Annotated in this window: 62 protein-coding genes (2 of these 62 cut by a window edge); 27 read left to right on the top strand and 35 right to left on the bottom strand. The window is 70.6% G+C overall.

What is annotated here, in order from left to right; all coding sequences use genetic code 11:
* The 4 genes in view from AC3IF1_RS28155 to AC3IF1_RS28140 are tightly spaced (at most 48 nt apart) and all read right to left on the bottom strand, a layout consistent with a single transcriptional unit that may run on beyond the window.
* A protein-coding gene (locus AC3IF1_RS28155; protein ID WP_489220238.1) for a TonB-dependent receptor family protein crosses the window boundary here: on the bottom strand, positions 1-1,067 show its 5' portion. Its footprint begins 1,066 nt before the window's first position; only the first 1,067 of its 2,133 coding nucleotides appear in the window; the start codon lies at positions 1,065-1,067; its stop codon lies beyond the left edge, outside the window.
* Positions 1,068-1,109: 42 nt separating this feature from the next.
* Positions 1,110-1,529 carry a hypothetical protein gene (locus tag AC3IF1_RS28150; RefSeq protein ID WP_489220237.1) on the bottom strand — a complete coding sequence of 140 codons (420 nt, stop codon included), beginning with the start codon at positions 1,527-1,529 and terminating at the stop codon, positions 1,110-1,112.
* A 48-nt stretch (positions 1,530-1,577) separates the two neighbouring features.
* Positions 1,578-2,546 carry a copper chaperone PCu(A)C domain-containing protein gene (locus AC3IF1_RS28145; protein ID WP_489220236.1) on the bottom strand — a complete coding sequence of 323 codons (969 nt, stop codon included), beginning with the start codon at positions 2,544-2,546 and terminating at the stop codon, positions 1,578-1,580.
* A 42-nt stretch (positions 2,547-2,588) separates the two neighbouring features.
* Positions 2,589-2,975 carry a hypothetical protein gene (locus tag AC3IF1_RS28140; RefSeq protein WP_489220235.1) on the bottom strand — a complete coding sequence of 129 codons (387 nt, stop codon included), beginning with the start codon at positions 2,973-2,975 and terminating at the stop codon, positions 2,589-2,591.
* Between the two features lie 230 nt (positions 2,976-3,205).
* Here AC3IF1_RS28140 and AC3IF1_RS28135 point away from each other — a divergent pair, with 230 nt between their 5' ends.
* The 3 genes from AC3IF1_RS28135 to AC3IF1_RS28125 all read left to right on the top strand — a co-directional run bounded on the left by AC3IF1_RS28135 (position 3,206) and on the right by AC3IF1_RS28125 (position 6,688).
* Entirely contained in the window at positions 3,206-4,504 is a 1,299-nt protein-coding gene (locus AC3IF1_RS28135) for a L,D-transpeptidase family protein (RefSeq protein WP_243967864.1), read from the top strand.
* 199 nt (positions 4,505-4,703) lie between these two features.
* On the top strand, positions 4,704-6,359 hold the full coding sequence (locus AC3IF1_RS28130; protein WP_489220234.1) for a calcineurin-like phosphoesterase C-terminal domain-containing protein: 1,656 nt from the start codon (positions 4,704-4,706) through the stop codon (positions 6,357-6,359).
* Between the two features lie 125 nt (positions 6,360-6,484).
* Positions 6,485-6,688 (top strand): hypothetical protein, encoded by a 204-nt coding sequence (locus AC3IF1_RS28125; RefSeq protein ID WP_243967860.1) that lies wholly within the window; start codon positions 6,485-6,487, stop codon positions 6,686-6,688.
* Positions 6,689-6,696: 8 nt separating this feature from the next.
* Here AC3IF1_RS28125 and AC3IF1_RS28120 read toward each other — a convergent pair whose 3' ends face one another.
* Positions 6,697-7,086 (bottom strand): hypothetical protein, encoded by a 390-nt coding sequence (locus AC3IF1_RS28120; protein ID WP_243967858.1) that lies wholly within the window; start codon positions 7,084-7,086, stop codon positions 6,697-6,699.
* Positions 7,087-7,403: 317 nt separating this feature from the next.
* On the opposite strand from AC3IF1_RS28120, the gene AC3IF1_RS28115 reads away from it, so the two are divergent.
* Positions 7,404-7,613: a cold-shock protein gene (locus AC3IF1_RS28115; RefSeq protein ID WP_243967857.1), complete on the top strand. Its 210-nt coding sequence runs from the start codon at positions 7,404-7,406 to the stop codon at positions 7,611-7,613.
* 239 nt (positions 7,614-7,852) lie between these two features.
* Positions 7,853-8,092 carry an AsnC family transcriptional regulator gene (locus AC3IF1_RS28110; RefSeq protein WP_489220233.1) on the top strand — a complete coding sequence of 80 codons (240 nt, stop codon included), beginning with the start codon at positions 7,853-7,855 and terminating at the stop codon, positions 8,090-8,092.
* A 21-nt stretch (positions 8,093-8,113) separates the two neighbouring features.
* Here the strand turns inward: AC3IF1_RS28110 and AC3IF1_RS28105 are convergent, their stop codons facing one another.
* Complete coding sequence (locus AC3IF1_RS28105; protein WP_489220232.1) at positions 8,114-8,929, bottom strand: inositol monophosphatase family protein; 816 nt, start codon at positions 8,927-8,929, stop codon at positions 8,114-8,116.
* Positions 8,930-9,334: 405 nt separating this feature from the next.
* Here AC3IF1_RS28105 and AC3IF1_RS28100 point away from each other — a divergent pair, with 405 nt between their 5' ends.
* Positions 9,335-9,790, top strand: a complete 456-nt coding sequence (locus AC3IF1_RS28100) for a DUF6101 family protein (RefSeq protein ID WP_489220493.1) — start codon at positions 9,335-9,337, stop codon at positions 9,788-9,790.
* Between the two features lie 15 nt (positions 9,791-9,805).
* Here the strand turns inward: AC3IF1_RS28100 and ubiA are convergent, their stop codons facing one another.
* Entirely contained in the window at positions 9,806-10,768 is a 963-nt protein-coding gene (gene ubiA, locus AC3IF1_RS28095; RefSeq protein ID WP_243967854.1) for a 4-hydroxybenzoate octaprenyltransferase, read from the bottom strand.
* An 88-nt stretch (positions 10,769-10,856) separates the two neighbouring features.
* Entirely contained in the window at positions 10,857-11,336 is a 480-nt protein-coding gene (locus AC3IF1_RS28090) for a hypothetical protein (RefSeq protein ID WP_243967853.1), read from the bottom strand.
* A 221-nt stretch (positions 11,337-11,557) separates the two neighbouring features.
* Here AC3IF1_RS28090 and AC3IF1_RS28085 point away from each other — a divergent pair, with 221 nt between their 5' ends.
* The 5 genes from AC3IF1_RS28085 to AC3IF1_RS28065 all read left to right on the top strand — a co-directional run bounded on the left by AC3IF1_RS28085 (position 11,558) and on the right by AC3IF1_RS28065 (position 15,397).
* Entirely contained in the window at positions 11,558-12,310 is a 753-nt protein-coding gene (locus AC3IF1_RS28085) for a 16S rRNA (uracil(1498)-N(3))-methyltransferase (protein WP_489220231.1), read from the top strand.
* A 297-nt stretch (positions 12,311-12,607) separates the two neighbouring features.
* Positions 12,608-13,975, top strand: a complete 1,368-nt coding sequence (locus tag AC3IF1_RS28080; protein WP_243967851.1) for a glutamate--cysteine ligase — start codon at positions 12,608-12,610, stop codon at positions 13,973-13,975.
* A 96-nt stretch (positions 13,976-14,071) separates the two neighbouring features.
* The gene (locus AC3IF1_RS28075) at positions 14,072-14,398 is read left to right on the top strand and encodes a hypothetical protein (RefSeq protein ID WP_489220230.1); all 327 of its coding nucleotides are present in this window, start codon (positions 14,072-14,074) and stop codon (positions 14,396-14,398) included.
* Positions 14,399-14,528: 130 nt separating this feature from the next.
* Positions 14,529-14,783, top strand: a complete 255-nt coding sequence (locus tag AC3IF1_RS28070; RefSeq protein WP_243967849.1) for a sulfurtransferase TusA family protein — start codon at positions 14,529-14,531, stop codon at positions 14,781-14,783.
* Between the two features lie 38 nt (positions 14,784-14,821).
* Positions 14,822-15,397, top strand: coding sequence for an NUDIX domain-containing protein (locus AC3IF1_RS28065; protein WP_243967847.1), 576 nt, complete (start codon positions 14,822-14,824; stop codon positions 15,395-15,397).
* A 474-nt stretch (positions 15,398-15,871) separates the two neighbouring features.
* On the opposite strand, the gene AC3IF1_RS28060 is transcribed toward AC3IF1_RS28065, so the two are convergent.
* From AC3IF1_RS28060 to AC3IF1_RS28040, 5 genes are all read right to left on the bottom strand, one after another.
* Positions 15,872-16,735, bottom strand: a complete 864-nt coding sequence (locus AC3IF1_RS28060) for a WecB/TagA/CpsF family glycosyltransferase (protein WP_489220229.1) — start codon at positions 16,733-16,735, stop codon at positions 15,872-15,874.
* Positions 16,728-18,119: a GumC family protein gene (locus AC3IF1_RS28055; protein WP_489220228.1), complete on the bottom strand. Its 1,392-nt coding sequence runs from the start codon at positions 18,117-18,119 to the stop codon at positions 16,728-16,730. Before AC3IF1_RS28055 ends, AC3IF1_RS28060 begins: the two co-directional genes overlap by 8 nt.
* Positions 18,120-18,484: 365 nt before the next feature.
* Positions 18,485-19,588, bottom strand: coding sequence for a glycosyltransferase (locus tag AC3IF1_RS28050; protein WP_489220227.1), 1,104 nt, complete (start codon positions 19,586-19,588; stop codon positions 18,485-18,487).
* The gene (locus AC3IF1_RS28045) at positions 19,585-21,525 is read right to left on the bottom strand and encodes a glycosyltransferase (protein ID WP_489220226.1); all 1,941 of its coding nucleotides are present in this window, start codon (positions 21,523-21,525) and stop codon (positions 19,585-19,587) included. Before AC3IF1_RS28045 ends, AC3IF1_RS28050 begins: the two co-directional genes overlap by 4 nt.
* Positions 21,526-21,608: 83 nt before the next feature.
* Complete coding sequence (locus AC3IF1_RS28040; RefSeq protein ID WP_489220225.1) at positions 21,609-22,328, bottom strand: cytochrome c biogenesis CcdA family protein; 720 nt, start codon at positions 22,326-22,328, stop codon at positions 21,609-21,611.
* 180 nt (positions 22,329-22,508) lie between these two features.
* Here AC3IF1_RS28040 and AC3IF1_RS28035 point away from each other — a divergent pair, with 180 nt between their 5' ends.
* The 3 genes from AC3IF1_RS28035 (at position 22,509) to AC3IF1_RS28025 (ending at position 23,692) form a co-directional block, all read left to right on the top strand.
* Positions 22,509-23,018 (top strand): metallophosphoesterase family protein, encoded by a 510-nt coding sequence (locus tag AC3IF1_RS28035; RefSeq protein WP_489220224.1) that lies wholly within the window; start codon positions 22,509-22,511, stop codon positions 23,016-23,018.
* Between the two features lie 125 nt (positions 23,019-23,143).
* Entirely contained in the window at positions 23,144-23,467 is a 324-nt protein-coding gene (locus AC3IF1_RS28030) for a hypothetical protein (protein ID WP_243967839.1), read from the top strand.
* 87 nt (positions 23,468-23,554) lie between these two features.
* The gene (locus AC3IF1_RS28025) at positions 23,555-23,692 is read left to right on the top strand and encodes a hypothetical protein (protein ID WP_243967838.1); all 138 of its coding nucleotides are present in this window, start codon (positions 23,555-23,557) and stop codon (positions 23,690-23,692) included.
* Here the strand turns inward: AC3IF1_RS28025 and AC3IF1_RS28020 are convergent, their stop codons facing one another.
* Entirely contained in the window at positions 23,693-23,938 is a 246-nt protein-coding gene (locus AC3IF1_RS28020) for a hypothetical protein (protein ID WP_489220223.1), read from the bottom strand.
* 146 nt (positions 23,939-24,084) lie between these two features.
* On the opposite strand from AC3IF1_RS28020, the gene flaF reads away from it, so the two are divergent.
* The gene (flaF, locus tag AC3IF1_RS28015) at positions 24,085-24,477 is read left to right on the top strand and encodes a flagellar biosynthesis regulator FlaF (RefSeq protein WP_489220222.1); all 393 of its coding nucleotides are present in this window, start codon (positions 24,085-24,087) and stop codon (positions 24,475-24,477) included.
* Positions 24,478-24,490: 13 nt separating this feature from the next.
* Here the strand turns inward: flaF and AC3IF1_RS28010 are convergent, their stop codons facing one another.
* Complete coding sequence (locus AC3IF1_RS28010) at positions 24,491-24,904, bottom strand: flagellar biosynthesis repressor FlbT (protein ID WP_243967834.1); 414 nt, start codon at positions 24,902-24,904, stop codon at positions 24,491-24,493.
* Positions 24,905-25,058: 154 nt separating this feature from the next.
* On the opposite strand from AC3IF1_RS28010, the gene xylB reads away from it, so the two are divergent.
* Positions 25,059-25,835 (top strand): D-xylose 1-dehydrogenase, encoded by a 777-nt coding sequence (gene xylB, locus AC3IF1_RS28005; protein ID WP_489220221.1) that lies wholly within the window; start codon positions 25,059-25,061, stop codon positions 25,833-25,835.
* Between the two features lie 364 nt (positions 25,836-26,199).
* On the opposite strand, the gene AC3IF1_RS28000 is transcribed toward xylB, so the two are convergent.
* From AC3IF1_RS28000 to AC3IF1_RS27980, 5 genes are all read right to left on the bottom strand, one after another.
* Positions 26,200-26,430 carry a hypothetical protein gene (locus AC3IF1_RS28000; protein ID WP_243967832.1) on the bottom strand — a complete coding sequence of 77 codons (231 nt, stop codon included), beginning with the start codon at positions 26,428-26,430 and terminating at the stop codon, positions 26,200-26,202.
* Between the two features lie 221 nt (positions 26,431-26,651).
* Positions 26,652-26,903, bottom strand: coding sequence for a molybdopterin converting factor subunit 1 (moaD, locus tag AC3IF1_RS27995; RefSeq protein WP_489220220.1), 252 nt, complete (start codon positions 26,901-26,903; stop codon positions 26,652-26,654).
* A gap of 57 nt (positions 26,904-26,960) precedes the next feature.
* The gene (gene pgsA / locus AC3IF1_RS27990; protein ID WP_243967905.1) at positions 26,961-27,560 is read right to left on the bottom strand and encodes a CDP-diacylglycerol--glycerol-3-phosphate 3-phosphatidyltransferase; all 600 of its coding nucleotides are present in this window, start codon (positions 27,558-27,560) and stop codon (positions 26,961-26,963) included.
* A 73-nt stretch (positions 27,561-27,633) separates the two neighbouring features.
* Positions 27,634-29,700 carry an excinuclease ABC subunit UvrC gene (uvrC, locus tag AC3IF1_RS27985; RefSeq protein ID WP_243967830.1) on the bottom strand — a complete coding sequence of 689 codons (2,067 nt, stop codon included), beginning with the start codon at positions 29,698-29,700 and terminating at the stop codon, positions 27,634-27,636.
* An 82-nt stretch (positions 29,701-29,782) separates the two neighbouring features.
* Positions 29,783-30,499, bottom strand: coding sequence for a protein phosphatase CheZ (locus AC3IF1_RS27980; protein WP_489220219.1), 717 nt, complete (start codon positions 30,497-30,499; stop codon positions 29,783-29,785).
* Between the two features lie 288 nt (positions 30,500-30,787).
* Here AC3IF1_RS27980 and AC3IF1_RS27975 point away from each other — a divergent pair, with 288 nt between their 5' ends.
* Positions 30,788-31,600 carry a L,D-transpeptidase gene (locus tag AC3IF1_RS27975; RefSeq protein WP_489220218.1) on the top strand — a complete coding sequence of 271 codons (813 nt, stop codon included), beginning with the start codon at positions 30,788-30,790 and terminating at the stop codon, positions 31,598-31,600.
* 87 nt (positions 31,601-31,687) lie between these two features.
* Here the strand turns inward: AC3IF1_RS27975 and AC3IF1_RS27970 are convergent, their stop codons facing one another.
* The 13 genes from AC3IF1_RS27970 to rpsF form a co-directional block, all read right to left on the bottom strand.
* Positions 31,688-32,428, bottom strand: a complete 741-nt coding sequence (locus AC3IF1_RS27970; RefSeq protein ID WP_489220217.1) for a DUF2076 domain-containing protein — start codon at positions 32,426-32,428, stop codon at positions 31,688-31,690.
* Positions 32,429-32,630: 202 nt separating this feature from the next.
* Positions 32,631-33,476 carry an outer membrane protein gene (locus AC3IF1_RS27965; RefSeq protein ID WP_489220216.1) on the bottom strand — a complete coding sequence of 282 codons (846 nt, stop codon included), beginning with the start codon at positions 33,474-33,476 and terminating at the stop codon, positions 32,631-32,633.
* 270 nt (positions 33,477-33,746) lie between these two features.
* Positions 33,747-34,529 (bottom strand): peptidoglycan editing factor PgeF, encoded by a 783-nt coding sequence (gene pgeF / locus AC3IF1_RS27960; RefSeq protein WP_489220215.1) that lies wholly within the window; start codon positions 34,527-34,529, stop codon positions 33,747-33,749.
* Between the two features lie 365 nt (positions 34,530-34,894).
* Positions 34,895-35,965: a class I SAM-dependent methyltransferase gene (locus AC3IF1_RS27955; RefSeq protein ID WP_489220214.1), complete on the bottom strand. Its 1,071-nt coding sequence runs from the start codon at positions 35,963-35,965 to the stop codon at positions 34,895-34,897.
* On the bottom strand, positions 35,962-36,864 hold the full coding sequence (gene lgt / locus AC3IF1_RS27950; RefSeq protein WP_489220213.1) for a prolipoprotein diacylglyceryl transferase: 903 nt from the start codon (positions 36,862-36,864) through the stop codon (positions 35,962-35,964). Before lgt ends, AC3IF1_RS27955 begins: the two co-directional genes overlap by 4 nt.
* Positions 36,865-37,546: 682 nt before the next feature.
* Positions 37,547-38,455 (bottom strand): VOC family protein, encoded by a 909-nt coding sequence (locus AC3IF1_RS27945; RefSeq protein ID WP_489220212.1) that lies wholly within the window; start codon positions 38,453-38,455, stop codon positions 37,547-37,549.
* Positions 38,452-39,354 carry an SMP-30/gluconolactonase/LRE family protein gene (locus AC3IF1_RS27940; protein ID WP_243969235.1) on the bottom strand — a complete coding sequence of 301 codons (903 nt, stop codon included), beginning with the start codon at positions 39,352-39,354 and terminating at the stop codon, positions 38,452-38,454. The genes AC3IF1_RS27945 and AC3IF1_RS27940 overlap by 4 nt, the downstream gene beginning before the upstream one ends.
* Before the next feature lie 10 nt (positions 39,355-39,364).
* Positions 39,365-39,814, bottom strand: coding sequence for a cupin domain-containing protein (locus tag AC3IF1_RS27935; RefSeq protein WP_489220211.1), 450 nt, complete (start codon positions 39,812-39,814; stop codon positions 39,365-39,367).
* A 227-nt stretch (positions 39,815-40,041) separates the two neighbouring features.
* Complete coding sequence (locus AC3IF1_RS27930; protein WP_243969232.1) at positions 40,042-41,529, bottom strand: replicative DNA helicase; 1,488 nt, start codon at positions 41,527-41,529, stop codon at positions 40,042-40,044.
* 465 nt (positions 41,530-41,994) lie between these two features.
* Positions 41,995-42,567, bottom strand: a complete 573-nt coding sequence (gene rplI, locus AC3IF1_RS27925) for a 50S ribosomal protein L9 (RefSeq protein ID WP_243969230.1) — start codon at positions 42,565-42,567, stop codon at positions 41,995-41,997.
* Positions 42,568-42,608: 41 nt separating this feature from the next.
* Complete coding sequence (locus AC3IF1_RS27920) at positions 42,609-43,652, bottom strand: hypothetical protein (RefSeq protein ID WP_489220210.1); 1,044 nt, start codon at positions 43,650-43,652, stop codon at positions 42,609-42,611.
* Between the two features lie 126 nt (positions 43,653-43,778).
* Positions 43,779-44,036, bottom strand: coding sequence for a 30S ribosomal protein S18 (gene rpsR / locus AC3IF1_RS27915; protein WP_091712669.1), 258 nt, complete (start codon positions 44,034-44,036; stop codon positions 43,779-43,781).
* 3 nt (positions 44,037-44,039) lie between these two features.
* Complete coding sequence (gene rpsF / locus AC3IF1_RS27910) at positions 44,040-44,501, bottom strand: 30S ribosomal protein S6 (protein WP_243969226.1); 462 nt, start codon at positions 44,499-44,501, stop codon at positions 44,040-44,042.
* A 435-nt stretch (positions 44,502-44,936) separates the two neighbouring features.
* Between rpsF and AC3IF1_RS27905 the strand changes: the two genes are divergently transcribed.
* The 7 genes from AC3IF1_RS27905 (at position 44,937) to AC3IF1_RS27875 (ending at position 50,609) form a co-directional block, all read left to right on the top strand.
* Positions 44,937-45,686 carry a pyridoxine 5'-phosphate synthase gene (locus tag AC3IF1_RS27905; protein WP_489220209.1) on the top strand — a complete coding sequence of 250 codons (750 nt, stop codon included), beginning with the start codon at positions 44,937-44,939 and terminating at the stop codon, positions 45,684-45,686.
* Positions 45,683-46,093 carry a holo-ACP synthase gene (gene acpS / locus AC3IF1_RS27900; RefSeq protein ID WP_489220208.1) on the top strand — a complete coding sequence of 137 codons (411 nt, stop codon included), beginning with the start codon at positions 45,683-45,685 and terminating at the stop codon, positions 46,091-46,093. Before AC3IF1_RS27905 ends, acpS begins: the two co-directional genes overlap by 4 nt.
* Positions 46,094-46,266: 173 nt before the next feature.
* On the top strand, positions 46,267-47,052 hold the full coding sequence (gene lepB, locus AC3IF1_RS27895) for a signal peptidase I (protein ID WP_243969220.1): 786 nt from the start codon (positions 46,267-46,269) through the stop codon (positions 47,050-47,052).
* A complete protein-coding gene (rnc, locus tag AC3IF1_RS27890) occupies positions 47,049-47,831 on the top strand; it encodes a ribonuclease III (RefSeq protein ID WP_489220207.1) in 783 nt (260 codons plus the stop codon). Before lepB ends, rnc begins: the two co-directional genes overlap by 4 nt.
* Positions 47,828-48,808 (top strand): GTPase Era, encoded by a 981-nt coding sequence (era, locus tag AC3IF1_RS27885; protein WP_489220206.1) that lies wholly within the window; start codon positions 47,828-47,830, stop codon positions 48,806-48,808. Before rnc ends, era begins: the two co-directional genes overlap by 4 nt.
* A gap of 161 nt (positions 48,809-48,969) precedes the next feature.
* On the top strand, positions 48,970-49,875 hold the full coding sequence (locus tag AC3IF1_RS27880; protein WP_489220205.1) for a class I SAM-dependent methyltransferase: 906 nt from the start codon (positions 48,970-48,972) through the stop codon (positions 49,873-49,875).
* Entirely contained in the window at positions 49,872-50,609 is a 738-nt protein-coding gene (locus AC3IF1_RS27875; protein WP_489220204.1) for a pseudouridine synthase, read from the top strand. Before AC3IF1_RS27880 ends, AC3IF1_RS27875 begins: the two co-directional genes overlap by 4 nt.
* Before the next feature lie 25 nt (positions 50,610-50,634).
* Here the strand turns inward: AC3IF1_RS27875 and AC3IF1_RS27870 are convergent, their stop codons facing one another.
* Complete coding sequence (locus tag AC3IF1_RS27870) at positions 50,635-50,796, bottom strand: hypothetical protein (protein ID WP_489220203.1); 162 nt, start codon at positions 50,794-50,796, stop codon at positions 50,635-50,637.
* 321 nt (positions 50,797-51,117) lie between these two features.
* Between AC3IF1_RS27870 and AC3IF1_RS27865 the strand changes: the two genes are divergently transcribed.
* From AC3IF1_RS27865 to AC3IF1_RS27855, 3 genes are all read left to right on the top strand, one after another.
* Positions 51,118-52,185, top strand: coding sequence for a 30S ribosomal protein S2 (locus tag AC3IF1_RS27865; RefSeq protein ID WP_243969209.1), 1,068 nt, complete (start codon positions 51,118-51,120; stop codon positions 52,183-52,185).
* A gap of 117 nt (positions 52,186-52,302) precedes the next feature.
* Entirely contained in the window at positions 52,303-53,229 is a 927-nt protein-coding gene (tsf, locus tag AC3IF1_RS27860) for a translation elongation factor Ts (RefSeq protein ID WP_489220202.1), read from the top strand.
* A gap of 101 nt (positions 53,230-53,330) precedes the next feature.
* Complete coding sequence (locus AC3IF1_RS27855; protein WP_489220201.1) at positions 53,331-53,477, top strand: hypothetical protein; 147 nt, start codon at positions 53,331-53,333, stop codon at positions 53,475-53,477.
* Positions 53,478-53,505: 28 nt separating this feature from the next.
* Here the strand turns inward: AC3IF1_RS27855 and AC3IF1_RS27850 are convergent, their stop codons facing one another.
* Positions 53,506-54,109 carry the 3' portion of a metallophosphoesterase family protein gene (locus AC3IF1_RS27850; protein WP_489220200.1) on the bottom strand. The gene runs 212 nt beyond the window's last position, so only the last 604 of its 816 coding nucleotides appear in the window; its start codon lies beyond the right edge, outside the window — the gene reads right to left on this strand; the stop codon is at positions 53,506-53,508.

The raw sequence follows: 54,109 nt of genomic DNA, 5'->3' as shown, positions 1-54,109 counted from the left end.
CCGCCGAGATCGAAGGTCCCGGCCCAGTGCGGGTTGATCCCGTAGGTCCAGCCGTCCTGGTCGATGGCCTGGAAGATCGGGTGGTACAGGCTCTTGTGGATCGCCCAGCTGTCCACGTCGAGCTTGCCGACGTCGAGGAGGAACGAGGTCCGGTTGGCGATCCGCTCGGTCTCGACCTTGCGCGACTGGTTGCCGGTGATCGCGGTGGGATTGGCCAGGGTCGGGGTGGTGAGGCTCTGGCCCAGCGTCAGGCTGCCCGGCAGCTTCTGGTCGGTGAGGTAGGTGCCGAGATAGAAGCGCGTCTCGATGTCGGGTGCGATCCGGTAGCCGATATTGGCGTTGAAGTTTTTCGTCGCCTGCGCCTCGTGGGCGCGGAAGCCTTCGGAATTCGTCAGCGTCGCGTTGACCAGCACGTCGAGCGGCCCGTCGATGCGGGACATCTGCGCCTGCTCGCGGATCGTGCCGAAGCTGCCGCCGTCGATCCGCAGGATGTTGGGGGCAAGCGCCGTGTAGGCGGTGGGCGTGACGAAGTTGATCGCGCCGCCGAGCGTCGTCGCCCCGAAGGTGAGGGCGTTCCCGCCCTTGTAGACCTCCACCGCGCGCAGGGCGAGCGGGTCGATCTGGTAGAAGTCGCCGCTGCCATCCGCGAGGTTGAACGGGATGCCGTCCTGGAGGATTTCGATTCCGCGCAGGTGATAGCCCCGGGCGATCCCGGAGCCGCGCACGGACAGGCGCAACTCCTGGCCGTAGCGCTCCTGCACGTAGACGCCGGGCACGTCCTTGAGGACGTCCCGGATGGTGTTGGCGTAGCGGTCCTGGAGCGTCGCGGCGTCCACGAAGGCGACGGATCCCACGGTCTGGTAGAGCGCCGCGCGCTGGCGATCGACGCTCGGGACGGAGAGCGAGCCGCGTGATTCCCCCGGGAGCGGCCCGGTGGGCGTGGCGCTGCCGACGACGCTGAGTTCGGGGAGGGCGACGGCGGGGTCCTGGGCCCGGGCCGCCAATGGCGTGGCGCAGGCGAGGAGCGACAGGGCGGCGCGGCGGCCGGCCCGGATGAGGCGGGGCATGGAATCGTATCCGTGTCTGAGGATCGGGCAGGGGCGATCGGATCAGACGACGGGGGGAGGGGCTCGGGCGCGGGGACCCGCCGCGGGGGGCGCCCGTGGCAGCGCGCTGCGCGGCGGCCGCGACCGGATGAGCGCGACCGGATACAGGGCCGGCACCGCTTCGGCCGGCGCCGGGGCGGGAAGGGCGGCCGGGCTCGCGGTGTGGCACGCGACGCAACAGGCCATCGGCCCAGGGGCCGGGATCTGCGGATCGTCCGGCCCCGACCCGTCGATCGTGCCGCCGGATAGGCACAGGACGTGTTCCGGCCCCGTCGCGGCGGCCATCGCGAGGCCGCCGAGGACGTTCTGGAGCGCGAGCGCATACAGGACGAGGATCGCCACGAGGCGGCGCCCGGCCGGACTCAGCCGGGATCGCCGCTCCGGGGCTCCGGTCCGGTTGCCGTAGGATCGGGCGCACGCCATGGGGCGCTCGGGACTGTCGATGCGCGGTGCGTTGCTCCGGCCGGACGACTAGTGCTGATGCTGGTGCTGGCCGCCGGGCGTGGACGCACCGATCGGCGCCACCGAGAAGGTCACCGGAACGGTGCCGGCCCGCTGGAAGGTCAGTGTCCCGGACACGGTCTCCCCGGCCTTGGGCGCGCCGGTGAGACCCTCGAACATCAGGTGATAGCCGCCGGGCTTCAGCTCCACGGTCTCGCCGGGCTTGATGGTCAGGCCGTCCGAGACCGGCGCCATCTTCATGACGCCCCCCTCCATCGCCATGGAATGGATGTCGCCCGTCTTGGCGAAGGGCACAGCGGCCCCCGTCAGCGTGTCCGGGGTGCTGCCGGTGTTGGTGATGCGGACATAGCCGCCCGCCACCTTGGCGCCGTTCGGGGTGGCGCGCAGCCACGGCGTCTCGATGCTGAGGTCGCCAGCCTTCACCGGGGTAGCGGTCGCGGTTACCGCCGCGGCGGTCGTCTGGGCCGCGGCCGGTACGATGCGGAAGGCGGGTGCCGCCGCCTTCAGGTCATGGGCGTCCTGGCCGGCCTTCGGGATCTCGGACCAGGAATAGCCGCCCTCCGTGCAATCCTGCTGCACCGGGACGTAGACGGTCGCGCCGGGTTCGAACGTGTCGGCCACCTGCGCGAGAAAGGTGAATTCGTCGACCGCGTCGTCCGGCAGCGAGCCGCCGCTCCAGGTGATCGCCGTCACGCCCTCGGAGGCGGTGCCGTGGTGGGTGGTGTAGGTCCGGGCGTAGGCGCCGCGGGTGGTCGCCACCGTCCAGCCGGGCTTCGGCATCGGCTTGGCGCCGATCAGCCCCTCCGGGATCGTGACGCTCACCCGGGTGGTCGGCTTGCCGGAGCAGCCGTGCATGATCTGGACGACGCCGCGATAGGACGAGCCGGGGCTCGCCTGCTTGCGCTCCAGCACCGCGTGGGCCTGTGCCGCGGAGGCGACGAGGCCGAGGCCGAGCACGGCCGAAACGACACTTTTCATGGGAATGCATCCGTCCTGAGGGATCCGTTGGCAAACGATCGCTCAGGCCGTCGGCGGTCCCCTGGGTGACGTGCCGCCCCCGGGCGGGGGGCGGGCGCAGGGTTCGGCGGGCTGTCCGAAGCCGGCGCACGCGTGCGCCGGCGCGATCCACGCGACCGCCGAGGGGGCCTCCCGGGGCGGAAGCGCGGTGCCGGCGACCTGAGCCGCCGTGCAGCAATCGCCGTGACCGTGCGGGACCGCCTTGCCGAAATCCGACCCGTCCGCGGAATGCTGCGCGCAGATCCCGTCGGCCGCCGCCGGCATCGGCATCAGGCCGCCGAGGAAGGCCTGAAGGACGAAGGCATAGAGCGCCAGCACGGCGATCACGGCACGCAGCGGCCGGGCCTGAGGACCCCCGCGACGATTCCCCGTGGTCGGACCCGGTCCCATGCTGCTCCCGCACCCCGTTCGCTTCCTGCGCCTATGGCAGTCCTGCCACACCCGGAGGGTCGTGGCTGTTGCCGGCGGGCCGCAGCCGAACGCGGCGTGCGCTGGCGCACCGCGATGCCACAATCCGGCCCCTTCGATAGGGAGTCTTAAGCGTCAACCCGACAGCGTGGCGGCCGAGACGATCCCTCCCGCCACGATCCGAACAGACTCCGGACCAGAGCCAGCGACCGATGCGCATGACGGCACAAAACCGGTTCACCACCCTCCTGAGCGTGGCCGCCCTGAGCGCCCTGGGCCTCGGCGCCGCGGAGGCCCGTGACCAGGGCAATTACGCACAGGCCGAATGGGCGCAGGACTACGCGTCGCCCGCCGGCATGCAGGTGCAGCGCGAGACGGTGCCGATCCTCTCGCCCCAGACCGTGGCGGCGACCGAGCAGATGGTCGAGCGCTACAAGGACATCGTCACCCGCGGCGGCTGGCGCCCGGTCTCCGGCGCCGAGCACCTGCGCATCGGCTCCCGCGGCCCGGCCGTGGCCGCCGTGCGCCAGCGCCTGATCGTCACCGGCGACCTCGATGCCGCCGCCGGCGGCTCCGGCGTGTACGATTCCTACGTCGCCGCCGGCGTGAAGCGCTTCCAGTCCCGCCACGGCCTCAGCCAGACCGGCACGATGAGCCTCGCCACCCAGCAGGCGATGAACGTCCCCGCCGACGTGCGCCTGCGCCAGCTCGAGACCAACGTCGTCCGCCTGCGCTCCTATTCGGGCGATCTCGGCCGGCGCTTCGTGATCACCAACATCCCGGCCGCCCTGGTCGAGACGGTGGAGAACGGCCAGGTCGTGACGCTCCACGCCGCGGGCGTCGGCAAGATCGACCGCCAGTCGCCGATCATGAACACCAAGGCGACGCAGATCAACTTCAACCCGACCTGGACGGTCCCGGCTTCGATCGTGAAGAAGGACCTGATCCCGAAGATGCAGAAGGATCCGAACTACCTCACGGACAACCGGATCCGCATCCTGTCGAACGGCCAGGAGGTCTCGCCGAAATCGGTGAACTGGAACTCCGACGAGGGCACGCGCTACACCTATCGGCAGGATTCCGGCGCCGACTTCAACTCGATGGGCATCGTCCGGATCAACATCCCGAACCCCTACGGCGTGTTCATGCACGACACGAACACCAAGGGCGTGTTCGGCGACGATTTCCGCTTCATCTCGTCGGGCTGCGTGCGCGTGCAGAACGTGCGCGAGTACATCACGTGGCTCCTGAAGGACACGCCCGGCTGGGACCGCCAGAAGGTCGAGGAGGCGATCGAGAGCGGCAAGCGCGTCGACGCCAACATCGCCCAGCCGGTGCCGGTCTACTGGACCTACATCACGGCCTGGTCGACCCCGGACGGCGTGGTTCAGTTCCGCGACGACATCTACAAGCGCGACGGCGTGAACGTCCCCTCGACCATCGGCGCGCCGACCCCGGTCGCCAGCGCCGAGCCGATGCCGCAGACTTTCGAGCCCGGCGACGAGGAATAGTCCGCCGACCGGCGCTGCCGACCCGCTTCCGGATCATCCGAGGCCCGCATCTCCCCCGAGATGCGGGCCTCGCGCGTTTGGGAACGTTGCTGTCATCGCCCGGTCAAACGGATCTGCTTGGCCGCTGGGGCCACGTCGCGGGAGCGGGTTTGCCGGCTTCCTGCCTCGGCACTGGCTTGGAATCCCGACAGGAGCCCCGATGTCGCGCGAATCGACCTCTGGAGATGGACGCCTTACCCGCCGGGAGACCGTGGCGGGCCTCGCCGGATTGGGGCTCGTGGCCGGCCGGGCAGAGGCGCAGGGGGCTGCGGAGGCCACCGGGATCGTCTATGCCGGCGCCACGGCCGGGGCCGGCCGGACTCCGCTCCCCGGCGTACTGGTCTCGAACGGCCGCGAGATCGCGCGCACGGACGATCAGGGCCGCTATCGCCTGCCGATGCCGGGCGACGGGGCCGTCTTCGTGATCAAGCCGCCGGGCTACGCCCTCCCGCGCGACGCCGACAACGTGCCGCGCCATTCCTACATCCACCAGCCCAACGGCACGCCCGCCGAGATCGGCCTGCGCTATCCCGGGGTCGCGCCGACCGGGCCGCTGCCGGCGTCCATCGACTTCACCCTGACCCGGGTCGATGAGCCGGCGGATTTCGATGTCGTCCTGTTCACCGATCCCCAGCCCGAGAGCCGGTTCGAACTCGACCACGTGCGGGATACGGCGGTCGCCCGCGCCATGGCGATCCCGGCGGCCTTCGGCCTGACCGCCGGCGACGTCCTGTTCGACGATCTCTCGCTCTACGGCCGGTCCAACCGCATCGTCGGGCGGATCGGGCTGCCCTGGTACAGCCTGCCGGGCAACCACGATCTCAACATGCAGGCTCCGGATGCCCGCTACAGCCGCGAGACCTGGAAGCGGGTCTACGGCGCGCCGACCTACGCGTTCCGGCACGGGCGGGCCTGGTTCGTGATGCTCGACAACGTCGAGTGGTTGGGGCCGCCGGTCCCGGTCGGCGCCAACACCTACCGGGGGCATATCGGCGAGCGCAGCCTGGCCTTCCTGCGCAACCTCCTGCCGGAGATCCCGCAGGACGACCTGATCGTGCTGGCCATGCACATCCCGCTGTTCACCGATACGACGCCCGACGATCCCCACGGCATCACCCTCGACCGCGCTGCCCTCCTCGATCTGCTGGCGGGGCGCCGGGTGCTGAGCCTCGCGGGCCACACCCACACGACCGAGCACCATTACCCGGCCGACGGGCACCACCATCACGTGCTGACCGCCGTCTCGGGCTCGTGGTGGAGCGGGCCCGACACGCGCACCGGCATCCCCTCGGCCGACAGCCGCGACGGGACGCCGAATGGCTTCCACGTCCTGTCGATCCGCGGCACCGACTACACGACCCGCTACGTCGCCGCGCAGGGCCAGCCCGACGAGACGATGCGCATCCTGTTCGAGAGCGAGGCGCGCGTCGGCGCCGTGGAGGTGATCCGCTTGACCCGGCCGGTCCAGGGTCTCCGGCCGCCGGTGCCGCAGGACGCGCTTCCCGACACAACCCTGGTGGTGAACGTGTTCGACGGCGGGCCGCGCACGCGCCTGACCGCCCGGATCGGCGACCGGCCGCCGCTGGCGATGGCGCGGACTCGCCGGCTCGACCCCTTCGTCACCGAACTCTTTGCGCGCTACCCGGAGACCAAGAAGAGCTGGGTGCAGGCGACGCCCTCGACCCACATCTGGACGGCGCGGCTGCCCGACGACCTCGCGCCGGGTGCGCACCGCGTCAACGTCGAGGGGACCGACGAGTACGGGCGGCCGATATGCGGTTGCACGGTGCTCGAGATCGCGGGCGAGCGCGGATAGCGGCCAATCCCGACGCCGAGCGCGCCGTTCCGGTGTCCAGCCAGGTCGCGAACCCGCCACGCGGCCTCGGAACCCACGCGAGCCCGGTCCGTTGGTCCCGATCCCAAGCCAACAGGAGCCGCGTCATGGCCAATCCCGGCCTACCCGAGCCCACGCCCGGCGATCTGCCGCCGCCCCCGCCGATCCCCGACGAGGAGCCCGATATCGGGCCGACCGGACCGCGCACACCCTATCCGGTGAACGATCCCGGCATCGGCGAACCGGGCGGTCCGGGCTCCGAGCCCGACGTCTTCCCCGGCACACCCACCGATCCCGGCACGCGCATGTGATCCGAGCGTCAGTGGCCGCCGTGCGAAGTGCGAACGTCGCGCGGCGCGTTGAGGATCTCCGAGAGGCTCGTCACCACGTGGCGGGCCTCTTCGTCGGTCAGGCGTAGCTGGAACGGCGGCAACGCGCCGGCCTGAAGAGCGACCACCGCCTGGCCCTCGTCGTCGGTGCCGATCTCGATCGCCGAGGATGTCACTTCGAGCATGGCGATGTCCTCGTCGCCCATCTCGTCGGTCATGTCCGGCTCGTCGGTGTCGTCGATCGCCGTCAGCAGCTGCCCGACGGCGCGCACCAGGGCGCGGGCGGCCCGGGCATCCATCACCACCGCCGTCGCTTGATCGTCCTTCTGGAAGGACAGCTGGATGTTCGCACCGTCCAGCGAGACCGATATGCCTGCCATGTATCGTCCAGAGCCGCGCGTCGTAACTGCTTGCACGCACTCCGTATATGCATCGCGGAGGCCCGAAAACACAGGGGGCGGCGCGCCGCGGCCGCGCCTTCGTCCCGGCCTGCGACGCAGAAGATACGCGGCCGGCGCCTTGTTGCGGCCGCAGCGAGCGATTAAATACGTCCTCGGGGGGCTTACCCACCGAGGCTGACGCTTTACACGGTTCAGCGTCTCGCGCCCCGCCACCCTGGCCAAATCCAGAAAGACCATGGTGCATCACGCGGCCCTCGTGCCGCGCGAATGGCCCATGCACGAACGAGGTACAATACGTGAATACCGGCACTGTTAAATGGTACAATGAGACGAAGGGCTACGGTTTCATCCAGCCCGACGATGGCGGCAAGGACGTGTTCGTTCACATCTCGGCCGTCGAGCGCGCCGGAATGCGCAATCTCATCGAAGGCCAGCGGGTCTCTTACGAGATCCTGACCGACAAGCGCAGCGGCAAGGACGCCGCCAGCAACCTGCAGGCAGCCTGATCCTTCCGGCTCTGCGGGTCCCGCGCCAATCCCCCGCGCGGATCGATGCCCGCGGGGCTCCCGCCCGGCGGGAGACCGCGGCGGGACCCTGATTCGGCCGCACGATGCGGCTCTCCCTTCCGACGCTACCGTCCCGGGCGAAACCGCCCGGTCCCAGGTCGCGCCGGAGGCAAATCCCCAACACGATACCGGGCGGTACGAACGTCCGGTCCAGAAAAGACCAGAAAAGAAAAACACTTATGTTGTTCGAGTACACACGCCGCCGCGGCATCCGTTCACCGGTGACGGACGCCCCGACCTTCCGGGTCGGCAAGCTGGCCCAGGCCAGGACCGCGGACCATACCGGGATCGATGTCAGTCACCTGATCGACCGGTCCTACAACTACCATTCCTCACGGGAACTGCACTGGCATCTCGCCGACCGCCTCGGGCTCGCCCCTGCCGCGGTCATGGTGCGCGAAGCCGCTGTGGCGGCCTGACAACGGCCGGCGCCGCCGTCCTCAGCGGCCCCAGGCCGCCAGGACGGGATCGCGCAGGGCCGTCGAGGCGGCGAGGAGTTCGCCGTGAACCGGGTCGGGCCGGTTGTAGGGGGTCGCTGCGCCCGTGAAGTCGCAGACGACCCCGCCGGCCTCCCGCAGGACGAGGTCCGCCGCCGCGAGATCCCAGTCGCGGGCGTGACCGGACACCATTCCGATATCGACGGTCCCGTCCGCCACCCGCGCGAGCCGCAGGGCGAGGGACGGGATCCGGGCGATCGATTCGAAGTCGGGATTCGGCCCGGCACCCCGTGCCAGGCGGTCGAGCATCGGCTTCGGGCCGGTGATGCGCGCGCCGGCGAGGCGCGCGCGGGGATCGACCCGGATCGGTACGCCGTTCCGGGTCGCGCCGCGCCCGTGCACCGCCTCGTAATCCGCGTCGCCGACCGGCGCGTGGACGAATCCGATCACCGGCTCGCCGTCGGCCAGCAGCGCCACCGCGATCGACCAATCCGGATGGCCCGATAGGAACGCCCGGGTCCCGTCGATCGGGTCGACAATCCAGACGAGGTCGTGGCCGAGGCGGGCCGGATCGTCCGCCGTCTCCTCCGACAGCCACGCCGCCCGCGGGACGAGCGCGCTGAGGCGGACCTTCAGGAAGGCGTCCACCGCGACGTCGGCTTCGGTCACCGGCGAGCCGCCGGCCTTCGACCAGATCCGGGCGGAGGTCTGACCGCCGAGCCGGAAGAAGGGCCGCGCGATGTCGGCGGCCTCGCGCATGACGGCGCGCAGCTCCGGCATCAGGGCGGATACCGCATCGTCGGTGAGAGGCTCGGGCATCGCGCTCCGCGTAAGATCCGTGAGGGCCGGAGAGCCCCGCCGCACCGTGCATCCGGTCGAACGGACGTCCGCGCATTCGGGCTGAGGGGGCCGGGCGCGGAAGGATCGCGCACCCGACCCTGCCGTTGTACGGCGCCGCCCGCACCGCCACAAGGATGCTGGTTGATCAATCGATAACGACCAATCCGCGCAAGGAAATGTTGAGCATTCAAGGAAGCATTGAGCATTCCGCAAATGACGGCGCCGTCCAGAATCGCTTAAGGACGGCTCTTAAGCGGCGTGGAGGAGTTCGGGTGCGATTTTGCTTGGCATAACGGACGGCCCGGTCGGTGCCGCCACTTGCTCAAGGGATCCGGACCGATGAACACTTCGCCGTTCGTGGACGAACATCACGCGGGACAGCGCATGCAGGGTGCCGAGGCCCCCCCCCACCTAATGGTCTCGCCGCTTCCGGTGATCGGCCGCACCCCCGGCGCCCGCAGGGCCACCGGGATCGCGCTCGCCTACGCCGTCGAGGATGCCGAGATCACCGGGTCCGACCGGTTCAGCCTGATCCTGGTCGATGCCGAGGGCGAGGAACTGCATCGCCTCGGCAGCTTCGACGAGGACGACGTGGTCGCGGTGTGGCGCGACATCGCGGCCCGCGCCGGTCTGGCGCGGATGATCGTCCGCGAGGACGGGGTGCGCGTCCCCGTGACCGAACAGCTCGGCCGCGTGATCCTCGGTCGGGTGCGCATCCGGCGCCGTCATGCCGGGCTCGGCGGCCGCCGCCCGCGGTTCCTGACCCGCCGCAAGACCGGACGCCTCCCGGCGCGGCCGCAGATCTTCCGCGGCGAGAACGAGATCATCGCCCGCACCTGACCGCCCCGACGGCTCTCAGGCGAGACCGCGCAGCAGCGCGTCCGTGGCAAGGCCGGCGAACAGGATCAGGCCGGCATCCCGGTTCGACCGGAACAGCATCAGGGCCCCGCGCCCGTCGCGCTCCTTGAGCGACCGAATCTGCCAGGCGAGATGTCCGGCGAAGGCCGCGACCCCGAGGAAGCCCATCAGGCCCGCCCCGGCCGCCCAGGCAGCGAGCCCCACGAACAGGGCCGCCAGGGCGTAGCACAGGCCGACGGCGCCTCTCACATGCCGTCCGAACAGGCGGGCGGAGGAGCGGATCCCGGCGATCTCGTCGTCCTCGATATCCTGCACCGCGTAGATCGTATCGTATCCGACCACCCAGGACAGCGCGCCCGCATAGAGCAGCAGCGCCGGCGCATCGAGGCGGGCGAAGACCGCGACCCAGCCCATCAGCGCCCCCCAGGCGAAGGCCAGCCCGAGGACGGCCTGGGGCAGGGGCATGACGCGCTTCATGAACGGGTAGATCGCCACCGGCAGGAGCGAGCACAGCCCGACGAGGATCGCCTGCTCGTTGAACTGCAGGAGCACCGCCAGCCCGACCAGGGCCTGGACCATCAGGAACAGGGCGGCGTGGCGCGGGCGGATCTGCCCCGAGGGGAGGGGGCGCAGGCGGGTGCGCTCGACCTGCGCGTCGAGGTCGCGGTCGGCGATGTCGTTGTAGGTCGAGCCCGCCCCGCGCATCGCCACCGCCCCGATCAGGAACAGCAGGCAGTGCCAGGGATCGGGGAAGGACTGGTCCGCCGCGATCGCCGCCAGCGCGGCCGACCACCAGCACGGGAGGAGCAGCAGCCACCAGCCGACCGGCCGGTCGATGCGCGCGAGGCGCAGATAGGGGCGCCACGGCCGCGGCGCGACCCGCTCGACCCAGTGGCCTGTGACGGCGTCGGCCGGGCGCCCATCCTCGATCGCCGTCCCGCCCGTCGGTGGCCCGCTCATCGGTCGGCTCTCCGGTCGTCCCGCATCTCGATCCTCCCCCGCCGCAGAGGGAGGATCCGCGCCGGATCCGTGAGCCTCGCAGACGTGCTTACAGAGCGCCCTGCGGCAGCTTGAAGCTGCCGGTCAAGCCCGGGCCTCCGAGCAGGCCGCCGCCGCCGCCATTGGCCTGCGCCTGAGCCTGGGCACGGGCCTGCGCCTCCATCTTGGTCGCCTGGGCGGCGACGCTGCAGATCTTGGTGCGGATACCGCTGACCTTCATGTGGTCGGCCTTGAAGCCTTCGGCGAAGGAATCCGGGATCGAGCACCATTCCTTGTTGGCGGTGATCCACTTCATGCCCTCGGCGCCGTTGGTCTGAAGCTTCCCGAACAGGGCGCAGGCTTCCTGCGGCGTCATCTTCTTCTTCGTCTGGGAGGCCGCATTGGCCCGCCCGACCAGCGCCTTGCGCTCGGCCAAGGTCTTCTGGATGGCGCCGCATTCCGGCGCGGCGCCCTGTGCGAAGGCCGCCGTCCCGAACAGGACGGTGCCGGCCAGCACCGCAGCCCCCAGACCCAAGCTCCTCTTCGCCATCCCGCGACTCCCTCGACGACCCTGCCGAATCCGCGTGCGGCCGGCTTCCTTCACGTAACTGTGGGTTCGCCATAGGAATGTGGCGTCAATCGAGCGGCAAACGGGCGACGCCATGCGGCTGTGGGCCCGGCGCGAAAAACCAGGCGTCGTAACCTTTTCGCAACATGTCGAGGGATCGGTCCCGCGTTGACAGGCCGGCGGCGCCGGGCGACCACGCCCGCATGCCGGCCTACGACTTCACTGCTCCACGCCTCCACGTGGCGGCCGATCTCGCCGCGGGCGTGATTCTGCCCCTCGACCGGGCGCAGGCCAACTACCTGCTCACCGTGCTGCGCCGCGGGCCGGACGATCCCGTCCTGGTGTTCAACGGCCGCGACGGCGAGTGGCGCGCCCGTCTGGTCCAGACCGGGCGAAAGGGCGCCGACCTGCACGTCGCCGCGCAGACCCGCCCGCAGCCCGCGCCCGCCGACCTCCATTACCTGTTTGCACCCGTGAAGAGTGCGCGCCTGGATTACCTCGCGCAGAAGTCGGTCGAGATGGGCGCGGGCACGATCTGGCCCGTCATCACGCGGTACACGCAGGGCGAGCGGGTCAACATGGACCGGCTGCGCGCCAACGCCGTCGAGGCCGCCGAGCAATGCGGCATCCTGGCGATCCCGGACTGTCCGGAGCCCGAACGGCTGCCCGAGGCCCTGGCCGGCCTCGCCCCGGAGCGGCTCCTGGTGTTCTGCGACGAGGACGCGCCCGTACGCGATCCGATGCGGGCGCTCGCCGCGGCGGCCGATCCGCTTGCGCCGCCGCCGCTCGCCGTGCTGGTCGGCCCGGAGGGCGGCTTCTCCGCGGAGGAGCGGGACCTGATCCGAGCGCGGCCCAACACCGTCGCCCTCTCCCTGGGACCGCGGATCCTCCGGGCCGACACCGCGGCCGTCGCCGTCCTGGCCCTGGTCCAGGCGGTGCTCGGCGACGCCCGGTAACGGAGCATCCCCGTCCCGATCGATGTGTGCCGGCGCACATGAGGGGGGCCAGCCGGCGATTGTTTCCCGGGATGGGACGGGTCGGAGCCCGCCGGCTCACGGCGCCGCGTTGTGGGTTCCCGGCGCCTCGACTATGTCCGTGGGCGGACGCCGCCCGCGCCGCGCGCTCGTCGGGGTCGGGGGCGGGTGTCCGCCCGGGCCCCGTTCGTGAGAGCGGGGTGGACCGGTCGGACCCGCCGGAGCAACCTCGGCGCGCCTACATCATAGGCTCAGTTCAGACGCACGGGCAGGCAGCGCATGGCGCGCGACAGCAACGACATCACGCCGCTCACCACGCGCGCTGAACTGATCGAATGGTTCGCGGCGGGCGAGAAGCCGCGCGGGCGGTTCGCCATCGGGACCGAGCACGAGAAGATCCCGTTCTACCGGGACGGCCGGGACCCGGTTCCCTATGACGGGGATCGGGGCATTCGCGCCCTCTTGGAGGGACTCGCCCGGGAGACCGGCTGGGAGCCGATCCTCGACCGAGGCAGCATCATCGGCCTGGCGGCCGAGGAGGGCGGGGCGATCTCGATCGAGCCCGGCGGCCAGTTCGAACTGTCCGGGGCGGCGCTGCCCGACGTCCACGCCACCGCGGCGGAACTCGCGACCCATCTGGCGGCCACGAAGCGGGTGGCCGATCCCCTGGGCATCGGCTTCCTGACCCTCGGCATGAGCCCGCGCTGGCGTCGCGACGAGACCCCGGTGATGCCCAAGAGCCGCTACCGGATCATGGCGTCCTACATGCCGAAGGTCGGCTCCCTCGGCCTCGACATGATGCTGCGCACCGCCACCGTGCAGGTGAATCTCGACTTCGCCTCCGAGGCCGACATGGTGCGCAAGATGCGCGCCTCCCTGGCGCTCCAGCCGGTCGCCACCGCGCTGTTCGCCAATTCCCCCTTCACCGATGGCCGGCCGAACGGGTTCCTGTCGCGCCGCTCCGAGATCTGGCGCGACACCGACGCCGACCGCACCGGCATGCTGCCCTTCGCCTTCGAGGCCGGATTCGGCTACGAGGCCTATGTCGACTGGCTGCTCGACATGCCGATGTACTTCGTGAAGCGCGGTGACATCTATCACGACGTCTCGGGCGCATCATTCCGCGACCTGATGGCCGGCCGGCTGCCGCAGCTCCCAGGGGAATACGCCACGGTGGCCGATTGGGCGAACCACGCCTCGACCGCCTTTCCCGAAGTTCGGCTGAAGCGCTTCCTGGAGATGCGCGGGGCGGATGTCGGCGACCCCGGGATGATCGCCGCGCAGGCCGCCTTCTGGACCGGGCTGCTCTACGACGAATCGGCCCTCGACGCCGCCCTCGACCTCGTGAAGGGATGGAACGCGGCCAGCCGGGAGGCCGCGCGGGCGACTGCGCCGCGCCTCGGGCTCGCGACCCCGGTGGCGAACACGACGCTCGGCGCGGTCGCGGCCGAGGCGTTGGGCATCGCCCGGTCCGGCCTGCGGGCCCGCGGCCGGCGCGATGCCGAGGGTCGCGACGAGACGATCTTCCTCCAGCCGCTCGAAGCGATCGTCGCGGCCGGCAGGACCCGGGCCGACGAGCTGCTCGCCGATTACGAGGGCCGCTGGGGCGCCTGCGTGCGGCCCGCCTTCTCGGAATGCGTGTTCTGAGGGCTGTCTGATGGCGTGATCGCAGGCGCGACTCAACGTCGCGCATGCTATCGGAACGGTCCGAGGCTCAGCCAGCCGCCAATTGGAGACCGTTCCATGTTCCGCTTCACCGCCGCCATCCTGGCCGGGGTGGCATTCCTTCCGTTGAGTGCCGGTACCAGCTTGGCCGCCGACCCGCCGCTCGACGGTTATGGGCGCGCGCCGGTCGGCCAGAGCCGGCGCCCGGTCGGCGGTGACGTCACGCGGGTACCGCCGCGCTACAGCTACTACGGCGAGTACCAATACCCGGTGCCGTTCGGCTACGGTTACGCCTACGCGCCGGTACGCCCGCGGGGGTTCGATTACGGATACAACGGTCCGCGCTACAGCTGGTCCGACCCGGCCGGCTATTACGGTCCGGCCTTCGGCTCCTACGAGTGGTGAGTGCCGGCCGGTTTTCGCCCGCGAGACGATGGGCTGACGGGACGAGCGCTTCCCGGTGATTCCGCTTCCGCGGGCCGTCCGCTATGAGGCTCCCGGCGTCGGCCCGGCGGGCGGCGCGGGAGTTTGCCGTGTGCGGGACGAGCCGGACTGCATCGCCCTCGACCTGAGCGGGCTGAAATGCCCGCTGCCGGTCCTGCGGACCCGCAAGGCGCTCCGGCGCCTGCCCGCCGGCCGGTCCCTCGTGGTCACCTGCACCGACCCGCTGGCGATGATCGACATCCCGAACCTCGTGCGCGAGGAGGGCGCCCGTCTCGACGCGGCCGAGCGGCTCGGGGATCGCCTGCGCTTCCGCATCTCGCTCTCCGCGAAGCCGCCGCATTCCTGAACGATCCGTCAGGATCTGATGGGCGGGGTGGGGCCGGCATGGCATTGCGGATCGGGGGCGTGCGCCTCGTGCACGACGGCTGGGCACGCTTCCTCGTGGCCGAAGTGATGCAGGCGGACGGGACACGCATCACCCGGGAGATCGAGGATCACGGCCGGGCGGTCGCTGTCCTGCCCTACGATCCGGACCGGCGGGTCGCCACGCTGGTCTCGCAGTTCCGCGCCCCGGTCCTCTATTCCGACGGTCCGCCGACCCACCTGGAGGTGCCGGCGGGACTGCTCGACGAGGGGGCGGCCGAGGACGAGGCGCGGCGCGAGGCGATGGAGGAGACGGGTCTTCGCCTGGGCCCGCTCGACTTCGTCGCCAGCGCCTGGTCGATGCCCGGAATCTCCACCGAGCGGATGGACCTGTTCCTGGCCGCCTACGGGGCGCAGGACCGGACCGGGGCCGGCGGCGGACTGGCGGCGGAGGGCGAGGCGGTGGCGGTCCACGAGATCCCGCTCCGGGAACTCGCCGCCATGAGCCGCGACGGAGGGCTCAACGACATGAAGTCGCTCGCGCTGCTGTTCGCTCTGCAGTTGCGGCGGCCCGATCTGTTCTCGGATGCCGGTTGAGGTTGGAGTCTCGTCCCGGGCGCGATTTCCCACGGTCCACGATAGGCTGGCGAGTTCCGGTCTTCACGGGATTCGGGCGATCCGACCCGCGCCCTCCCTCCCCCACAGAGCTACGCTATTCACAGATTGCTGGCCGAGACGCTCTCTCCTCCCCTGGCGATCCCGGGTTTGCCCGGGATCGCTCGCGCTTGCGGGGAGGTGTTGTGAAGTGGGCGTGGTGCGGTGCCGTCTACACCACCCCCACCCCCGGCCCCTCCCCGCAAGGGGGAGGGGAAAAGGGGTCTGTTCTCATGATGTCGGTGTCAGACTGCGAAGCGTGAATCCGGCAACCCACAGAGGGGGGAGGGCGCGTGGGTCCGGCCATTGCCTGCATCCGGAACCGATCTGTGAACACCGTAATCCGCATCGTGGGAAGGGTGGGATGCCGGCGGGACGGCCACGGCCCTGCCGCGTGGCGCCCTCCGGGCCCAGGCGCTAGCCGCCGCGACGGGCGAGCCGGTCCCGGGCGACGATCCCGATGAAGCGCCAGGACTTGATGAAGTAGCGGTGGAACAGCCGTCGCGGCGCCTGGAGGAAGCGGAAGATCCATTCGAGGCCGAGGCGCTGCATCAGGCCCGGGGCGCGGTTCAGGTAGCCGGCGGCGACGTTCAGCGCGTCGCCGACGCAGAACACCACAGGATCGCCCAAAGCCGCCCGATTCCGGTCGACCCAGATCTCGGATTTCGGTGCGCCGACGCCCATCACCAGCAATGTCGTCCCGTGGGCCCGGATCCGCTTCGCCAGGGCGCGGCTGTAATCCCGGTCGGCCTCGAAGCCGAAGGGCGGCACGGCGCTCGCCACCGCCCCGTCCGGCAGGCCCTGCGCCCGCAGGCGGGCCGCCAGCGCGTCCGCCGCGTCCTGGCGGGCCGAGACCAGGAAGATCCGCCGGGCGAAGGCAGGCGGGTCGTTCAGGACACAGGCCAGGAGATCGTGGCCGGTTACCCGATGGACAGGCCGGCGGCAGGCCGCCCGCGCCAGCCAGACCAGCGGCATGCCGTCGAGGGTCCGGGCGGCGGCCCGATGGTAGGCGTTGCGGAAACCCGTATCCGCGCTGAGTTGGACGATGTGGTCGACATTGGCCGTCACGATCATGCGCGGCCCGTCGTCCCGCCGGGCCGCCACCGCGGCCACGATCGTTTCGGCACTGGCGGTGTTGAAGCGCAGGCCGAACAGTTCGACGGTCGGGCTCGTCAGGGCCGGGCCGGGGTGCCGGGCGGTGGGCAGCCGCAGGGTGCCCACATCCCGATGAAGCGCGTCCGCCGCGTCGAGGTCGAGTGCGAGAGGCCAGAACTTACGCATCGGCGGCTCGGAAGCTCGCGGCGGGACGGATGGTGGCGCGCTGCGTGCGGCGGCGGTCGCTGCCGGCGCCGAGCGCCAGGGCGATGGCGCCGCCGAGGAGCAGGCCCAGCACCAGGGCCACCGGCAGGACGATCTTCGGGGACGGCGGGAAGGTCCGCTGGCGGGCGGGGATCGCCGCCGAGATGATCCGGACGTTGGTGGTGTTGAGCCGCTCCTGTTCGCTCGCCTCGCGGGCACGCTTCAGGTAGGCCTCGTAGACGCCCCGGCGGGCTTCGAGGGTCCGCTCCAGCTCGCGCAGGCCCACATAGGCCCGGTCGCTGGACACCGTCTCGGTCTTGACCCGGTCGAGACTGGACCGGATCGCCGTCTCGCTGGCGGCGGCGCGGTCGTAGTCCTTCTGGGTCGTGTCGATGATCCGCTCCTTCTCGCGCTGGATCAGGCGCTGGAGATCGCGCTGCTGGGCGTATTGCTCGGCCATGGCCGGGTGACGCTCGCCGAGGCGGGTGGCGAGCTCGGCGGTGTTGCGCGACAGCGTCGCGTATTGCTGGCGCAGGGCCTGCATCTCCAGCGATTGCAGCATCTCCGGGAGCGCCGTGCTCGGATCCGAGGAGCGCATCTTGCGGGCCTGATCGAGGCGCGACTTGGCCTCCGCGGTCTTGATCGAGGCCGTGACCAGCTGCTGGTTGAGGTCGCCGAGCTGCTGGTCCGTGAGGAGGCGCCCGCTCGACGCCACGAGCTTGTGATCCTCGCGGTAGCGGACGACCGCGCCCTCGGCCTGCTCGACGTCGCGCTTCAGGCTGGCGAGCCGGCCGGCCAGGGCGTCCGAGGCGCGCCGCGCGGTCTCGGTCCGGGCCGCGGTCTCCTCGGCGAAATAGGCATCGCCGACGGCGTTGGCGATCTGCGCGGCCTTCTCGGGATCACGGGACTGCACCGAGATGTCGATCACGAAGGTCCGCTCGGCCCGGCGGACGCTGAGCCGGTTCTGGAGCGTGTCGAGGGCGATGTTGACCGGGTCCCGGCTCGCGGCCGGGGGCATCATGCCGAGCGCGCCCTTGATCCAGTCGAGGGTCGGATTGTTGCCGTCCGGTAGGGCGAACTCGTCGTCCTGATCGAGGTGCAGCTTCGCGATCACCCGGCGCAGGACGCTGTCGGACTGGATCACCCGCACCTGGCTCTCGGCGATGGAGACGCCGCTATCCGCCTGGGGCTGGCGGGCGTTCACGTCGTTCTCGACGACGCGCAGGTCGCTCGGATCGACCAGCACCTGGATGCTGGACGTGTAGCGCGGCGGGATCAGGCCGAGCAGCGCCACCGCCACCGCGACCATGAACAGGGCGCTCAGGGCGATGAACCCGCGTCCCCGCCACAGGCGTCGCAGGATCACCTGGGGATCCGTTCGTGGCGCCGTCTCCGGAAGTACGATCCGGACTGGCTGCTCACCGCTTATTCGTGTCGAGAAGTCGAACATACGCCTCGCTCCCTGACCTGCTGGGGCGGACCCTGCCGCCCACCATCCCCGTCGCCGTCCTGTTCCCGTTCTGATCAGCTCCGTGCCGATCCGGGACAGGACACCGGCGAGAACGGTGTCTTCGACGGTACATGAGCAATCGGCATACCGACAAAGTACTCCCGCTTTGTTCCGGAGGCGGCACCAGCGCGCGCCTAGATTAAGCCCCCGGCGACGAATTGAAATCCCACACCTTTAAGGCGATAAACGCTGCGCTCTTGTCGGGGACTACGTAGGTCGCCTCAGCCAAAATCCGCGGACGCGACAACGGAATCCACGGCGCCGTAGGCGGCGGGATCGCCCGCGAGGAAGCGGTGAAAGCGCACCGCGTCGCCGGCTGCCGCGGCGTTCCACCGCACTACGTTGTCCCGGCTGGCACCGGCCGCGCGGGCCAGGCCGTCCCCGGACAGCCAGGCCATCAGGGCCGAAGCGGCGGCGTCCGGCTCTTCCGGGCGGATCAGCAGGCCGGAGCGGCCCAGCACCTCTCGGAAGACGGCCTCGTCCGGCGCCACCACCGGCAAGCCGCCATGCTGGACCTCCAGCAGCGGCAGGCCGAGCCCCTCCGCCTTCGACGTCGAGAGCAGCACGTGGCACGAGGCCACGAGATCCCGCAGCGCGGCATCGGACAGGTAGCCGTGCCGGTGCAGGAAGGGTGGGGGATCGTCCAGGAAGGCGTGCCGGCCCCAGCCGACCCGGCCCACGAGGTGCAGTTCCGCCGGCACGCCGGCGCGGATCAGCGCCGCCGTCAGGGCGAGGGCGGCCGGGTAGTTCTTCCGGGGCTCGACCGTCCCGATGGCGAGGAGCCGCACCGTGCCGCCGGGCGCGTAGGGCGCCGGTCCCGAAAGGTCGCCCAGGCCGAACGCGTCGCGCACGGGCGGCCGCAGCAGCGCGACCCGGGCCCCGCGCGCGCAGACGGCGCGCACGGCCGCGCCGGTGGTCCGGCTGTTGACGAACAGGTTCGGGCACCAGCGCAGGGCCAGGGCGAAGCTCGGACTCATGTAGAGCCGGCTACGCAGGCTCAGATCCTCCGGGCGGGTCAGGAGGAAGGTGTCGTGCACGTAGAGCAGGCAGCGGGACGCCGCGAGCGCGCAGAGCGGTCCCGGCGGAAAGCCCGGGAACAGGACGAGCGCGTCCCGGTCCCGAATTGCGCGCAGGGGGAGCGTGAGCTGCTGCGCGCCGATCATGCCCGGCAGCGATCGGCTGGTGACCGGATGGACCGCGTGCGGGGCGAGCCGCTCGGGGGCGAACAGGTCGAGGGTGACCCGCTCGATCCCGGTGACGTGGCCGCGCAGGTGCGTCTGGTCGAGATAGATCCGCTGGATCGCGCCCGCCGGTCCCGCGCTCACGGGGCGCTCCGGCGCAGCGTTCCCGCGAGGTAGAGGCAGCGGCGCACGAGGAGGGGCATCCGCCGCCCGAGGACCATCTGCTTGGCTCGGCGCAGCCGGCGCACCAGCGGCGGCGAGGCCGGCGCAACGGTTCCGGCCGTGCCCGCCTGCCGCTCGGCCGCGAACGGGAAATGGCCGAGCATCGCCGGGGCGAAACGCGGCCGCACCGCCACGTCCCCGAGCCCGTGCCGCCGCAAGACGGTTTCAAGGGACAGGACGGCGGCGGCCGGGCTGTAGCGGCTTTCCAGGGCGATCCGCGCGAAGGCGCCGAGCCGGGCGCGCGCCTCCGGATCGCCGACCAGCGTCCCCAGTGCCCCGGCGAGGGCGCCGGGCTCCATGGGCACGAGGCGGCCCGACACGCCGTCGATCACCGCGGAGGTGAGACCGGAGGTGCGGTAGGCCAGGGTCGGCACGCCGCACAGGCCGGCCTCGATCGGCGTCTGCCCGAGGGTCTCGTGCCGGCTCGCGGTGACGTGAAGATCGCAGGCGCCATACCAGGCCGCCAGGGTGTCCTCGTCGGCGATCAGCCCCGGCGCGACCAGGTTGGCGATCCCGAACCGGGCGGGATCATCGAGGCGGCCCACCGCCACGAAGCCCACGCCCGGCCGCGCCACCGCCTGCAGGGCCGCCCGCAGGTCCTGGAAACCCTTGTCCGGCCCGTCGACGATCACCGCGGAGACCAGGATCAGCACGTCGTCCGGCGGCAGGCCGAGCCTCCGGCGCAGGGCGGCACGGTCGCCCGGGCGGAAGACCGCGGTGGGGAAGGCGAGCCGGATCGGCTCCGCCACGGTGCCGGGAGGGGCCAGCGCCCGGGCGCGCGCCAGCGTCCAGTCGGAATTGGCGAGCAGCCAGGGGCCGGCGGGGCCGGCGAGCGTCGCGCGCTTGCGGGCATGCATGCCGGCGATCCGGCCGGGGGCGAGCTGCGGGTACTCGTCGGGACCCGGACAGGCGGCGTCGCAGCCGATCGCGGCGCGGCCGCAATCCCGGGGGTGGCAGCACCGGCCGGTCAGGGGGAACAGGTCGTGCAGCACCAGGGCGACCGGGCCGTGCCGCCCGAGGCGGTCGACCACGTCGAGGCTGCGCGTCGCCCCGTGCAGGTTGCCGGCGAGGACGAGGTCGGGCGCAACCGCCGCGACCGCCGCCTCGGCCCGCGGGAAGGCATCGGTCCACTCGGCCGCTTCCGGGCGGTCGCTCAGGATAACCTGTGTGACGCGATGGCCTGCGAGCGCCAGGGCTTCGGCCAGCCGCCGCTGCGCCACGCCGGCCCCGCCCTGCGTTCCCGTTCCGGTCAGAGAAACGATCGACAGACCGTCGGGCGCGGCTGATCCCTGCGTCAGCCTGTGCAGCAGGACCGGGCGGCCGACGCAGCCGCGGCCGCCATCCGGGATCGCCGACCAGGCCGCCGGGTCGAGCGTCCCGTCAGCGTCGAGGCGGGCCTGGGTGCCGAGGCCCGCGCGTGCCCAGAGCACCCCGCCATCCGCAACGTCGAGACCGCGAACCGCGTCGTCGAACAGGACGCGCAGGCCCGTCACCGCGGCGGCGCCCGTCAGCGCCGCCTCCAGCGCCAGGGCGATCAGCGCCCCGGGGGCGAGGAGGTCGCCCGGAGCGAGCAAGACGAGATGGTCGATACCCGGATCGGCCAGCATCCGGGCGACAGCCGGCCCCGCGTCATCGGGCGCCACGAGGTCGTGCCGGAGGTCCGGATAATCCTGGCGCAGCACAGACGCCACGGTCTCGCGCAGGTCTGCCCCGGCTCTGGCCACGGTGACGACGCGGATCCGCGGCCAGGGCCGCCCATCGGGCAGCGATGCCGGCCGGGCCGGGCCGGTGACGGCCGGTCCGAAGGGCCAGCCGGCGATGCCATGGGCCAGCGATGGCGGGGCGGGGGTGTCGGTCAAGGGGGCTCGGGCGGCGTGTGCGGCGGCAGTCTGGACGCGAATGTTGAAGATTGTCTCTCGGTCATCGTCCCGAAGGATGGCGGTCAGTAGCGTGTCGTCACCGTGTTGAGCCAGTCCGGCGAGGCCGCGACGAGGGCCGCCTCCGTGCGCTTGTCGAGGCCGGTCAGCACCAGCAGGCCCAGGACGACGAGCACGGCGCCCAGGGCGGCCTTCGCGGCCCGGCCGGCCGAAGCGAGGCCGCCGCGCCACCGCATCAGCGCCTCGCGGGAGACGAAGCCGAGCAGCATCAGCGGCAGGGCGGCCCCGATCCCGAACGCCAGCATCGTCAGGGCGACGCTCCCGAGATGCTCGCCCCGCGCCGCCATCAGAGAGGCGGCCCCGAGGGTCGGGCCGACACAGGGGCTCCAGGCCGCCCCGAGCAGCAGCCCGACGGCGAACTGGCCGGGCAACCCGCCCGGCCCGGCGCCGCCGAACCGCTCCTCGGCCCAGGCGCCGACCGGTCCCGCCACGGTCGCGACCCGGGCCTGGAGCCGCGGCAGCATCAGCACGAGCCCCACGCTCACCATGAGGACCGCGCCGGCGCTGCGGAACACGTCCCCGTCGAGGCCGATGGCGAAGCCGACGGTCGCCACGAACAGGCCGATCGCCGTGAAGCTGATCGCCAGCCCCGCGGCCAGGGCCAGGGGCCCGAGCCGGTGCTCCGAGGCCGCGGTCCCCAGCACGATCGGCACCAGCGGCAGCACGCACGGGGATAGGATCGACAGGCATCCGGCCAGGAACGCGAAGCCCACCGTCCCCAGCATCGTCGGATCCTCCCGCCTCGTCTTTGACGCGCAGGCTTCGCCGCGGGCAGGGCCGCCGTCAACGGGCCCGCGCGTCACGTTTCGCGGGAACCCTCCCGGCCGCCACCCACTTCGGCGCGAGACAGCGTGCCGCCGCGCATCGTCTGTCGGAAACCATCTCGTGTCCGGCGGAGCCGATCGGTGACCATCTTCTTTACGGGCGACACCCATTTCGGCGATCCGCGGGCCCTGCGCTTCGACCACAGGCCCTATCCGGACCTCGCCGCCCACGATGCCGGCCTGATCGCGGCCTGGAACGCGACCGTGGCGCCCGGCGACACCGTTTGGCACCTCGGCGATTTCGCCCTCGGCCCAACCGGAACCCGCATCCGCGAGATCCTCGACGGCCTCGCCGGCGAGAAGCATTTGATCGCCGGCAACAACGACGGGCCCGACACCCTGGAGGCGCCCGGTTGGGCCTCGGTGCGCCACTACGCCGAGTTCGACGTCGAAGGCCGGATGGTGGTCCTCTGCCACTACGCGTTCCGCACCTGGAACGGGATGAGCCGTGGCGCTCTCAACCTGCACGGGCACAGCCACGGCAAGCTAAAGCCGATGCCCAAGCAATACGATGTCGGTGTCGACCCGATGGGCGCCGCGCCCGTGACGCTCCCCGCAATCCTCACCTCCCGGCTGCGCGGGAAGCGCTGACTCGGCCGGAACCTTCACCACAGCTTCACCGTTTCAGCGGACAGAAAGGGGCAGTCATGCGCTGCCCCGAGAAACCGGGCGGTGCCGACCCGGCCCGCCCTGCCAACGCGTGTGTGAGTGTCCCCGTGAGAGCCAGTTCGGCTGCTCTTCTCCGTTGCCTCGCCGGCCCCCTGGCCGGCCTCGCCCTGACCTCCTCGGCGCTGGCCCTGCCGGCGTGCCTGGAGGCCCAGCGCAAGGTCGATGAGGCGAATGCCCTGCGCTTCCAGGCGCGCCAGGAGGCGCGTCTGGGCAACCATGACCGCGTCTGCGACACGCTCGACGAAGTCGGCGACCGCTACGACGACGCCCGTGATGCATTCGAACGATGCGGCGAGGGCGTTGTGGCGATTGACTTGCGGAGCGAGCTGCGGGGCCTGCGGATCGCCAAGAAAATCAACCGCTGCGACTGAACCGTGCGCATCCGCACATCGGGCCGCCCGCTTCCGCAGCATCGTCCTGTCATGCGCGACGCATGTCGCCCACAAGGTTTTGCACCGATGACCTCCGCCACGCTCCCGAACGAGACCGAATCGTCCGCCGTCCGGACCGGCCCGTCCTTCGCGGCCGCCCTGTGCGGCTTCGTCAGCACCACCGTCGCGGCGACGATGCTGCTGGTGCTGATCGGAGCGCTCTGATCACGGCGAGACCGACCAGAATCGCTGGCGGTTGAACAGGATCTCCTGCGCGGCCCCCTTGGGGGTAGAATCCGTGCGCCGGCCGCAATCCGGCTCCGGCGGCTTGGTGACCACCGCCAGGGCCGCCGGCACCGGCGGCGGCTTCAAACCGAAGCGCGCCTGAACCTCCGGTTGCCGAACGGCCGCGATGGTCAGCACGCCGACGATGAGCCCGCCGGCCACGGTTCCGAGAAAAAAATTCAGCATTGCTGACCTGATTCGAGGCCGGACTCTGGGGCCACACAGTGTGGTCGTTGTCCAACCCGGCGTTATCATGGCCGACCCGACGCACACGCAGTCTTAACTCCTGGTCTGCGACAGCTAACGGCAAGCCTGCCCGGACGGCAGGACTGATGCCGGGGTCCGCACCGCCGATGAACAACGCCGCCAATGCTTACGCCAGAACCGCCCACAGCGCGCTGACGCCCCGTGAGGCCGAATCCCAGCTCCTGCTGAAGGCGGCCCAACGCCTGCTCGGTGCCAGCCAAGCGCTCGATACGGGGGAGAATGCCCGCCTCCATGAGGCGCTGTCGTACAATCAGCGCGTCTGGACGCTGCTGAGTTCGGAGGCGACCGCCGACGAGAACCCGCTCCCCGTCGACGTGAAGCAGGGCGTGGGGCGCTTAGGCGTATTCGTCCTGCGCAGCTGCGTCGACACGATGATCGCGCCGACGCCGGAGAAGATCGCGACGCTGGTCTCGATCAACAATCACGTGGCTGCCGGCCTTCAGGGCAACCCGGGCTGAACCCCGGCGCCGCCTACGGGGCGTCCGTCGGTGCCGGAGGGTCCGACGGGGGCGCCCGGCCCGCGCTCTCCCACTCGACGAGCTTCCGGCTCAGCTTGAGGGCGCGGTAATGCTCGCCGGTCTCGACGAGCTCCGCGATGGCGGCGATCTGCGGCGCGGCCGCCGGTGCCTGCCGGATCAGGTCGGTGGCTTGGCGGAAGAACAGGTCGATCCCCTGAGCCGGGTCGTCGGCCAGGTAGATCACCGTCAGCGTCAGGTGGAGCTGCTTGCAGGCCGTATCGGCCTCGCTCTCCGTAATGATCTCGCTCTCGCGGAGGAACTTGCACTGCGTCTCGATTAGGAAGGTCGAGCGGCGGTCCCCGTTGCGCAACAGGGCGCCGTTGACGATCAGGCGCTCGAACGGCTTGAGTTCCAGGCGCAGGGGCATGGCGCGTTCCTTTCTAGAAGACGCGCCGATCTCATTCGCGAATCGTTAACGTTTCGCCAATCCCCGACCTGTCCCACTCGGTTGCATGCCGGCGAACGCGTGGTAAAACTCATACAAGTCGGACCGGGGCGCGGTCCTATGAGCAGGCCAACCGATGCCATCCATGCCGGCGAACCGGGCGATCTATCCGAGCCTCCGCGATAAGCGCGTGCTGGTGACGGGGGGGGCGTCGGGGATCGGCGAGGGCGTCGTCGAGGCGTTCGTCGCGCAGGGCGCGCGCGTCCTGTTCTGCGACATCGCGGATGGCGCGGCCGACATCCTGGTCGCGCGCCTCTCCCCAGGCGCGGCGCACGCGCCCCTTTATCGACGCTGCGATCTCACGGATGTCGCGGCCGTGCGCGCGCTGGTGGTTGAGGCCGAGGCCGCGCTCGGCGGCCTCGACGTACTGGTCAACAATGCCGGCAACGACGACCGACACAAGCTCGACGAGGTCACGCCGGCCTACTGGGACGATCGGATCGCGGTGAATCTGCGCCACCTGTTCTTCGCCGCGCAGGCGGCGGTGCCGGCGATGCGCCGCGCCGGTGGCGGCGCGATCCTGAACTTCGGATCGATCAGCTGGCATCTCGGTCTGAAGGACTTGGCGGTCTACCAGACCGCGAAGGCGGCCATCGAGGGGATGAGCCGCGCCCTGGCCCGCGACCTCGGCCGCGACGGTATCCGGGTGGCCTCCATCCTGCCGGGCAACGTCCAGACCCCGCGCCAGGAGACGTGGTACACCCCGGACGGCGAGGCCGAGATCGTCGCGTCGCAATGCCTCGACGGGCGGATCCAGCCGGCCGACGTCGCCGCCCTGGTCCTGTTCCTGGCCTCGGACGACGCGCGCATGTGCACGGGCCACGGTTATTTCGTGGATGCCGGCTGGCGCTGAGCGGGATCCGGCGCTGTCTCACGTCCGTTCGCGTACGGTGCAGCCCGCGCGGGCGACCCACCCTGTTTTTCCGTCCGGCAGGTTTCAAGGGCCCGTTTGCCTGCGCACTTGCCGTCGCGTGACGGTTTTGACTGACGTGGGTCCCGATCTTCTCCTCATCCTGAGGTACTGCGCAGCAGCGCCGAGGGAGGCCTCCAGCAACCGCGCGACTGGCTGGAGGACCCCGCTCCGCCGTCTGAGGATGAGGTCGCGACGGGTGAAGACCCGTCAAACAGGCTTTAAAACTTAAGATTGCGTGACCGCATCGGCGGGCCCCCGACCAGACGCGCCGGACGGGAAACCCGGTCCGGCGCCATGACGAGCCTCAGTCGCAGGATTCCTTCTGCACCGTCTTGGAATCCCCCATGTCGTTCTCCTTGCGCACCGTCTTGGTGACGCAGCCGTCACCGTGGTCGTGAACGGTGACGGACTTCGACTCGGAGGCCGGGTGATCGACCACGACGGCGGGGCGGTCGCGCTCGATGACTGTGGTCTGTGCCTGCGCGGTGGCGCAGAGACTGAGAAGAGCGGCGGCGGCGAGCAATGTATTGCGCATGCTGGGACTCCAAGACCGGAATTCGGCACCGTGTAACGGCGATCCCAGCTTGAGCGTTCCGCCGATCGGGAGGCGTGTGTGGCGGACCGAACCCGTAAAGGAACTTGGCTCGGTCCGCGCGCCGTTCGGCAGTGAGGGATAGCCGGAGCGACGGCTCCATTGGGGCCGCGGCCCGATTCGGTTCAAGCCCGGGGGACTACGTGCGCCGCTGCCGCCGACCCTCAGCCGCCCGTCATCGGCGGGAAGAAGGCGATCTCGCCGGCGCCCGCGATCGGCGCGTCCGGCTTGGCATGGACGCGGTCGACGGCGGCCCGCACCACGTCCGGATCCGCGAAGGCGTAGGCGTATTCCTCGCCGCGCCCCCGGAGCCACGTCACGAGGTCGGCCACGGTGGCGACCGCCAGCGGCGGCGTCAGCTCCTCCTCGGGGCGGCCGATCCGCTCGCGGACCCAGGCGAAGTAGACGAGCTTCATCCGATTACACCGTGGCGAGGGGGGATGCCGGGAGCGCGCGGTCCGCGACCCAAGCGATCAGCGCGTGTCGTCGATCACGTGCTTGATCCCGGCACGCATGTAGTCCCAGCCGGTCCAGATCGTGAGCGCGGCGGCAAGCCACAGCAGCGTGAGGCCGATCCGCTCCGTCCCCGGGAGCACCGTTTCGCCGGCCGGGCCGGCCACGAGGAAGCCCAGCGCCACCAGCTGCACGGTCGTCTTCCACTTGGCGATCTTGCTCACCGGCACGCCGACCTTCAGCTCGGCCAGGTACTCCCGAAGGCCGGAGACCAGCACCTCGCGGCACAGGATCACGATGGCCGCCCAGACGCTGGATCCGATGATCGTGTGATCCGCCGCCAGCATCAGCAGGCAGGCCGAGACCAGGAGCTTGTCGGCGATCGGGTCGAGCATCCGACCGAGCGCGGAACTCTGGTGGTAGGTCCGTGCGACATAGCCGTCGAGATAGTCGGTGATCGCGGCCACCACGAACACCCCCAGCGCCGTCCACCGGGCGGGGTTGGAATCGGGCCAAAACAGCAGCGCGACCATCACCGGCACCGCGACGAGGCGCCCGTAGGTCAGGCAATTCGCGAGCGTCCAGGCCGGCGACCGTCGTCGGGGAAGGACGGCGTTCATTGTCGGGGTGAAATCAGAGCGCGGCCCGGGCGTCAACGTCTCGGTGCCCGGCTCGGCCCCGGCGGCGGGGGTCTCAGGCGCCGGCATGGAAGAAGTCGTAGACCGCCCGCGCGGTGGCGGCGTTGACGCCCGGGGCCTTGGCCAGGTCCTCGAAGGCGGCGCGCTCGATCGCCTTGACGGTTCCGAAATGATGCAGCAGCGCGCGCTTGCGGCTGGGACCGATGCCGGCGATCTCGTCCAAGGGATTCTTCACCATCTCACGCTTGCGCTTGGCCCGATGGCTGCCGATGGCGAAGCGGTGGGCCTCGTCGCGGAGCCGCTGCACGAAGTAGAGCGTCGGGTCGCGCGGCGGAAGCTTGAACGGCGGCCGGCCGGGCACGAAAAACGTCTCGCGGCCGGCATCCCGGTCGCGCCCCTTGGCGACGCCGACGAGCGGCACCCCCGAGACGCCGGCCGCGTCGAGGGCGGCGCGGGCCGCGTCGAGCTGGCCCTTGCCGCCATCGATCAGGACCAGGTCGGGCCAGGCGGGGAAGGCGTCGCCATCCTCGGACGGCGCCGGCACGGGCTCCGGTGCGCCGCCCTCGGCGGCGGCCGCGCCGGCCTCCTGCGGCGTGCGCGGCGCCTCTTTCACGAGCCGCTTGAAGCGGCGCTGCAGCACCTCCCGCATCATGCCGTAATCGTCCCCCGGGGCGAGTTCCTCGGACTTGATGTTGAACGTGCGGTAATGCGTCTTCATGAAACCCGTGGGACCGGCGACGATCATGCCGCCGACCGCGTTCGTCCCCATGATGTGGGAATTGTCGTAGACCTCGATCCGGCGCGGCGTGTCCGCCATGCCGAAGGCCTGCCCCAGGGCCGCCAGCAGCTTGCCCTGCGAGGCGGTGTCGGCGAGGCGCCGGGCCAGGGCCTCCTTGGCGTTGCGCTGGGCGTAGTCGACCAGGTTCTTCCGCTCGCCCCGGCTCGGCCGGTGCAGTTCGACCCGGTACTCGACCCGGCTCGACAGGGCGGCGGCGACCAGTTCCGCGTCCTCGATCGCGTGGCTCGTCAGCACCGTGCGCGGCGCGGGCTTGTCGTCGTAGAACTGGCCGATGAACGAGCCCAGCACCTCGTCGGGGGTCATCGAGCGGTCGGCCTTCGGGAAATAGGCGCGGTTGCCCCAATTCTGGAAGTTCCGGAAGAAGAACACCTCGATGCAGAACTGCCCGGCCTGCTCGTCGAGGGCGAACACGTCCGCCTCCTCCACGCCCTGGGTGTTGACGCCCTGCACCCCCTGGATCGCCGAGAGCGCCGCGATCCGGTCGCGGTAGCGGGCGGCGCGCTCGAATTCCATGGCTTCGGAGGCGTCCTGCATCTCGGCGCGCATCCGATCCTTCACGGCGTTGGACTTGCCGGCCAGGAAAGCCCGGGTCGCATCCGCCATGGCGCCGTAATCCTCCGGGGTGATCTCGCCCGTGCAGGGTCCGGAGCAGCGCTTGATCTGGTAGAGCAGGCAGGGCCGGGTGCGGTTCTCGTAGTAGCTGTCGGTGCAGGTGCGCAGCAGGAAGGCACGTTGCAGGGCGTTCACCGTCCGGTTCACCGCCCAGACGCTGGCGAAGGGCCCGTAATAATTGCCCTTCCGGCGCCGGGCGCCGCGGTGCTTGACGATCTGCGGGGCCGGGCCGTCGTCGGTCACCAGAATGTAGGGAAACGACTTGTCGTCCCGCATCAGCACGTTGAAGCGGGGCTTCAACTGCTTGATCAGGTTGGCTTCGAGGAGCAGCGCCTCTGTCTCGGTCGCGGTGGTGACGAATTCCATCGCCGCCGTCTGCGAGATCATCCGGGCGATGCGGTTCGAGTGCGCCTGGCCCCTTGCGTAGGAGCCGACCCGCGCCTTCAGGTTCTTGGCCTTGCCGACGTAGAGGACGTCGCCGCGGTGATCGAACATGCGGTAGACGCCGGGCGAGGACGGCAGCGTCGACCAGAAGCGGCGAATCACCTCGGTACCGGCCTGGACGGCGCCGGGCTCGAAGTCGAAGTCGATCTCCGGGGCGAGATCGTCGGACAGTGGCGCCTCGGGCGCGTCGGCGGTTTCGTCCCGCTCGGCGTCGCGACCGTCGTCGAAGGTGTCGGGGGGCAGGTCTGAGAGGGCTCTGCGGTTCATACCGCAGATCTAAGCGTTCCCGCGCTGAGCGGGGACCGGGGCGGCGAAGAAAATTCGCGCTCTCCCGTCCGGGGGCGACGAATCAGTCGAACAGCGAATCGATGTCGCTCTGATCGACGTGGCCGGGATCGTGGTCGAGCTTCGGCCCGTTGAGGAGCGAGCTCTCGTCGTCCAGGGCGGTCGAGACCGGCATGACGGTGATGAGTTCCTTGAAGCTGTCCAGCTCCGACCACGTGGTGATGAGCCGGTCGAGGTGATCCTCGATGAACTTCATCACGCCGACGATCTTGGTGATCCGCTGCCCGGTCAGATCCTGGAAGTTGCAGGCCTCGTAGGCGGAGATCACCCGTTCCAGGATGACGTCGACATGCGCCTTCATGCCGGGCGGCAGCGTCGCCGCGTTGAGCATGCCCGCATGGATCTCGATTTCCTCGACGGCGCCGAGGAGCTTCGTCGTCGCGCGCTCGGTGGAATCCACCACCGCGTCGAGCTCGTCCGCGGCCCGGCGCATGCCCTTGCCGGTGTTCTCGGTGCGGTGGAGCGTCGCCAGCTCCGACTTCGTCCGGGTGATCGCCTCCTTCATCACGTCGAGTTCGGTGCGCATGGCGAGCGCTTCGTGCAGCTCGCGGCGGCAGGATTCGATGGTCTCGCTCGCGCTCATCTGCGTGACGCGGCGCAACTCTTGAATGGCGGAGAAGATATCCTCCAGCCGCTCGGTCGACGCGGGAAGCCCCGGTGTCGGCGGTGGCGCTCCGGGAAGCCCGAGGCTGTCTTCGATGCGATAGCGCTTCTGAGTCATCGTCCGGGCGTTGGCGTTCAGGATTCGTCGTCGCGACTGTCTACCATATCGGTTAGCGGACTGTGACTGCCAAGCTTGCGCGGAGGTCGTCGGCGCGCTTTCCCGGCGCCGGGTTCGCGTGCGGCGCAGCAGCCGGCTGTTTTACCGGCGATTCACGCTGATGGGCAGGGATCCGGGACGGCCGGACGCCCGGAGCGGATTTACCACGTTCCTTCACCTGATTCGGTGGCGTTCGGCCGGATCGTGCCCGGGCCGGGGTCGGATGCCCCGGGGCGGGAGCATGGTGCGATGCGGGGTTCAGTCCGTCTGTATGTGGGGGCCGCGGCGGCCGTCTCCCTGTGGTGCGCCCCCGCCGAGGCGCAGCAGGCGCGCTATGCCGAGGGCGGTTACGGCGGCGGCCTGATCGAGTACCTCGTCACCGGTGCCGGCGGAAGCAGCGGCCGGGCCGGGCCGCAGCGTTACCCTGCGGCACCGCGATACGCGTCCCCGCAGCCGATCATGGCCCCGCAGCGGGTCGCGGCCTATTCCGGCGATTTGCTGCCCGCCGAGCCGGAGCCCGCCCAGGCCTATGCGGCACTAGCCCAGGCCTATGGTGCGCCTCCGGCCGCGGTCTACGCTGCGCCCCGTGCCGAGGGCGGTCGGATCGCCCGCGTCGTGGCGCCCGAATTCCAGCGCCAGGAGGTCGCGTTCGCCGGGCCGCAGAGGCCCGGGACGATCGTGATCGACACCTCCGGCAAGCACCTCTATCTCGTGCAGCCCGGCCAGCGGGCGCTGCGCTACGGCATCGGCGTCGGCCGGCCCGGCTTCGCCTGGAGCGGGCTCAAGACCGTCAGCCGCAAGGCCGAGTGGCCGGACTGGACGCCCCCGGCCGAGATGCTGGCCCGCCGCCCTGACCTGCCGCGCCACATGGCGGGGGGGCCCGAGAACCCGCTGGGCGCCCGCGCCCTCTATCTCGGCTCCTCGCTCTACCGGATCCACGGCACGAATGAGCCCAACACGATCGGCCAGTCGGTCTCGTCGGGCTGTATCCGGATGATGAACGACGACGTCGTTGATCTCTACGAGCGCGTCCCCGTCGGGACGCGGGTCGAGGTTCTCTGAGCCGCGTTCGACACCATCAAGGTCCAACGCGATCGAAGGAGGTCCGGCCGCACAACGGCGGGACCTCCGAGGCCGACAGCGGGCCGCTCAGGTCCAGTCGCTGTCGTCGCCGCCGCCGAGATCGCCGCCCGGGTCGCCGAAGCTCGCATCCTGGAAGTCGCCGCCGCCGCCGCTGTTGTCGAGGGCCGAGCCGAGATCCTGGTTGCCGCCGTCACCGTAGTAATTGTTGACGACCGTCTCGCCCCCGCCGCCCAGGCCCGCCGCCGCGGCGCTGCCGAGGCTGGAATGGCCGCCCGCGAAGGCGTTCGAGAGGGCGCTGCCGAGCAGCATCCCGCCCGCCGCGCCGGCCGCCATGGGGAGCGCCGAGGCGAGGAACCCGCCGCCGCGCGCCGGAGCCTGCGGCTGGCCGCCCCAGGGGCCGCCCTGCTGCTGCGGGTAACCCTGCTGCGGGTAGCCCTGCGGGGGATAGCCCTGCGGCGCGCCGCCCGCATTGCCCCAGGGTTGGCCTGCGGGGCGCTGCTGCCCGTAGCCGGGCTGCGGCTCCTGGCGCTGGCTGCCGCCGCCACCGAAGATGCTCGACAGGAAGCCGCCGCCGCCGGAGGGCTGGGCCGAGGCCGCCTGGCCGCGGGCCTGCTCGAGCTGCTGATTCAGGCTCTTGATCGCCTCTTCCTGCACGTAGATCAGCTGCGCCATCGCGTAGGGCGCATAGGGCTGCGCGCGGATCTTGTCGGCGATGAAGCGCTCGGCCTCGGCGTCGCGGGGCTGAGCCTGGGCCTTCTCCAGCCGTTGAAAGATGCCGGAAATGACGTCGCGTTCTTCGCTGTTCATGGAGTCGTCCTCCTCGAATAACGCCCGCGGGCCCGAACGCGCCGCATGGCCGACACGACATGGGTGCCCGGCGACGCTTTGTCAGGGGCGATGGCGAAAACTTCATTCCCGTGCCGAAAACGCGAGAAGCCCGGCCGCTAGGCCGGGCTTCTCCGTGTCGTCGTAACCGGGGGCGCGGCCGAAGCCGCGCCGGTAGCGGGTCTTAGTACGAGCCGAACTTGTAGTTCAGGCCGGCGCGGACGACGGCGAACTCGTCGGAGCGGCGGCCGATGCCGCTGCTGTAGACGGCGGGGAAGTTGCTGGCGGCGTTGATGACGAACGCGCCCTGGTTGCGGGTGTTGCGGTCGAGGTTGACGTACAGGCCTTCGACCTTGAGCGTCACGGCCGAGGAGCGGAAGAAGTTCAGGAACGAGTCGGTGGGGAGCGCGTACTCGACACCGCCGCCGACCGCGTAGCCGGTGCGGAAGCTGTCGTTGCCGGCATAGCCGCCGAAGGAGCGGTCAGCGCTGCCCGAGCCGTAGGCGAAGCCGCCGGTGCCGTACACGAGGGTGCGGTCGAAGGCGTAGCCGAGGCGGCCGCGCACGGTGCCGAAGTAGTCGAGGCTCGACAGGCCGCGCGGGTCGGTGACGTAGTAGCCGGGGGCGAGGGCGCCGTTGATGAAGGCGTTGTTCCGGCTGCGGCCGAAGTCGAGGTACTGGGCGTCGGCCTCGATGCCGACGACCACGCCCGAGCCCGGGGTGAACTGGTAGTTGTAGCCGATCTGGGCGCCGCCGGAGAAGCCGTCCTGGCTGCGGTTGCCGAAGGTGGCGGTGGTGCCGGCGGCGGCGTAGGGGGCCGGGACGCCGAAGGTGGAGTTGTTGTTGCTGCGGCTGGAGGCGTCGAACGCGTAGCCGGCGTTGATACCGAAGTAGGCGCCCGTCCAGGTGAACACCGGCACGGGGGTGAACACCGGCGGCGGGGCGGCGCGGCGGGGCAGGTCGGCGGCGAAGGCGGAGCCGGCGAGGGCGACACCCGCGAGGGCGGTGGTGGCGCGAAGCAGGGATTTCATGGTCTGGTCCTCTGGATAGTCCCGGATCACCCGCGGAGCGGGCGGTGACGGGACGGGGGTCTGGTTGCGTTCCAGCGGTTCCAGGGATGCTTTGCGCTACGCGGTATCGCCGACCACTTTCGTGGCCCCTATTGGCAATCCGCCGTTATTCCCCGGCACCTTGACCCCACAACGCACTCCAATTGCCAAGGTTCGGTTACGGCCACGCTTTTTTGGCCCCCGGGCCTTCGACAAAATGTCGCATCCCCTTTCCGGGAGGCATCGGGCCCCTCAAGCCGTGAGCGCGATGGCGGAGATCAGACGGCCGTAATCGGCCTCGCCGCGATGGGTGGCCCGGCGGTAGCTGTAGAAGCGCGCGGCATCGGCATAGGTGCAGAGGTTCAGAGCCGTCGCCCCGCCGATCTCGGCCTCGGCGAGGCGGGCCAAAATGAAGCCGGGCAGATCGAACTGGGCATGGTCCGGCCGGGTACCGGCCCCGAGGAACCGGTCCATCCCCGGGGCTTCCGCGCGGAAACGCGCGATGAAATCCGGTCCGACCTCGTAGGATTCCTGCGCGATCGTCGGCCCGAGCACCGCGGCGATGCGATGCCGGCGGGCGCCCAGGGCCTCCATGGCGGCCACCGTGGCCCCGATGACCCCGGTGAGCGCCCCTTTCCATCCGGCATGGGCGGCGCCGACGACCCGGCTCTCGGCATCCGCGAACAGGATCGGCCCGCAATCGGCCGTCGCGATGCCGAGCGCCAGGCCGGGAACCCGCGTCACCATGGCGTCGGCCCGCGGACGCTCCGCCGCCGCGACGGGTGCCGAGACGGTGACGACCTCGGCCGAATGGATCTGAAAGAGGCTCACGAGCCGGTCCGCCGGCAGTCCGAGATGGGCACACATCTGGGCCCGGTTCTCGGCCACGCGTTCCGGCGCGTCGCCGGAGCCGAGACCCCCGTTCAGCGCGGCGTAGAGTCCCTCCGAGACGCCGCCGAGGCGGGTGAAGAACGCGTGGCGGATCCCCGCATGCGCGGACAGGTCCGGCGCCTCGATCGATGTGCCCGCACTCATGGTCGATCCCCTGCGCCGCGTCGGTGGCGCCCCGATACCGCAAGGGCTGCCCCTTGACGATGTCGTTCAGGCGTCAGATTCTTGCTGCATTGCAATATGGGGCCGGGTTCGGCCTCATCCGAGAAGGACCGCAATGTCACAAGGAATCGAGACCGAAGCCTTGAGAGATGCGCCGAAGCCGTCGGCCCAGGCGCCGCATCCGCCCAGCGCACCCGCGCATCCTGTGACGCGCGAGCCCGCCGCCCTCGATCCGGACGACCCGAACCCGCCTGCGCCGCCCACGCCTCGGCCCTCCAACCAGACGGATTCCGGATTCGGCTCGTTCGGCTGAACGACGTCGGTCCCCGGAACCACGTCCCGAGGCGTTACACGTCCGGAAATCCCGGGAGCGGCCCGAAGGACGGGCCGCTCACCGCCACGACCTTGAACAGGTTGCCCATCCCGCCGCGGCCCGGATCCGTGAGCCGCGCGACCGCCCCGTCGATCTCCGCGGCCTGGGTTCCGGTGGCCCGGGACTTCAGCCGGTCGGCCCGGGGGCGCAGGCCGAGGGCGAACAGGAAGTCGCCCTGGTCCACCGGCCCGTGGACCAGGGCGCCGGCGTCGGTCGCCGCGCGCGTCAGCGCGGCGAAGTCGACATGGTGCGTCAGGTCGGCCTCGCCCGGAGCGGCCAGCGGGTCCGCGAAGCCGTGTCCGGCGACGGCCTGAAGGGTGTCGCCGAATCCGGGGCGCGTGTGGCCGTAATCGATGGCCAGCAGCACGCCGCCCACCGTGCAGACGCGCCGCGCCAGCGTGCGGACGAGGGCGAGGCCGGCGGCCGGGACACTCAGCAGCGCCCCCACTGGCCCCTCCGCGTCGAGCCCCGGGGTCGGTTCCGGGGCGAGGCCGAAGGCGAAACCGCCCCCCGGCCCGAGACCCACCTGACGCTCGTGCCACCCGGTCGGCCGGCGCTCGAACTGGCGGACCGGGAGGCAATCGAAGAACTCGTTGGCCAGGATGATCGCCGGGCCCGGGGGCAGGGTCTCGATCCCGGCATGCCACGCGGCCCCGGTTCCGGAGAGGGCGCGCGCCTGCGCGGCCCGCAGCACCGGGCTGGTCTCCACGAGGTGCGGCGCCACGCGCACCCCCGGGGCCGCGGCGCGCAGCGCCCGCAGGGCATCCGCCATCAGCGTGCCCCGGCCCGGCCCGAGCTCGACCAGGACCAGGGGATCCGGCCGCCCGATCAGACCGTGGGCATAGGCAGTCCAGGCGCCGATCAGCTCGCCGAACATCTGGCTGATCTCGGGCGCCGTGGTGAAATCCCCCCGCGCGCCCAGCGGATCGCGGGTGCGGTAATAGCCGTGGACCGGATGGCCGAGGCACAGGGCCATGTAGCGGTCGACGCCGATCGGCCCGTTCTGGCGGATCAGGGCGGCGATCTCGTCGCCCAGCGGTGTCACGCCTCCAGGGCCGCCTTGCGCGCCTCCTCGGTGACGGGGCCCTCGACCGGATGGCGTGGGCGCGTCCAGCCGGTTGCGGCGAGCACGATGTAGGTGAGCCCGATGATCATCATCGGCACGCACAGCAGCATGCCCATGGTGACGCCGCCGCCCATGGGGCCGAGATGGTCGCCGAACAGGAAGCCGAGCTGGCGGTCCGGCTCCCGGAAGAACTCACAGACGGTTCGGGCCAGCGCATAGCCGAGCACGAAGATGCCGCCGAGGAGCCCTGGCTTGCGGAAGCCGAACCGGCGGACGCTGATCGCCATGACGATGAACAGCAGCAGGCCCTCGGTGGCGGCCTCGTAGAGCTGGCTCGGATGGCGCGGCAGGGGCCCGCCGCTCGGGAACACGATGGCGTAGGGGAAGTCCGGCGCGACGCGGCCCCAGAGTTCCCCGTTCACGAAATTGGCGATGCGCCCGAAGAACAGGCCGATCGGCACCACCACCGCGCCGATGTCGAGGAGCGTGTAGCCGTTGAGCGCCTTGGCCCGGGCGAAGAGCAGGAAGGCCAGGATCGCCCCGAGGAAGCCGCCGTGGAACGACATGCCGCCGTTGCGGATCGCCAGGATCTCCATCGGATCGGCGAGGTACATCGGCAGGTTGTAGAACAGCACGTAGCCGATCCGGCCGCCCAGCACGACGCCCAACGCCACCCAGACGACGAGGTCGTCGATATCGACGACCTGCGGGCGCTTGACCACGCCCCAGAGGCTGTCGGCCATGACGAGGCGGCGCGCGTAGTACCAGCCGCCGATCAGGCCGGCGATGTAGGCGAGCGCGTACCATTTGATCGTGATCGGCCCGATCGCGAGGGCCACCGGGTCGATGGCCGGAAAGGGCAGGGCGAGGAACGGCATCGGTCTCACCTCCGGGGCGGCCGGATTGGACGCCGGAGGGGCGGCGCGTCAAGTGCGCCTGATCGACCAGATCCGTTGGACGATGCCGTCGAAGGCCACGTTCGCGGAAATCCGCGGGAGATCGTGATCAATGGCCGTTGCCGCCAGGAGGCGGTCGGAGGGATCGCGATGACGCCATGGCGTCCCGCCGACGGCGAGACAGATCGCGGGTTCCAGCGATGCGATTCGGGCCCCCCGCTCGTCGAGCAGCGCGACCAGCCGTCCAACTTGAATGGCAGCCCGGGCCCCGGTCGACAGGCGTGGATCGGCCGTCAGGCTTCAGGCCCAGCTATGCGTATCGCGGAGGACGGCAGTCACCGTCGACCTTCCCAGAGGGCAATCTCGTTGTCGGACATCGGTTCGAGCCAGTCCGGCCCGTCTCCCAGGGCCTTCTGCGGGAGGATCCCAAGTCGAAACGGCGGCGCGGCGAGGGGACGATCCGTGCGACCGGAACGTCCCCCCGTGCGAGCACGACCTCTTCCCCGCACACGGCCGCCTGGATGAGGCGTGGCGGCTGGCCTTCCGCGGCTTCGATGCTGATCCGCATGGCGGCAATCGCTCCCAGGAACCATGCAGGCAAAGCCTATCGGCTCGACAGCCGAAAGCAGACCGGCCGACCCGGTCGGCGGGCCTCGAAATCAGCTCAGGATGAGGAACCGAGAAACAGAAATCCGTGGCCATCCGGCCCCTTGCAGAAAGTGGCCCCGCGATCTCGGGCCACGTTCGGGACCAGGCCGTAATCACCCAGGGACTTGAGCAGACCTTTCATAGGGTCGACCGCAAAGATGAAGCGCGTCGAAGCGCGATCGGCCGGGCCGCATGACGCTTCGGGCCTGCGTCGGGTAGCCGGCACCCGGTAATGCAGCAGCTCCACGTGCGGGGCCGGGTCCGGCGGCTCGAGCGCGATCACGTCGACCTGCGGATCGTCCAGCCCGTCGAGGCGCGCCTGTTCAGCGCCCTGGTTCAGGCCCCGCTGCGCCACCGTGAGACCGAGCGGTCCGGTGAGGAACGCGAGCGCCGCGTCGAGGTCGGTGACGGTGATCGCCGAGTGGTCGATGCCGAGGAACAGGCCCGGCGCATCCCGCCAGCGCTCCGCCGGCGGGCCGTCCGGAAAGACGATCAGCTCCAGCGGGTGCCCGTCCGGGTCGCGGAACTTGTAGGCGGTGACGCCCCCCGACGAGGCCGGCAGGGCCTGCGGGCCGCCGCGGCTGATCGGCGTGGGTCCCGCCTGGGAGAGCTGCGCCATCGCGGCATCCATGCTCCGCACCGGGATCGCGAGGTGCTGGAAGACTGGATCCGTGGCCGCCGGATCGGCCGGATAGGGGGCGCCCGGCGGATCCACCGCAAGGAAGGTCACGGCCTGGGCGCCGAGCCGCATGCGCAGTTGCGTGGCCCGACGGTCCGCGAGCCCCATCGCCTCCGCCTCGGCGGTCGGAACGGGCTCCGGTGGCGCGACCCGGGCGAAGCCCAGCCCGTCGCGATAGAAGGCCTCGGTTGCGGCGAGGTCCGCGACGGTGCGGCCGAAGCCGGCGATCGCCCGCACGCCGCTCACAGCAGCGGGGCTCCGCGGACATTGACGTAGATCGCGTAGAGCGTGTGCGACGCGCAGAGGAACAGGCGGCTGTTGTTGCGGCCGCCGAAGGCGAGGTTGGCCACGGTCGAGGGCACCAGGATCTTGCCGACCAATTCGCCCCCCGGGTCGATGCAATGCACCCCGTCGCCGGCGCTCGACCAGAGATTGCCGTGCTCATCGCAACGGATCCCGTCGGCATTGCCCGGCGCGATCGTGCAGAACACGTCGCCCCCCGACAGGGCGCCATCCTCGGCCACGTCGAAGACCCGGACATGCTGGCGCGGATCGGTGGCGAATTGCAGCCCCGTCTCGACGATGTAGAGCCGGCGCTCGTCGGGGGAGAAGCACAGGCCGTTCGGCCCCTGAAAATCGTCCGCCACCACCCGCAGCGAGCCGTCGCGCGGATCGAACCGGTAGACCGCGGCCGGCAGTTCCGATTCCTGCCTGCCGCCCTCGTAATCGGTCTGGATGCCGTAGGGCGGGTCCGAGAACCAGATCGTCCCGTCGGACTTGCAGACGAGGTCGTTGGGGGAATTCAGCCGCCGGCCCCGGTAGCGCTCCACCAGGCCGGTGATGCGCCCGTCGAGCTCCGTCCGGTGAATCCGCCGGCCCCTGTGCGCGCAGGACAGCATCCGCCCCTCCCGGTCGCGGGCATGGCCGTTCTCGAAGTCGCTCGCCTCCCGGTAGACGCTGAGTCCGGCATGCTCCGCCCAGCGCATCACCCGGTTGTTCGGCAGGTCCGAGAACAACAGCTCGTCCCGGTCACCGAACCAGACCGGCCCCTCGGTCCAGCGGAAGCCCTCGGCGAGTTTTTCCAGCGGCGCATTCGGCAGCACATAGGCCTTGAAGCGCGGCTGAATCAGCACGAAGCTGTCCATCGCGCCGCCCCTACTTGAAGCGGCCGGGCTGGTTCACGGTCGGCTCGACCTGGAGGCCGGTGACGATCATCGTGCAGGGCTCGTCGCCGACCGTGCCGGAGAGATGGCCCTTCCGGCCGTCCCGCTCCTTCGTGTTCTGGTCCTCGCCCATCATCAGCTCGCCCGGACCCATCTCGACCCGGTGGCCATCCATGGTCTCCACGAACCAGCGGCCGGACAGGATCGCGATCCATTGCGGCCGCGGGTTCTCGTGCCACTCCCCGACCCAGCCGACCGGCAGGACCGTGAAGGTCACGACCGCGGAGGTCGGATCCATCTTGTCGTTCCATTGCGGAGCGGTCTCGGGGTTGATCCCCTCGAACGTGAACCGCTCGATGTGGAACAGCGCCTGGCGGCTCACCCCCTCCGCGTCGGTGTAGACGTGCCAGTAGGGCATCTTAGGAGGGGTCGGCTCGCTCATCGTCGCTCCTGCCGCGGCGGGACAATCGTCCTCGCACAACGGCCGGGTCCGGCGATGGTTCGCGCAGAGTGCGGATACCGGTGAGGCCGGAACGGCGTCCCCTCCGCCACGCCGGCGGATGGGCAGGCGGTGCCGTCATTGCGAGCGCAGCTATCCAGCGATGCCACGCTGCCCTGGGTCACTTCGCTGCGCTCGCGATGACCGGGCGTCCCCGCCCGGTCGCGCCCTCACAATTGCTCGGGGATCCGGTCCGTCTGCGCGAGGTTCGAGAACCGGGTGATGTTGGCGTCGAACTGCAGCTCCACCATGCCGGTCGGGCCGTGGCGCTGCTTGCCGAGGATGACCTCCGCCTTGCCGTGGACCCGCTGCATCTCGGCTTCCCAGGCGAAGAACTCCTCGGTCCCCTCGCGGGGCTTCTTGTTGCCGACGTAGTATTCCTCGCGGAACACGAACATCACCACGTCGGCGTCCTGCTCGATCGAGCCCGATTCGCGCAGATCGGCCAGCTGCGGGCGCTTGTCGTCGCGGTTCTCGACCTGACGGGAGAGCTGCGAGAGGGCGATGATCGGCACGGCCAACTCCTTGGCGAGCGCCTTCATGCCGGTGGTGATCTCGGTCATCTCCTGCACGCGGTTGTCGCTGCGCTTGCCGGAGCCCGAGAGGAGCTGGAGATAGTCCACGATCAGCAGATCGAGGCCCTTCTGGCGCTTCAGGCGCCGGGCCCGGGCGGCGAGCTGCGCGATCGAGATGCCGCCGGTCTGGTCGATGTAGAACGGGATCGTCTGCATGTCCCGGGCGGCGTCGGTGATCTTGTAGAAATCCTCCGGGCGGATGTCGCCGCGGCGGATCTTGTAGGAGGGCACGCCCGACTGCTCGGCGATGATGCGGGTGGCGAGCTGCTCGGCCGACATTTCCAGCGAGAAGAATCCCACGATCCCGCCGTTCACCGTCTTGGTCACGCCGTCCGGCTGCTTCTCGCCGCGATAGGCTTTGGCGACGTTGAAGGCGATGTTGGTCACCAGCGAGGTCTTACCCATGGCCGGGCGGCCCGCGAGGATGATCAGATCGGAGGATTGCAGCCCGCCCATCTTGGCATCGAGGTCGGTGAGCCCCGTGGCGATGCCCGAGAGCTTGCCGTCGCGCTGGTAGGCCTTGGCGGCCATGTCGACCGCGGCGGTGAGCGCGTCCGAAAATTTCTGGAAGCCGCCATCGTAGCGCCCGGCCTCGGCGAGTTCGTAGAGCCGCCGCTCGGTGTGCTCGATCTGGTCGCGGGGCGATTCCTCCACCGGCGCCTCGTAGGCGCCGTTCACCAGATCCTCGCCGATGGTGATCAGCCGGCGGCGGATGGCGAGGTCGTAGACCGTCCGGCCGTACTCGCCGGCGTTGATCACCGTGGTGGCGTCGGCGGCGAGGCGGGCGAGGTACTGCATCACCGTCTGGCCGCCGAAATCGGCGTCGCCCAGATAGGTCTTCAGGGTGATGGGCGTGGCGAGCTTGCCGGCCCGGATCAGGGAGGCCGCCACCGTGAAGATCTGCTGGTGGGCATCCTCCATGAAGTGCTCGGCCAGCAGGAAGTCCGAGACCCGGTAATAGGCGTCGTTGTTCACCAGGATCGCGCCGAGCAGGGCCTGCTCCGCGTCGATGTTGTGGGGGGCGACGCGGTACTCGGCCTGGACCGCTTCGAGCTTGGCCGTGAGCGCATTGGGCAGGGCCATCGGCGGACGACTCCGTATCAGGCGCCGCGGTGGGCGCGCCAGGATCACACCGCGCGACCTTGGCCTCGGTATGGTTACCGAAGCTTAGCCGACGCTCCGTTTCTCCGGGTGTTCCCCGAACGAACGGATGCCCGCCGACTCTCGCGAGGGGCGGGCATCCATGCTGGAACAAAACTGGAACGTGTCAAGTCTCGGGGCCGATCGTCCCCGATGTTCACGGGTATACAGGGTGGTGCCGGTTCCGGTCGGAACCACTCCGTGCCGCGTGTGCGTGGATCCCGGGATGCGCGCCGCCGGCGCTGCCTGCGTCCGGGAGAGGGGGGGGGCGTCCTGGACCGTCCCTTTTCCCAGACAGGTGCAGGCTCAGCGGAACCTGAACGCGAGGCGGCGCAGGCGCATGCCTCGGATCCCGCTCCCTCAAGTCCGACCGGCTTCACGGCCGGTCGGACCCATGGGACGAAGGGATCAGCCGCGGTCGTCGGCACCCTCGCCGGCATCGGCCAGAGCCATGCCGACTTCGAGGCCGAGGTCGTCGAGGTTGAACGCCTCGCGCTCGGTCACGGACTCGCCGCGGGCCTGACGCTCGGCCTCCTCGGGGCTGCGGGCGACGTTGACGGTGACCTGGACTTCGACCTCGGGGTGCAGCACCACCGGGACCGTGTGGAGGCCCAGCGTCTTGATCGGCTGGTTGAGGATGAACTGGCCGCGGTCGACCGTGAAGCCGTCCTTGGCGACGACCTCGGCGAGGTCGCGGGTCGAGACCGAACCGTAGAGCACGCCGGTCTCGCCCGACTGGCGGATGAGCACGAAGCTCTGGCCGTTCAGCTTCTCGGCGACGGCCTCGGCGTCCTTCTTGCGGTCCAGGTTGCGGGCCTCGAGCTGGGCGCGCTGGGTCTCGAAGTGCTTCTTGTTGGCTTCCGTCGCGCGCAGGGCCTTGCCGCGGGCGAGCAGGAAGTTGCGGGCGAAGCCCGGGCGGACATTCACGGTCTCGCCCATCTGGCCGAGCTTGGCCACGCGCTCGAGCAGGATCACTTCCATGGTCTTTCTCCTTCAGGTGGTCGGCCCCTGGGGCCGGGGTTTCACGGCGCCGGATTGTCCTTCGGACGGGCTTCGGGACGACGGCGGTCGAGGGCTGTGTCGGCGAGGCCGAACAGGGTGAGGGCGACCAGGGCGATGCCCTGGGTCACGAACAGGATCAGGTACATGCCGAACAGCATCAGCGCGCGCCCGGGCCGGCCGCGTGAGCGGTCGTGGAAGGCGGCCAGCCCCTGGAGCGCGAAGGCCGCGCTGAGCCCGCCGACCAGGGCGACGCCGAACACGCCGACATAGCCCGGGACGAAGCACATCAGGAGCGCGGCCCCGAGGGTGGCGAGCGTCACCCGCGGCATTGCGGTGGCCGGGATGTCGGGCCAGGGGCGGGGCAGGCGGCCGGAGATCTTCACGATCCGGGCCGAGGCCCAGAGATAAAAGGCCAGGAGCAGCGCCAGCCCGTTGGCCGCGAAGGCCGGTATCACCCGCGCCAGGGCGTCGGCCATCTCGGTCCGGGTGACCTCGGCCTGATCGGCGGCGGCTGGCGGTGCCGTATCCGGACCGGTGGCCTTCTCTGGACCGGCCTCGTCGGAGCCGGTCGGTGCCGCGCCGGCGCGGCCCTCGACCACCGTCCGCTCGCCGGGCATGCGGGCCTGCACCAGCGTGTGCGCGAGGCCGCGCAGCTGTGTGTCGAAGGCGGCGTGGTTCGGCGAGGACAGGACCGCGATGGCGATGAACGCGAGGGCGGCCGTGGCGGCGATCCAGCCGAGGAGGCGGCCGGTCGGGTACCATTCGAGGCCGGCAGGCGTCTCGCGCCCGAGCAGCGTCAGGTAGGCGAGCCACCAGGCGGGCAGGGCGATGTAGGCGGCGAAGGCGAGGCCCATGAAGGGCGCGATCACCAGGGCCAGCGCGAGGCTCCCGGCCGCCACCGCCGCGAGGGCGGCCCTGTGGCTCCAGCCGAGGCCGACGATCAGGATCGGCAGCGGAGCGACGAGGTAGAGCAGGATCGCCAGCGGGGTCGCCTTCAGCAGCACCCCGAACAGGAGTGCCGAGACGAGGCCCGCGCCGATACCGATGCCGATATGCTGTGCCATGGGTTCCGCTGTCCCGCTGCCCATCCGGCAGGGTTAGAGGCGACGCGGCGCCCCAACGATCGAGCGATGTCGGATCGCTCTGTGAAGACCGGCCCGGATAATTCCGGGCCGGCCGATCTCGAAAGCCTACTTGATCACGTAGGGCAGCAGGCCGAGGAAGCGGGCGCGCTTGATCGCCTGGGCGAGCTCACGCTGCTTCTTGGCCGAGACCGCGGTGATCCGCGACGGCACGATCTTGCCGCGCTCGGACACGTAGCGGGACAGGAGCTTGACGTCCTTGTAGTCGATCTTCGGCGCGTTCGCGCCGGAGAACGGGCAGGTCTTGCGACGACGGAAGAAGGGACGGCGTCCGCCGCCCGCACCAGCACCAGCACCGAAAGCCATGGTTTAGCCCTCCCCGCCGAAGCTGCGCTCGCCGCGGTCACCGCGGTCGCCCCGATCGCCGCGGTCACCGAATCCGCCGCCGCCGCCGAAGCCCTCGTCGTCCCGACGACGGCCGCGCTCGCGATCCTTGCGGTCGTCACGGTCGCGCTTCTGCATCATGGCGGAGGGCTCGGAATCGAGGTCCTCGACCCGGACGGTCATGAAGCGCAGCACGTCCTCGGAGATCTGCATCTGGCGCTCCATCTCGGCGATGGCGGCCGGCGGGGCGTCGATGTTGAGGAGCGCGAAATGCGCCTTGCGGTTCTTCTTGATCCGGTAGGCGAGGGACTTCACGCCCCACATCTCGATCTTCTCGAGACGGCCACCGTTCTGCTCGATCACACCCTTGTAGGTGTCGATCATCGTCTCGACCTGCTGGGACGTCACGTCCTGGCGGGCCAAAAGCACATGCTCATAGAGAGGCATATCGGGCCTTTCAGTGTCAAAAGGAGCCCGGCCGCCCGGGGGCGGTTGGTTCGGGCCGGTTCATCTCGCGAAACGCTCGGCGCCAAGCCCTTCGAGCCGATTTTCAGGCCCGAGCGGTTGATCGAAGGCGGAGACACCGGACGACGGGTTGTTGAAGACCCTATGCCGCAAGCGGCACCGTCCGTTCAGCCCCCGGCCGGAGCGAACGCGAAGGGGGGCGCATAGTCGGTTTCTTTCCGCCTGACAAGCTCGAACCGGAGGTTCACGGTGCGAAACGGCTCGCGCTTCCTCCCGTCGACCGGCCGCGCCCTGAGACCGCGGCCGCCTTGCCGGAGCGCGCGAACGCCAGCATATCGCAGCCGAGCCCGGCGCGAAGCGCGCCGTATCCTGTCCGCAGGCCCGTCGCATCGCGCCGACACGGGGACGAACGAGCCGATGACCTCCGACACGCAGCGCCTCGGCGTCAACATCGACCACGTTGCCACCGTCCGCAACGCCCGCGGCGGCGCCTATCCCGACCCGGTGCAGGCCGCGCTGCTCGCCGTGGAGGCGGGGGCCGACGGCATCACCGCCCACCTGCGCGAGGACCGGCGCCACATCCGCGACGCCGACATCGCGGCGCTCAAGCGCAGCCTCTCCGTCCCGCTGAACTTCGAGATGGCGGCCACCGACGAGATGGTGGCGATCGCCCTCGCCACCCGGCCCCACGCCGCCTGCCTGGTCCCGGAGAAGCGCGAGGAGCGCACCACCGAAGGGGGCCTCGACATCGTCGGCGGCCGCGAGTCCCTCGCTCCCCGCATCCGGTCGCTCGCGGGGGCGGGCATCCGGGTCTCGCTGTTCGTCGAGCCGGAGCCGGCGGTGATGGAGGCCGCCCGCGCCCTCGGCGCACCGGTCGTCGAGTTGCATACCGGCCGCTATTGCGAGGCCGCCCTGGAGGACGATGCGGCGCGGACCGCCCATGAACTGGCCCGCCTCCGGCACGCGGCCGAGCACGGGGCCGGTCTCGGCCTGGAGATCCATGCCGGCCACGGGCTCACCCGCGACAGCGTCGGGCCGGTGGCGGCCCTGCCGCAGATCCGCGAACTGAACATCGGCCATGCGCTGATCGCCGATGCGATCTTCGTAGGCCTCACCCGGGCCGTTCAGGACATGCGGGCGGCCATGGACCGTGCCCGGCGGCCATGATCATCGGGATCGGGTCTGACCTCTGCGACATCCGCCGAATCGCCCGGACGCTGGAGCGTCACGGCGAACGGTTCACCCACCGGGTGTTCACCGATGGCGAGCGGGCCCGCTGCGACCGCCGGGCCGCCCGCGCGGAGGGCTATGCCCGGCGCTTCGCCGCCAAGGAGGCCTGCGCCAAGGCCCTGGGGACCGGCCTGAGCGGCGGCGTGTTCTGGCACGACATGGAGGTCGTGAATCTCCCCTCCGGCCAGCCGACCCTGCGGCTGACCGGGGGGGCGGCGGCGCGGCTCGCGGAACTGCTGCCCCCGGGCCACGCGGCGCGCCTGCACGTCAGCCTGACGGACGACCCGCCCATGGCACAAGCCTTCGTGATCATCGAGGCGCTCCCGTCTGCAGCCGCCGGGTGAGGACCGGGTCACGGATTAGCCGGCCCCCGTCGCGCGTTGCGGGGGGGCCGCGCTTGGTCTAGACCCGCCGCTCACGGCGGACACGATTGCGGCGCATTCCTCAGGACAACCGCGGTCCGGGCCGCTCCGCCGGCGGTAGGCCCAGCAATCTCAACCGAAGACGGAACGCGCGCGTGGATTACGACGGCAAACCGCTCAGGAAACCCGCCGAGGCCGGCACCTGGGCCAGCATCCGCGAGACCCTGAAGGTCGGCATCCAGGCGCTGCTCATCGCCCTGGTGGTGCGGACGCTCCTGTTCCAGCCGTTCAACATCCCCTCGGGCTCCCTGGTGCCGACCCTGCTGATCGGCGACTACCTGTTCGTGTCGAAATATTCCTACGGGTATTCGAAATACTCGCTTCCGCTGTCGGAATACATCCCGATCCAGGCCGACGGCCGGGTCTGGGCCGCCGAGCCGAAGCGCGGCGATATCGCGGTGTTCAAGCTGCCCAAGGACAACGCCACCGACTACATCAAGCGCGTGATCGGCCTCCCCGGCGACAAGATCCAGATGATCGACGGCGTGCTCAACATCAACGGCAAGGCGGTCAAGCGCGAGCGGATCGCCGACTACGAGACGACCGATCCCTACGGCCAGGCCACCAAGGTGCCGCAGTACATGGAGACGCTGCCCAACGGCGTGGTCCACCCGGTGATCGAGCGCGACGGCGACAACGGCTTCTGGGACAAGACCGAGCCCTACACGGTCCCGGCCGGACACTTCTTCATGATGGGCGACAACCGCGACAATTCCACCGATTCGCGCGATCTCGCCAATGTCGGCTACGTGCCCTTCGCCAATTTCGTCGGGCGCGCCGAGATGATCTTCTTCTCGATCGACGAGGGTACGCCGGCGTGGCAGGTCTGGAACTGGCCGGCCCATGTCCGCTGGGCGCGCCTGTTCTCGACGATCCATTGACCGGTCCCGACTTGGATGAGGCGGCCCAGCCCCGAATCGTCACCGCCCGGGCCCGGCGGGCCCATAAGCCGCGCCCGCCGCTGGCCGTGCTCGAGGAGCGGATCGGCCATCGCTTCGCCGACCAGACCCTGCTCACCCGCGCCCTGACCCATACCAGCAAGGCCTCCGGCCGGGGCGGCAGCTACCAGCGCCTGGAATTCCTCGGGGACCGTGTGCTCGGCCTCGCGGTGGCGGACCGGCTCTACGGCGCCTTCCCGGAGGCCGACGAGGGCGATCTCTCCCGCCGCCTCGCCGCACTGGTCCGCCGCGAGACCTGCGCGGTCGTGGCCGCGGCCTGGGATGTCGGGCCGCACCTGATCCTCGGCCAGGGCGAGGTGATGGGCGGCGGCCGGCGCAACCAGACGATCCTCGCCGATGTCTGCGAGGCGATCCTCGGCGCCATCTATCTCGATGCCGGGTTCGACATCGCCCGGGCTGTGGTCGAGGCGCATTTCCGACCCGGCGAGCCGACGGCGGCGGCGCGGGGCCGCGACGCCAAATCGGCGTTGCAGGAATGGGCGATGGGCCGCGGGCTACCGATCCCCACCTACGCGGTGGTCGAGCGGACCGGTCCCGATCACGCGCCGCGCTTCCGCATCGCCGTCGAGGTCGACGGTCTGGCACCGGGCCTGGGCGAGGGCACGTCGAAGCGGATCGCCGAGCAGGCGGCCGCCCAGGCGCTGATGGAGCGGGAGGGGATCGGCGCCCTGCCGGCGGCGGAGCCGACGGAGACAGCATGACCGAGCACGATCAGGACGACCCCGCGGACACCCTGGAGCCCGGGCACGGCCCCGGCCCGTCCACCCTCCCGGGAACGCCGGCCGACGCCCGGGCGGGCTTCGTCGCGCTGATCGGCGTGCCGAATGCCGGCAAGTCGACCCTCCTGAACAGTCTCGTGGGCACGAAGGTGTCCATCGTCTCGCGCAAGGTGCAGACCACCCGGGCCCTGGTGCGCGGCATCCTCATCGAGGGCGCCTCCCAGGTCGTGCTGGTCGACACGCCCGGCATCTTCGCGCCGAAGCGCCGCCTCGACCGGGCGATGGTCCATTCGGCCTGGAGCGGCGCCGCGGATGCGGACGCGGTCTGCCTGCTGGTCGATGCCCGCAAGGGCGTCGAGGCGGAGGTCGAGGCCGTGCTCGGCCGCCTGTCCGAGGTGAAGCGCGACAAGCTTCTGATCCTCAACAAGATCGACCTGATCCCGCGCGAGCGGCTGCTCGATCTGGCGGCCCGGCTCAACGCCGCGGCGCCCTTCGCCGAGACCTTCATGATCTCCGCGCTCAAGGGCGACGGCGTGGCGGACCTGCGCCGGGCGCTCGCCGCCCGGATGCCCCCCGGACCCTGGCTCTATCCGGAGGATCAGGTCTCGGACGCGCCGCTGCGCATGCTGGCGGCCGAGATCACCCGGGAAAAGATCTACGACCGGCTGCACGAAGAGCTGCCCTATCGCTCCACGGTAGAGACCGACCAGTGGCAGATCCGGCCGGACGGGTCCGTGCGGATCGAGCAGACGATCTTCGTCGAGCGGGAGAGCCAGCGCTCGATCGTGTTGGGCAAGGGCGGCCAGACCATCAAGGCGATCGGGCAGGCGGCCCGGATCGGGATCGCCGAGGCGGCCGACGCCAAGGTCCACCTGTTCCTGCACGTGAAGGTGCGGGAGAACTGGGCCGACGATCCGGCGCGCTACCGTGAGATGGGCCTGGAATTCCCCCGGGGCTGACCGGCCGATCCGGCGGGGAGAGATCCGGCAGGCTGGGCTTCCGGAGCCAATCCGGTATAAGGGGCGCCGTTCCCCCCGGATGATCCGAGTCGGGCGCGGGTTCCTCCCGCACCGCCGCGGATCCGCGTTCCGGAGCCGGCTCTCCAACTTTCGAATCATTCATGCGACATGCCGTATACGGCCTGCCGCCGGTGGATCTCGCCGAGGTCCCCGGCGATGCCGTTCAGGTTTCCCCTCTGATTCCCGGCGCCTCCCGGTTGGAGGATCTGACCGAGAACAGCCTCGACACCGCCACGATCCTCGCTCCGCCCGGAACGGTGGAGCGGCGCTACGTGCTGGCGCAGGTGCTGCGGGCGCTGGGACCCGGCGGCCGGATGATCGCCCTGGCGCCGAAGGACAAGGGCGGCACCCGCTTGGCCAAGGAACTCGGCACCTTCGGCTGCGCCGCCGCCGATCAGCCGCGGCGCCATCATCGGATCTGCGTGGCCGATCGGCCGCCCGAGCCGGCCGGGATCGCCGAGGCGATCGACGCGGGCGCCCCCCGCCACGTCGACAATCTCGCCCTGTGCACGCAGCCCGGCATCTTCTCCTGGGACCGGCTCGATCCCGGCACGGCGCTGCTCCTGAGCACCCTGCCGGCGTTGAAGGGGCGCGGGGCCGATTTCGGCTGCGGCCTCGGGATCCTGGCCCGGGCGGTCCTGTCCTCGGAGGCGGTGACCGCGATGACCCTCGTGGAGATCGACCGCCGCGCCGTGGAGATGGCCCGCCGCAACGTCGCCGATCCGCGGGCGACGATCCTCTGGGCCGATATCCGGACACCCGGTCTGGAACTCGGCGACCTGAACTTCGTCGTCACCAACCCGCCCTTCCACGAGGGCGGCGCCGAGGATCAAGCCCTCGGCCGGGCCTTCATCGCCCGGGCCGTCGAGGCCCTGAGGCCCGGCGGTACGCTGTGGCTCGTGGCCAACGCGCACCTGCCTTACGAGGCGCCCCTGCGCGCGGCCTTCCGCACCGTCGCCGTGGCCGCGCAGGCGAACGGGTACCGGGTCTACGAGGCGCGCCGGTGAGCGCGAAGGCCGTCCGCCTGGACAAGCTGCTCGCCAATCTCGGCTACGGCTCCCGACGGGAGATCCAGGGGCTGGCCCGCGCCGGCGCGATCCGCCTCGACGGCGCCGCGCTGGCGGATGCCGGCGACCGGATCGCCCTCGACCCGGATCTCCCGGACCGCCTGACGGTCGATGGCGCGCGCCTGGACCCGCTGCCCGGCCTGTGCCTGATGCTGCACAAGCCCCTCGGCGTCACCTGCTCGCACAAGGAAGCCGGCCCGCTGGTCTATGGGCTGCTGCCCGAGCGCTGGCGCCGCCGCGACCCGCCGCTCTCCACGGTCGGCCGTCTCGACAAGGACACCTCGGGCCTGCTGCTGCTCACCGACGACGGCGCCCTGCTGCACCGGATCATCAGCCCGAAGGCCCATGTGGCGAAGCGCTACCGGGTCACCCTCGACCGGCCGCTGGCGGGGACCGAGGCGGCGCTCTTCGCCTCGGGGAGCCTGATGCTGGAGGGCGAGGAGCGGCCGCTGCTGCCGGTGCGGCTCGACGTCGAGGACGCCACGCAGTGCGCGGTGACGCTGACGGAGGGCCGCTACCATCAGGTCCGCCGGATGTTCGCCGCCGTCGGCAACCACGTCACGGCGCTCCACCGGGACCGGGTCGGCGGCCTCGACCTGCCGGATGATCTGGCGGCGGGGGCTTATCGGGTGATGACAGTCAGCGATGTTGCGGCGCTGTTCGCGGGCAAATGAGGAGCGCCGCCGACGATCTGCGGCTTCAAGGGAGCGATTGGGCGAGGGCGACCACGGCGCCGATGACCGCGAGCGTCTGAAAGCCGATCAATCCGGCGACCGGGCGGACGATCCCGGCCCGGGTCTCGGCCAGTTCGGCACGCAGATCGGCCTTCGTGACCAGATCGCCCTTGAGCGCTTCGGCCATGGCATCGGCCATCCCTCGGCCTGCCCGGGGGAGAGCTTGGCCTTGTCCCGGAGCGTCCGGGCGCATTTCAGCGTGTCGAAGGCCACGGCAACCCTATCGTGTCTGATCGAGCTTGGAGGCGCCGGGTTGCAAGCTCCCGGCGGTGCCATCCCGTTCCGCGTCACCCGAATCCTTGCGTCCGGCCCCCGGCTCTGCTATGCGCCCGCCCATCCCACACGCGGAGCCGGCCTCATGCCTGAATGAGGCGTTTCCGGTGGCCGCCCGACAGCGTCGGGCGGCTGCATCCCTCCGCGGCGGATCCAACCGGAGAGTACACACAGCATGGCCGTCGATTTCTCTATGCGTCAGCTCCTCGAAGCGGGCGCCCATTTCGGTCACCAGTCGCACCGCTGGAACCCGAAGATGCAGCCGTACATCTTCGGCACGCGCAACAACATCCACATCATCGATCTGGCCCAGACCGTGCCGGCGCTGCACACGGCGCTGCAGGCGGTGAGCGACACCGTCGCCAAGGGCGGCCGCGTGCTGTTCGTCGGCACCAAGCGCCAGGCGGCCGACACGATCGCCGAGGCGGCCAAGCGCTCGGCCCAGTACTACGTCAACTCCCGCTGGCTGGGCGGCATGCTCACCAACTGGAAGACGATCTCGGGCTCGATCTCGCGCCTGCGCAAGGTTTCCGAGACGCTGGAGACCGGCGGCCCGGGCCTGACCAAGAAGGAGCGCCTGATGCTCTCCCGCGAGAAGGAGAAGCTCGAGAAGGCGCTCGGCGGCATCAAGGACATGGGCGGCGTGCCGGACCTGCTGTTCGTGATCGACACCAACAAGGAGCAGCTGGCGATCAAGGAGGCGAACCGCCTCGGGATCCCGGTGGCCGCCATCGTCGACACCAACTGCAACCCGGACGGCATCACCCACATCGTGCCGGCCAACGACGATGCCGGCCGCGCCATCGCGCTCTATTGCGACCTGATCGCCAAGGCGGCCATCGACGGCATCTCCCGCGCCCAGGGCTCGTCCGGCATGGATCTCGGCGCCTCCGAGGAGCCGATGGCCGAGGCGCTGCCGGCCAATGACGACGGAGCCGTCACGGTCGAGTCCGACGCCCTCGACCCGGCCGACGTGGCGATGCTCGCCGAGACGACCGAGCATTTCGAACTGCTCGCCGCCCCGCGCGGCGCCCCGGACGACCTGACCAAGCTCAACGGCGCCGGCCCGCAGATCGTGCAGAAGCTCAACGATGCCGGCATCTACCATTACTGGCAGATCGCCGCGATGACGCCCGAGGATGTCACCAAGGTCGATCACGACCTGAAGCTCAACGGCCGCATCGATCGCGACTCGTGGGTTTCGCAGGCCCGGGGCTTCGTCGAGGCCGCCGCGGCGGTCTGATCCAGCGGGTACGTCGCGGCGGCACCGTCATCGGGCCGTCGCGGATTCGGCATACCGGGCCCGGCCGCTCACCCGCGCGCCGGGCCTCTCTCATCCAGATCTACGAAAGGGACCGCCATGGCCAACATCACCGCCGCGATGGTGAAGGAGCTCCGGGAGAAGACCGGCGCCGGCATGATGGACTGCAAGGGTGCGCTCAACGAGACGCAGGGCGACATCGAGGCCGCCATCGACTGGCTGCGCAAGAAGGGCCTCGCCAAGGCAGCCAAGAAGGCCGGCCGCGTCGCCGCCGAGGGCCTCGTGGCCGTCGAGTCCGCTGGCCATCACGCCGCGGTGGTCGAGGTGAATTCCGAGACCGACTTCGTCGCCCGCAACGACGCCTTCCAGGCCTTCGTCCGCGAGGCCGCCAAGATCGCCCTGAACACCGACGGCACGCTGGAGGGGCTTCAGGCCGCCCATTTCCCGGGCGCCAGCGAGACGGTCTCGGAGAAGCTGCAGGCCCTGATCGCCACCATCGGCGAGAACATGAACCTGCGCCGGGTCGCCAAGCTCGAGGTGAAGAAGGGCGTGATCGCCTCCTACGTGCACAACCAGATCTCCGAGGGGCTCGGCAAGATCGGTGTGCTCGTGGCCCTCGAATCCGAGGGTGACGTCGACGCCCTCTCGGCGCTCGGCCGGCAGATCGCCATGCACGTCGCCGCGACCAACCCGGTGGCCCTCGACGCCTCGGGCGTCGACACCGCCACGGTGGAGCGCGAATCGAACATCCTGCGCGAGAAGAACGCCGGCAAGCCGGACCACGTGCTCGCCAAGATCATCGAGAGCGGGCTGAAGAGCTACTACAAGGAGGTTACCCTCCTGGAGCAGCCCTTCGTGCACGACGGCTCGAAGACGGTGAGCCAGGTGCTCAAGGAGGCCGCCGGCAAGGTCGGCGGCCCGGTCGCGCTGACGGGTTTCGTCCGCTACGCCCTGGGCGAAGGCATCGAGAAGGAAGACGGTCCGGACTTCGCCACCGAGGTCGCCCAGCAGGCCGGCCGCGCCTGATTTTTCCGGACCGCTCGCCCGGTCCGAGGATCCGGAAAAACCCCGTCCGGCGCGCGCCGGGCGGGGTTTTTCGTTGGACGGCACCGGGGATACGATGAAGCGTGCTGCAGCGCACACCCGATCTCGCGGATGCGCACTACCTTGGCGGCATGGCTCTGAAACCCTTCTCCTATCTCATGATCGGCGTGTTTGCGTCCGGTCTCGTCATGACCGTCCTCGGCGCCGTCGGCGTCCTGGCGGGAAGTTGAAATCTGGCGCCGGCGTGAGGGCCTACGCTCATGCCGGCGCCGCATCGGTCCAGGCGCGTCCGTCCCAGATCCGGACCGAGATGGCGGCGTAGCCCCCGTCTACGGTGATGCGGTTATAGGCGTTCGGCTCGTTCCCGCGCAGGCGGGTGGAGGTCGCCGAGCCCGCTTGGACCGCGAGCAACTGCCCCCGGCGGACCCGCAGCGCACCCCGATCCACCACCGCCGTATCCGGGTCGTCCCCGCCCACGAAGCGCGCGTAGTGGCGATGCAGGTGCCCGGACAGGGTCAGCCCGACCCCGCAGCGGCGGAAGGACGCCAGTGCCAGGTCGGCACGCCCCACGAGCCGGGCTTCCTCGTCCCAGGGCGGCGGCATGAACGGGTGGTGACCGACCACGATCTTGAACAGATGCCCGGGCATGGCAGCGAAGCGCGCCTCGGTGCGGGCGATCTGGCTGGGGCGGATCAACCCCTGCGACCAGTCCCGCTCGGGGGCCCAGCGCCGCACCGTATTGAGGCAGACGACACCGATCTCCGCATCCGCAAAACACGGTTCCGTGTCCGGCGCGATGGCCCGCCGGTAGCGGGTGAACGGCCGGAGGAAGCGCTGCGGCAGGTGATAGGGCGAGATATCG

The organism is Methylobacterium sp. E-012 (genome assembly GCF_057836545.1).
Note: the sequence above shows the minus strand (reverse complement) of the source record. Positions and strands in the feature narration are given on the sequence as shown.

Coding starts and splice junctions, on each gene's coding strand:
- AC3IF1_RS28150 (WP_489220237.1), bottom strand. CDS start 1,529: ATGGCGTGCGCCCGATCCTACGGCAACCGGACCGGAGCCCCGGAGCGG.
- AC3IF1_RS28145 (WP_489220236.1), bottom strand. CDS start 2,546: ATGAAAAGTGTCGTTTCGGCCGTGCTCGGCCTCGGCCTCGTCGCCTCC.
- AC3IF1_RS28140 (WP_489220235.1), bottom strand. CDS start 2,975: ATGGGACCGGGTCCGACCACGGGGAATCGTCGCGGGGGTCCTCAGGCC.
- AC3IF1_RS28135 (WP_243967864.1), top strand. CDS start 3,206: ATGCGCATGACGGCACAAAACCGGTTCACCACCCTCCTGAGCGTGGCC.
- AC3IF1_RS28130 (WP_489220234.1), top strand. CDS start 4,704: ATGTCGCGCGAATCGACCTCTGGAGATGGACGCCTTACCCGCCGGGAG.
- AC3IF1_RS28125 (WP_243967860.1), top strand. CDS start 6,485: ATGGCCAATCCCGGCCTACCCGAGCCCACGCCCGGCGATCTGCCGCCG.
- AC3IF1_RS28120 (WP_243967858.1), bottom strand. CDS start 7,086: ATGGCAGGCATATCGGTCTCGCTGGACGGTGCGAACATCCAGCTGTCC.
- AC3IF1_RS28110 (WP_489220233.1), top strand. CDS start 7,853: ATGTTGTTCGAGTACACACGCCGCCGCGGCATCCGTTCACCGGTGACG.
- AC3IF1_RS28105 (WP_489220232.1), bottom strand. CDS start 8,929: ATGCCCGAGCCTCTCACCGACGATGCGGTATCCGCCCTGATGCCGGAG.
- AC3IF1_RS28100 (WP_489220493.1), top strand. CDS start 9,335: ATGCAGGGTGCCGAGGCCCCCCCCCACCTAATGGTCTCGCCGCTTCCG.
- ubiA (WP_243967854.1), bottom strand. CDS start 10,768: ATGAGCGGGCCACCGACGGGCGGGACGGCGATCGAGGATGGGCGCCCG.
- AC3IF1_RS28090 (WP_243967853.1), bottom strand. CDS start 11,336: ATGGCGAAGAGGAGCTTGGGTCTGGGGGCTGCGGTGCTGGCCGGCACC.
- AC3IF1_RS28085 (WP_489220231.1), top strand. CDS start 11,558: ATGCCGGCCTACGACTTCACTGCTCCACGCCTCCACGTGGCGGCCGAT.
- AC3IF1_RS28080 (WP_243967851.1), top strand. CDS start 12,608: ATGGCGCGCGACAGCAACGACATCACGCCGCTCACCACGCGCGCTGAA.
- AC3IF1_RS28075 (WP_489220230.1), top strand. CDS start 14,072: ATGTTCCGCTTCACCGCCGCCATCCTGGCCGGGGTGGCATTCCTTCCG.
- AC3IF1_RS28065 (WP_243967847.1), top strand. CDS start 14,822: ATGGCATTGCGGATCGGGGGCGTGCGCCTCGTGCACGACGGCTGGGCA.
- AC3IF1_RS28060 (WP_489220229.1), bottom strand. CDS start 16,735: ATGCGTAAGTTCTGGCCTCTCGCACTCGACCTCGACGCGGCGGACGCG.
- AC3IF1_RS28040 (WP_489220225.1), bottom strand. CDS start 22,328: ATGCTGGGGACGGTGGGCTTCGCGTTCCTGGCCGGATGCCTGTCGATC.
- AC3IF1_RS28025 (WP_243967838.1), top strand. CDS start 23,555: ATGACCTCCGCCACGCTCCCGAACGAGACCGAATCGTCCGCCGTCCGG.
- AC3IF1_RS28020 (WP_489220223.1), bottom strand. CDS start 23,938: ATGCTGAATTTTTTTCTCGGAACCGTGGCCGGCGGGCTCATCGTCGGC.
- flaF (WP_489220222.1), top strand. CDS start 24,085: ATGCCGGGGTCCGCACCGCCGATGAACAACGCCGCCAATGCTTACGCC.
- AC3IF1_RS28010 (WP_243967834.1), bottom strand. CDS start 24,904: ATGCCCCTGCGCCTGGAACTCAAGCCGTTCGAGCGCCTGATCGTCAAC.
- xylB (WP_489220221.1), top strand. CDS start 25,059: ATGCCATCCATGCCGGCGAACCGGGCGATCTATCCGAGCCTCCGCGAT.
- AC3IF1_RS28000 (WP_243967832.1), bottom strand. CDS start 26,430: ATGCGCAATACATTGCTCGCCGCCGCCGCTCTTCTCAGTCTCTGCGCC.
- moaD (WP_489220220.1), bottom strand. CDS start 26,903: ATGAAGCTCGTCTACTTCGCCTGGGTCCGCGAGCGGATCGGCCGCCCC.
- pgsA (WP_243967905.1), bottom strand. CDS start 27,560: ATGAACGCCGTCCTTCCCCGACGACGGTCGCCGGCCTGGACGCTCGCG.
- uvrC (WP_243967830.1), bottom strand. CDS start 29,700: ATGAACCGCAGAGCCCTCTCAGACCTGCCCCCCGACACCTTCGACGAC.
- AC3IF1_RS27980 (WP_489220219.1), bottom strand. CDS start 30,499: ATGACTCAGAAGCGCTATCGCATCGAAGACAGCCTCGGGCTTCCCGGA.
- AC3IF1_RS27975 (WP_489220218.1), top strand. CDS start 30,788: ATGCGGGGTTCAGTCCGTCTGTATGTGGGGGCCGCGGCGGCCGTCTCC.
- AC3IF1_RS27970 (WP_489220217.1), bottom strand. CDS start 32,428: ATGAACAGCGAAGAACGCGACGTCATTTCCGGCATCTTTCAACGGCTG.
- AC3IF1_RS27965 (WP_489220216.1), bottom strand. CDS start 33,476: ATGAAATCCCTGCTTCGCGCCACCACCGCCCTCGCGGGTGTCGCCCTC.
- pgeF (WP_489220215.1), bottom strand. CDS start 34,529: ATGAGTGCGGGCACATCGATCGAGGCGCCGGACCTGTCCGCGCATGCG.
- lgt (WP_489220213.1), bottom strand. CDS start 36,864: ATGCCGTTCCTCGCCCTGCCCTTTCCGGCCATCGACCCGGTGGCCCTC.
- AC3IF1_RS27940 (WP_243969235.1), bottom strand. CDS start 39,354: ATGGACAGCTTCGTGCTGATTCAGCCGCGCTTCAAGGCCTATGTGCTG.
- AC3IF1_RS27935 (WP_489220211.1), bottom strand. CDS start 39,814: ATGAGCGAGCCGACCCCTCCTAAGATGCCCTACTGGCACGTCTACACC.
- AC3IF1_RS27930 (WP_243969232.1), bottom strand. CDS start 41,529: ATGGCCCTGCCCAATGCGCTCACGGCCAAGCTCGAAGCGGTCCAGGCC.
- rplI (WP_243969230.1), bottom strand. CDS start 42,567: ATGGAAGTGATCCTGCTCGAGCGCGTGGCCAAGCTCGGCCAGATGGGC.
- AC3IF1_RS27920 (WP_489220210.1), bottom strand. CDS start 43,652: ATGGCACAGCATATCGGCATCGGTATCGGCGCGGGCCTCGTCTCGGCA.
- rpsR (WP_091712669.1), bottom strand. CDS start 44,036: ATGGCTTTCGGTGCTGGTGCTGGTGCGGGCGGCGGACGCCGTCCCTTC.
- rpsF (WP_243969226.1), bottom strand. CDS start 44,501: ATGCCTCTCTATGAGCATGTGCTTTTGGCCCGCCAGGACGTGACGTCC.
- AC3IF1_RS27905 (WP_489220209.1), top strand. CDS start 44,937: ATGACCTCCGACACGCAGCGCCTCGGCGTCAACATCGACCACGTTGCC.
- acpS (WP_489220208.1), top strand. CDS start 45,683: ATGATCATCGGGATCGGGTCTGACCTCTGCGACATCCGCCGAATCGCC.
- era (WP_489220206.1), top strand. CDS start 47,828: ATGACCGAGCACGATCAGGACGACCCCGCGGACACCCTGGAGCCCGGG.
- AC3IF1_RS27880 (WP_489220205.1), top strand. CDS start 48,970: ATGCGACATGCCGTATACGGCCTGCCGCCGGTGGATCTCGCCGAGGTC.
- AC3IF1_RS27870 (WP_489220203.1), bottom strand. CDS start 50,796: ATGGCCGAAGCGCTCAAGGGCGATCTGGTCACGAAGGCCGATCTGCGT.
- AC3IF1_RS27865 (WP_243969209.1), top strand. CDS start 51,118: ATGGCCGTCGATTTCTCTATGCGTCAGCTCCTCGAAGCGGGCGCCCAT.
- tsf (WP_489220202.1), top strand. CDS start 52,303: ATGGCCAACATCACCGCCGCGATGGTGAAGGAGCTCCGGGAGAAGACC.